The organism is Barrientosiimonas endolithica (assembly GCF_030296655.1).
GTDB classification, from domain to species: domain Bacteria; phylum Actinomycetota; class Actinomycetes; order Actinomycetales; family Dermatophilaceae; genus Barrientosiimonas; species Barrientosiimonas humi.
Window position 1 is genome coordinate 2,935,005 of the sequence record NZ_AP027735.1, and the last position, 56,044, is coordinate 2,991,048.

At 72.6% G+C, this 56,044-nt stretch carries 52 protein-coding genes, 1 tRNA gene, 11 pseudogenes and 1 riboswitch (1 of these 65 running past the window's edge); of the genes and pseudogenes, 12 read left to right on the forward strand and 52 right to left on the reverse strand.

The genetic code is table 11. The features are described from left to right. Positions 1-595: the final stretch of a hydroxyacid-oxoacid transhydrogenase gene (locus QUE40_RS14885; protein WP_289231439.1), read on the forward strand. It extends 692 nt beyond the left edge of the window; only the last 595 of its 1,287 coding nucleotides appear in the window; the start codon falls outside the window, past its left edge; its stop codon occupies positions 593-595. A gap of 148 nt (positions 596-743) precedes the next feature. Here the strand turns inward: QUE40_RS14885 and QUE40_RS14890 are convergent, their stop codons facing one another. The 15 genes and pseudogenes from QUE40_RS14890 to QUE40_RS14955 form a co-directional block, all read right to left on the reverse strand. After that, the gene (locus QUE40_RS14890; RefSeq protein WP_289231440.1) at positions 744-1,676 is read right to left on the reverse strand and encodes a sugar-binding transcriptional regulator; all 933 of its coding nucleotides are present in this window, start codon (positions 1,674-1,676) and stop codon (positions 744-746) included. A gap of 73 nt (positions 1,677-1,749) precedes the next feature. Next, positions 1,750-2,511, reverse strand: coding sequence for an SDR family oxidoreductase (locus tag QUE40_RS14895; RefSeq protein ID WP_289231441.1), 762 nt, complete (start codon positions 2,509-2,511; stop codon positions 1,750-1,752). A gap of 34 nt (positions 2,512-2,545) precedes the next feature. Next, positions 2,546-3,430 (reverse strand): ATP-binding cassette domain-containing protein, encoded by an 885-nt coding sequence (locus QUE40_RS19420; protein ID WP_350227166.1) that lies wholly within the window; start codon positions 3,428-3,430, stop codon positions 2,546-2,548. A gap of 150 nt (positions 3,431-3,580) precedes the next feature. Further along, positions 3,581-4,041 (reverse strand): annotated as a pseudogene (locus QUE40_RS19425) (ATP-binding cassette domain-containing protein); the annotation flags it as partial. Further along, positions 4,038-5,030: pseudogene (locus tag QUE40_RS19430) on the reverse strand (substrate-binding domain-containing protein); the annotation flags it as partial. The pseudogenes QUE40_RS19430 and QUE40_RS19425, both read right to left, overlap by 4 nt. Next, entirely contained in the window at positions 4,996-6,000 is a 1,005-nt protein-coding gene (locus QUE40_RS14915) for an ABC transporter permease (RefSeq protein WP_289231442.1), read from the reverse strand. The gene QUE40_RS14915 and the pseudogene QUE40_RS19430, both read right to left, overlap by 35 nt. A 28-nt stretch (positions 6,001-6,028) precedes the next feature. Then, complete coding sequence (locus tag QUE40_RS19435; protein WP_350226988.1) at positions 6,029-6,235, reverse strand: SDR family oxidoreductase; 207 nt, start codon at positions 6,233-6,235, stop codon at positions 6,029-6,031. A 50-nt stretch (positions 6,236-6,285) separates the two neighbouring features. After that, positions 6,286-6,846 (reverse strand): annotated as a pseudogene (locus tag QUE40_RS14920) (SDR family NAD(P)-dependent oxidoreductase); the annotation flags it as partial. Beyond that, positions 6,843-8,300, reverse strand: coding sequence for an FGGY family carbohydrate kinase (locus tag QUE40_RS14925; RefSeq protein ID WP_289231444.1), 1,458 nt, complete (start codon positions 8,298-8,300; stop codon positions 6,843-6,845). The gene QUE40_RS14925 and the pseudogene QUE40_RS14920, both read right to left, overlap by 4 nt. Further along, complete coding sequence (locus tag QUE40_RS14930) at positions 8,293-9,261, reverse strand: transketolase family protein (RefSeq protein WP_289231445.1); 969 nt, start codon at positions 9,259-9,261, stop codon at positions 8,293-8,295. The genes QUE40_RS14925 and QUE40_RS14930 overlap by 8 nt, the downstream gene beginning before the upstream one ends. Further along, positions 9,258-10,136, reverse strand: a complete 879-nt coding sequence (locus QUE40_RS14935) for a transketolase (RefSeq protein WP_289231446.1) — start codon at positions 10,134-10,136, stop codon at positions 9,258-9,260. The genes QUE40_RS14930 and QUE40_RS14935 overlap by 4 nt, the downstream gene beginning before the upstream one ends. A 175-nt stretch (positions 10,137-10,311) precedes the next feature. Further along, a pseudogene (locus QUE40_RS14940) lies at positions 10,312-11,369 on the reverse strand (threonine aldolase family protein). A gap of 108 nt (positions 11,370-11,477) precedes the next feature. Next, positions 11,478-12,170 (reverse strand): SDR family NAD(P)-dependent oxidoreductase, encoded by a 693-nt coding sequence (locus QUE40_RS14945; protein ID WP_142006589.1) that lies wholly within the window; start codon positions 12,168-12,170, stop codon positions 11,478-11,480. Then, on the reverse strand, positions 12,167-14,089 hold the full coding sequence (locus QUE40_RS14950) for a DUF6421 family protein (RefSeq protein ID WP_289231447.1): 1,923 nt from the start codon (positions 14,087-14,089) through the stop codon (positions 12,167-12,169). The genes QUE40_RS14945 and QUE40_RS14950 overlap by 4 nt, the downstream gene beginning before the upstream one ends. Beyond that, positions 14,020-14,292 carry a hypothetical protein gene (locus QUE40_RS14955; protein ID WP_289231448.1) on the reverse strand — a complete coding sequence of 91 codons (273 nt, stop codon included), beginning with the start codon at positions 14,290-14,292 and terminating at the stop codon, positions 14,020-14,022. The genes QUE40_RS14950 and QUE40_RS14955 overlap by 70 nt, the downstream gene beginning before the upstream one ends. Positions 14,293-14,437: 145 nt before the next feature. On the opposite strand from QUE40_RS14955, the gene QUE40_RS14960 reads away from it, so the two are divergent. The 4 genes from QUE40_RS14960 to QUE40_RS14975 all read left to right on the forward strand — a co-directional run bounded on the left by QUE40_RS14960 (position 14,438) and on the right by QUE40_RS14975 (position 17,218). After that, positions 14,438-15,580: an acyl-CoA dehydrogenase family protein gene (locus tag QUE40_RS14960; RefSeq protein WP_289231449.1), complete on the forward strand. Its 1,143-nt coding sequence runs from the start codon at positions 14,438-14,440 to the stop codon at positions 15,578-15,580. 11 nt (positions 15,581-15,591) lie between these two features. Further along, on the forward strand, positions 15,592-16,356 hold the full coding sequence (locus QUE40_RS14965; protein ID WP_289231450.1) for a 3-hydroxyacyl-CoA dehydrogenase: 765 nt from the start codon (positions 15,592-15,594) through the stop codon (positions 16,354-16,356). Positions 16,357-16,429: 73 nt separating this feature from the next. Next, positions 16,430-17,119, forward strand: coding sequence for a helix-turn-helix domain-containing protein (locus tag QUE40_RS14970; RefSeq protein ID WP_289231451.1), 690 nt, complete (start codon positions 16,430-16,432; stop codon positions 17,117-17,119). A gap of 26 nt (positions 17,120-17,145) precedes the next feature. Continuing rightward, positions 17,146-17,218, forward strand: a tRNA-Thr gene (locus QUE40_RS14975). Positions 17,219-17,339: 121 nt separating this feature from the next. Here QUE40_RS14975 and QUE40_RS14980 read toward each other — a convergent pair. From QUE40_RS14980 to QUE40_RS15010, 8 genes and pseudogenes are all read right to left on the reverse strand, one after another. Further along, positions 17,340-18,074 carry a prepilin peptidase gene (locus QUE40_RS14980; protein ID WP_289231452.1) on the reverse strand — a complete coding sequence of 245 codons (735 nt, stop codon included), beginning with the start codon at positions 18,072-18,074 and terminating at the stop codon, positions 17,340-17,342. A gap of 150 nt (positions 18,075-18,224) precedes the next feature. Then, positions 18,225-18,944: a transglycosylase family protein gene (locus QUE40_RS14985; protein ID WP_142006626.1), complete on the reverse strand. Its 720-nt coding sequence runs from the start codon at positions 18,942-18,944 to the stop codon at positions 18,225-18,227. A gap of 7 nt (positions 18,945-18,951) precedes the next feature. Further along, positions 18,952-19,098, reverse strand: a riboswitch (cyclic di-AMP (ydaO/yuaA leader). Positions 19,099-19,253: 155 nt separating this feature from the next. Then, positions 19,254-20,051, reverse strand: coding sequence for a threonine/serine exporter family protein (locus tag QUE40_RS14990; protein ID WP_289231453.1), 798 nt, complete (start codon positions 20,049-20,051; stop codon positions 19,254-19,256). 56 nt (positions 20,052-20,107) lie between these two features. Further along, a complete protein-coding gene (locus QUE40_RS14995) occupies positions 20,108-20,746 on the reverse strand; it encodes a threonine/serine exporter family protein (RefSeq protein WP_289231454.1) in 639 nt (212 codons plus the stop codon). Positions 20,747-20,751: 5 nt separating this feature from the next. Next, entirely contained in the window at positions 20,752-21,174 is a 423-nt protein-coding gene (locus QUE40_RS15000; protein ID WP_289231455.1) for a hypothetical protein, read from the reverse strand. After that, positions 21,174-22,106, reverse strand: a complete 933-nt coding sequence (locus QUE40_RS15005; RefSeq protein ID WP_289231456.1) for a serine/threonine-protein kinase — start codon at positions 22,104-22,106, stop codon at positions 21,174-21,176. The genes QUE40_RS15000 and QUE40_RS15005 overlap by 1 nt, the downstream gene beginning before the upstream one ends. A gap of 98 nt (positions 22,107-22,204) precedes the next feature. Then, positions 22,205-22,777: pseudogene (locus QUE40_RS19440) on the reverse strand (serine/threonine-protein kinase); the annotation flags it as partial. Positions 22,778-22,838: 61 nt separating this feature from the next. Beyond that, positions 22,839-23,273: a CBS domain-containing protein gene (locus QUE40_RS15010; RefSeq protein ID WP_289231457.1), complete on the reverse strand. Its 435-nt coding sequence runs from the start codon at positions 23,271-23,273 to the stop codon at positions 22,839-22,841. A 139-nt stretch (positions 23,274-23,412) separates the two neighbouring features. Here QUE40_RS15010 and QUE40_RS15015 point away from each other — a divergent pair, with 139 nt between their 5' ends. Continuing rightward, on the forward strand, positions 23,413-24,834 hold the full coding sequence (locus QUE40_RS15015; protein WP_142006632.1) for an alpha,alpha-trehalose-phosphate synthase (UDP-forming): 1,422 nt from the start codon (positions 23,413-23,415) through the stop codon (positions 24,832-24,834). A gap of 30 nt (positions 24,835-24,864) precedes the next feature. After that, the gene (otsB, locus tag QUE40_RS15020) at positions 24,865-25,647 is read left to right on the forward strand and encodes a trehalose-phosphatase (RefSeq protein WP_289231458.1); all 783 of its coding nucleotides are present in this window, start codon (positions 24,865-24,867) and stop codon (positions 25,645-25,647) included. Positions 25,648-25,726: 79 nt separating this feature from the next. On the opposite strand, the gene QUE40_RS15025 is transcribed toward otsB, so the two are convergent. From QUE40_RS15025 to QUE40_RS15050, 6 genes are all read right to left on the reverse strand, one after another. Then, on the reverse strand, positions 25,727-26,740 hold the full coding sequence (locus tag QUE40_RS15025; protein ID WP_142006634.1) for a LacI family DNA-binding transcriptional regulator: 1,014 nt from the start codon (positions 26,738-26,740) through the stop codon (positions 25,727-25,729). Further along, positions 26,740-27,393, reverse strand: coding sequence for an alpha-amylase family glycosyl hydrolase (locus QUE40_RS15030; protein WP_289231459.1), 654 nt, complete (start codon positions 27,391-27,393; stop codon positions 26,740-26,742). The genes QUE40_RS15025 and QUE40_RS15030 overlap by 1 nt, the downstream gene beginning before the upstream one ends. Next, positions 27,339-28,580, reverse strand: a complete 1,242-nt coding sequence (locus QUE40_RS15035; protein WP_289231460.1) for an alpha-amylase family glycosyl hydrolase — start codon at positions 28,578-28,580, stop codon at positions 27,339-27,341. Before QUE40_RS15035 ends, QUE40_RS15030 begins: the two co-directional genes overlap by 55 nt. Next, positions 28,577-29,512 carry a sugar ABC transporter permease gene (locus tag QUE40_RS15040; RefSeq protein WP_142006636.1) on the reverse strand — a complete coding sequence of 312 codons (936 nt, stop codon included), beginning with the start codon at positions 29,510-29,512 and terminating at the stop codon, positions 28,577-28,579. The genes QUE40_RS15035 and QUE40_RS15040 overlap by 4 nt, the downstream gene beginning before the upstream one ends. Continuing rightward, positions 29,512-31,107 carry an ABC transporter permease subunit gene (locus tag QUE40_RS15045; protein WP_289231461.1) on the reverse strand — a complete coding sequence of 532 codons (1,596 nt, stop codon included), beginning with the start codon at positions 31,105-31,107 and terminating at the stop codon, positions 29,512-29,514. Before QUE40_RS15045 ends, QUE40_RS15040 begins: the two co-directional genes overlap by 1 nt. A 63-nt stretch (positions 31,108-31,170) precedes the next feature. Further along, the gene (locus tag QUE40_RS15050) at positions 31,171-32,493 is read right to left on the reverse strand and encodes a sugar ABC transporter substrate-binding protein (protein WP_236022392.1); all 1,323 of its coding nucleotides are present in this window, start codon (positions 32,491-32,493) and stop codon (positions 31,171-31,173) included. A gap of 323 nt (positions 32,494-32,816) precedes the next feature. Here QUE40_RS15050 and QUE40_RS15055 point away from each other — a divergent pair, with 323 nt between their 5' ends. After that, a complete protein-coding gene (locus QUE40_RS15055) occupies positions 32,817-33,896 on the forward strand; it encodes an ABC transporter ATP-binding protein (RefSeq protein ID WP_142006643.1) in 1,080 nt (359 codons plus the stop codon). 70 nt (positions 33,897-33,966) lie between these two features. On the opposite strand, the pseudogene QUE40_RS15060 reads toward QUE40_RS15055, so the two are convergent. Then, positions 33,967-35,210 (reverse strand): annotated as a pseudogene (locus QUE40_RS15060) (DUF4032 domain-containing protein). Between the two features lie 255 nt (positions 35,211-35,465). Here QUE40_RS15060 and QUE40_RS15065 point away from each other — a divergent pair. Further along, the gene (locus QUE40_RS15065; protein WP_289231462.1) at positions 35,466-36,419 is read left to right on the forward strand and encodes a hypothetical protein; all 954 of its coding nucleotides are present in this window, start codon (positions 35,466-35,468) and stop codon (positions 36,417-36,419) included. 101 nt (positions 36,420-36,520) lie between these two features. Here the strand turns inward: QUE40_RS15065 and QUE40_RS15070 are convergent, their stop codons facing one another. The 10 genes and pseudogenes from QUE40_RS15070 to QUE40_RS15115 form a co-directional block, all read right to left on the reverse strand. Beyond that, complete coding sequence (locus QUE40_RS15070) at positions 36,521-37,036, reverse strand: hypothetical protein (protein ID WP_289231463.1); 516 nt, start codon at positions 37,034-37,036, stop codon at positions 36,521-36,523. A gap of 13 nt (positions 37,037-37,049) precedes the next feature. Next, positions 37,050-38,027, reverse strand: coding sequence for a 23S rRNA (guanosine(2251)-2'-O)-methyltransferase RlmB (rlmB, locus tag QUE40_RS15075; RefSeq protein ID WP_142006652.1), 978 nt, complete (start codon positions 38,025-38,027; stop codon positions 37,050-37,052). 1 nt (position 38,028) lies between these two features. Next, positions 38,029-39,450, reverse strand: coding sequence for a cysteine--tRNA ligase (gene cysS, locus QUE40_RS15080; protein ID WP_289231464.1), 1,422 nt, complete (start codon positions 39,448-39,450; stop codon positions 38,029-38,031). A gap of 67 nt (positions 39,451-39,517) precedes the next feature. After that, entirely contained in the window at positions 39,518-40,132 is a 615-nt protein-coding gene (locus QUE40_RS15085) for a membrane protein insertase YidC (RefSeq protein WP_289231465.1), read from the reverse strand. An 80-nt stretch (positions 40,133-40,212) separates the two neighbouring features. Continuing rightward, a complete protein-coding gene (locus tag QUE40_RS15090) occupies positions 40,213-40,461 on the reverse strand; it encodes a DUF6412 domain-containing protein (RefSeq protein WP_289231466.1) in 249 nt (82 codons plus the stop codon). Positions 40,462-40,484: 23 nt separating this feature from the next. Then, the gene (locus QUE40_RS15095) at positions 40,485-41,132 is read right to left on the reverse strand and encodes an MBL fold metallo-hydrolase (protein WP_289231467.1); all 648 of its coding nucleotides are present in this window, start codon (positions 41,130-41,132) and stop codon (positions 40,485-40,487) included. A gap of 13 nt (positions 41,133-41,145) precedes the next feature. Then, positions 41,146-42,231 (reverse strand): annotated as a pseudogene (locus QUE40_RS15100) (S-(hydroxymethyl)mycothiol dehydrogenase); the annotation flags it as partial. A 171-nt stretch (positions 42,232-42,402) separates the two neighbouring features. Beyond that, positions 42,403-42,896: pseudogene (ispF, locus tag QUE40_RS15105) on the reverse strand (2-C-methyl-D-erythritol 2,4-cyclodiphosphate synthase). A gap of 4 nt (positions 42,897-42,900) precedes the next feature. Continuing rightward, positions 42,901-43,584, reverse strand: coding sequence for a 2-C-methyl-D-erythritol 4-phosphate cytidylyltransferase (ispD, locus tag QUE40_RS15110; protein ID WP_289231468.1), 684 nt, complete (start codon positions 43,582-43,584; stop codon positions 42,901-42,903). A gap of 2 nt (positions 43,585-43,586) precedes the next feature. Then, positions 43,587-44,068 (reverse strand): annotated as a pseudogene (locus QUE40_RS15115) (CarD family transcriptional regulator). Positions 44,069-44,266: 198 nt separating this feature from the next. Here QUE40_RS15115 and QUE40_RS15120 point away from each other — a divergent pair. Beyond that, entirely contained in the window at positions 44,267-44,842 is a 576-nt protein-coding gene (locus tag QUE40_RS15120; RefSeq protein ID WP_289231469.1) for a hypothetical protein, read from the forward strand. Between the two features lie 73 nt (positions 44,843-44,915). Here the strand turns inward: QUE40_RS15120 and QUE40_RS15125 are convergent, their stop codons facing one another. Both QUE40_RS15125 and QUE40_RS15130 read right to left on the reverse strand, forming a co-directional pair. Beyond that, positions 44,916-45,599 carry a response regulator transcription factor gene (locus QUE40_RS15125; protein ID WP_142006672.1) on the reverse strand — a complete coding sequence of 228 codons (684 nt, stop codon included), beginning with the start codon at positions 45,597-45,599 and terminating at the stop codon, positions 44,916-44,918. Beyond that, positions 45,596-46,831, reverse strand: coding sequence for a sensor histidine kinase (locus QUE40_RS15130; RefSeq protein WP_289231470.1), 1,236 nt, complete (start codon positions 46,829-46,831; stop codon positions 45,596-45,598). The genes QUE40_RS15125 and QUE40_RS15130 overlap by 4 nt, the downstream gene beginning before the upstream one ends. A 208-nt stretch (positions 46,832-47,039) precedes the next feature. Between QUE40_RS15130 and phoU the strand changes: the two genes are divergently transcribed. Beyond that, complete coding sequence (phoU, locus tag QUE40_RS15135; protein ID WP_142006676.1) at positions 47,040-47,720, forward strand: phosphate signaling complex protein PhoU; 681 nt, start codon at positions 47,040-47,042, stop codon at positions 47,718-47,720. Between the two features lie 84 nt (positions 47,721-47,804). Here phoU and QUE40_RS15140 read toward each other — a convergent pair whose 3' ends face one another. From QUE40_RS15140 to mshA, 3 genes are read right to left on the reverse strand one after another with little or no spacing between them, the layout of a single operon-like run. After that, positions 47,805-48,548, reverse strand: coding sequence for a phosphoglyceromutase (locus tag QUE40_RS15140; RefSeq protein WP_142006678.1), 744 nt, complete (start codon positions 48,546-48,548; stop codon positions 47,805-47,807). Between the two features lie 9 nt (positions 48,549-48,557). Beyond that, positions 48,558-49,070: a YbjN domain-containing protein gene (locus QUE40_RS15145; protein WP_142006681.1), complete on the reverse strand. Its 513-nt coding sequence runs from the start codon at positions 49,068-49,070 to the stop codon at positions 48,558-48,560. Continuing rightward, positions 49,067-50,329, reverse strand: coding sequence for a D-inositol-3-phosphate glycosyltransferase (mshA, locus tag QUE40_RS15150; protein ID WP_289233102.1), 1,263 nt, complete (start codon positions 50,327-50,329; stop codon positions 49,067-49,069). The genes QUE40_RS15145 and mshA overlap by 4 nt, the downstream gene beginning before the upstream one ends. A 117-nt stretch (positions 50,330-50,446) precedes the next feature. Here mshA and QUE40_RS15155 point away from each other — a divergent pair. Continuing rightward, positions 50,447-51,249: pseudogene (locus tag QUE40_RS15155) on the forward strand (class I SAM-dependent methyltransferase). Between the two features lie 104 nt (positions 51,250-51,353). Here the strand turns inward: QUE40_RS15155 and QUE40_RS15160 are convergent. The 7 genes and pseudogenes from QUE40_RS15160 to QUE40_RS19875 form a co-directional block, all read right to left on the reverse strand. Continuing rightward, positions 51,354-52,286: a cupin domain-containing protein gene (locus QUE40_RS15160; RefSeq protein WP_433997011.1), complete on the reverse strand. Its 933-nt coding sequence runs from the start codon at positions 52,284-52,286 to the stop codon at positions 51,354-51,356. 80 nt (positions 52,287-52,366) lie between these two features. Further along, positions 52,367-52,552, reverse strand: a pseudogene (locus tag QUE40_RS19445) (type I phosphomannose isomerase catalytic subunit); the annotation flags it as partial. 21 nt (positions 52,553-52,573) lie between these two features. Then, the gene (locus QUE40_RS15165; RefSeq protein ID WP_289231472.1) at positions 52,574-53,377 is read right to left on the reverse strand and encodes an alpha/beta fold hydrolase; all 804 of its coding nucleotides are present in this window, start codon (positions 53,375-53,377) and stop codon (positions 52,574-52,576) included. A 2-nt stretch (positions 53,378-53,379) separates the two neighbouring features. After that, positions 53,380-53,700 (reverse strand): DUF2516 family protein, encoded by a 321-nt coding sequence (locus tag QUE40_RS15170; protein WP_142006690.1) that lies wholly within the window; start codon positions 53,698-53,700, stop codon positions 53,380-53,382. A gap of 10 nt (positions 53,701-53,710) precedes the next feature. After that, entirely contained in the window at positions 53,711-54,136 is a 426-nt protein-coding gene (gene dtd / locus QUE40_RS15175) for a D-aminoacyl-tRNA deacylase (protein ID WP_289231473.1), read from the reverse strand. Continuing rightward, positions 54,136-55,104, reverse strand: coding sequence for an asparaginase (locus QUE40_RS15180; RefSeq protein ID WP_289231474.1), 969 nt, complete (start codon positions 55,102-55,104; stop codon positions 54,136-54,138). Before QUE40_RS15180 ends, dtd begins: the two co-directional genes overlap by 1 nt. A gap of 74 nt (positions 55,105-55,178) precedes the next feature. Continuing rightward, positions 55,179-55,754 (reverse strand): hypothetical protein, encoded by a 576-nt coding sequence (locus QUE40_RS19875; RefSeq protein ID WP_491018192.1) that lies wholly within the window; start codon positions 55,752-55,754, stop codon positions 55,179-55,181. Positions 55,755-56,044 lie beyond the last annotated feature (290 nt).

Consider the following 56,044-nt stretch of genomic DNA (forward strand, 5'->3'; position numbering starts at 1 on the left):
GCAGCGCGTGCCGTACTGCGGGTCCAACCCGATCGCCGACATGTGGTGCGAGAAGGCGCTGGACCTGATGTCGGGCAGCTTCCGCACCGCCGTCGCCGACGGCGCGAACACCGAAGCGCGGGGCGCCATGGCGATGGCGGCGACGTTCGCCGGGATGGGCTTCGGCAACGCCGGCGTGCATCTCCCCCACGCCAACGCCTACCCGATCGCGGGTCAGGTCAAGGGTTTTCGCCCGGACGACTACCCCGGCGACGAGGCGATGGTGCCGCACGGCATGGCGGTCGCCCTCACCGCGCCGGCCGCGTTCCGCTTCACGTTCGACGCGGCGCCCGAGCGGCACCTGGCCGCGGCCCGGCGCCTGGCCCCGGACGCCACCCACGCCGACGACCGCGAGCTGCTCCCCTCGGTGCTGGTCGCGCTCTATCAGGACATCGGGATCCCGAACGGCCTTGCCGCCGTAGGTTTCTCCGAGTCCGACCTCGACGCGCTGGTCGAGGGGACGATGAAGCAGCAGCGCCTGCTGACCACGGCTCCCCGCCCGGTCGAGGCCGCCGACGCCCGCGAGGTGCTGGCCCAGGCGATGCGCCTCTGGTGAGCACGCCGGTCGAGTAGTCGCGCGAGGGACGAGCGCGGCGTATCGAGACCCCCACGCGCGCATCTGGACAGGAAGAACGCGCGCCACCGCCCGAGATCCTGCGGAATCACGCAAGGGCTGCCGCGTTCGTCCCGTCCATCTGCACGGCTCAGGCCTTGGCGCCGAGCAGCGAGGCGGCGGTCGTCACGTCGGTCACGAGCACGTTGACCCACCCGCCGCGGACCGCCGCGAGGATCGCGTCCAGCTTGCGGGGCCCTCCGGCCACGCCCACCCGGCGTGGGATCGCGCGGTAGGACTCGACGGGGATGCCCAGCACCCGCTCGTCGAGGTCGCCGCTGACGAGCTGGCCGTCGCCGTCGAAGAAGCGCAGGCAGACGTCGCCCACGGCCCCGTGCTCGCGCAGGATCGCCATGTCCTTCTCCGGCGCCGTGTTGCCCGAGTCCTTGAGCAGCGGGCTGGGCTGCAGGCTCCCGATGCCCACGAGGGCCACGGTGAGGTCGCCCCACAGCGACACGACGCCGTGCAGGTAGGAGTCCGACAGCAGCTCGTCGCGCAGGGCTCGGCTGGCGACCACCCCGGGGGCCGCGACGACGTACGCCTCCGCACCGGTGAGCGAGGCCAGCCGCTCGGTGAGCCGGTTGGCCGAGACCTGCACCTGCGGCTGGCCGATGCCGCCGAGCAGCTGCACCACCAGGTCGGCCCCGACGCCCGCCCCGGGGCTCATCGAGTCGACGACCGCGAGCAGCGAGGACGACCACGACGACAGCCCGACCCGGTCGCCCTTGCGCAGGGTGCGCTCCATCAGCAGCGCGCCGGCGCCGCCCAGCGCCTGCAGCAGCTCGGGTCCGTCCTCGGCCGGCGCGTCGACGACCACCGCGTCGAGCAGCCCGAACCGGTCGACCAGCGCGACCTCGAGGTCGGTCTGCGCCCCGGGAGGAGGCATCACGACGGTGCGCACGATCCCGACCTGCACCGCCTCGCGCAGCAGCCGCGAGACCCGCGACTGCGACAGGCCGAGGCGGTCGGCGATCTCGGGCTGCCGGATGCCCTGCTCGTGGTAGAGCCGCGCGACCTTGCTCATGAGAGCGAGGCGGTCGGGCGCGGGGACCCCTGTCCTGGCTGCGACGTCACCCGCGTCACGATAGGCGCACTGCTCACCAGCAGCAGAAACCTCCGTCGACGAGCAGGTCGACGCCGGTGCAGAACGACGCGGCCGGAGACGCGAGGAACACCACCGGTCCGGCGATCTCGCGCGGCTCCGCCATCCGGCCCATCGGTGTCTGGTCCTCGAACTCGCGCACCTGGTCGGCCACCTCGGCGCGGGTGTTCATCGGCGTCGCGGTGTAGCCCGGGCTCACAGCGTTGACCCGCACCCCGCGCCCGGCCCACTCCACGGCGAGCGACTTCGTCAGGTGCGTGACCGCGGCCTTGGAGGCGTTGTAGTGCACCTGCTCCAGGCCCCGGTTGGCGATCACCCCGGACATGGAGGAGATGTTGACGATCGCCCCCTCGCCCGCCTCGAGCATCACGCGCCCCTCGGCCCGGCAGCTGCGGAACAGGCCGGTGGCGTTGACGTCGAAGACCCGCGCCCAGTCCTCGTCGGCGAGGTCTGCCGCGGGTGCTGCGTGGGCGATACCGGCGCTGTTCACCGCGATGTCGAGGCGGCCCCAGTCGCGTACGACGCGCTCGACGGCCTCGTCGATCTCGCCGGGGACCGTCACGTCGGCCGTGAGCGGCAGCGACCGCGCCCCGGCAGTGCGCACCGCCGCCGCGACCGAGGCGAGGCCGTCGGTGGAGCGGTCGACCAGGGCGACGCCGGCCCCCATCCGGGCGAGCTCGACCGCGCACGCCTGACCGATGCCGCTCGCGGCTCCGGTCACCAGGGCGGTCTTGCCCTCAAGGTCGAAGATGCTCATCGAAACTCCTTGCTGCTGAACGGTTCTGGACTGATCAGGACGTCGTGGCGAGGCTCATGACGGACTCCGCGTCTGCGCGGTCGCGCTCCAGCACGCCACGCACCCGCCCGTCGGCCATCACCAGGACGCGGTGCGCGAGGCCGAGGACCTCCTCCAGGTCGGAGCTGACCACCACGACGGCGCTGCCCGCGGCCGCGAGGTCGGAGACGGTCTCGTAGATGCCGGCGCGCGCTCCCACGTCGATGCCGCGGGTGGGCTCATCCAGCATCACCACGCGGGGCTGACGCTCGAGCCACTTCGCGAGCACGACCTTCTGCTGGTTGCCGCCGGACAGGGCCGACACGAGCGCCTTCGCGCCGCCCTTGACCCCCGCCCGCTCGCTCATCTCCTGGGCGAGCCGCCCGGCCTTGCCGGGTGCGAGGTTGCCCGAGGGGGCCAGCTCCTTCAGGTTGGGCAGCAGCAGGTTGTCGGCCACGGTGAACGGCACGATGACGCCCTGCGACTTGCGGTCCTCCGGGACCAGCACCAAGCCGGCGCGGATCGCGTCGGCGGGCCCGGTGAGCCGGAGGGGAGCACCGTCGACCTCCACGGTCCCCTCGCTGAGCGGGTCGGCGCCGAAGATGCTGCGCACCAGCTCGGTGCGGCCGGCCCCGACGATGCCGGCGATGCCGAACACCTCGCCGGCGCGCACCTCGAAGCTGACGTCGGCGAACCGACCTTCGGCCGAGGTCAGGCCCTGCACCCGCAGCACGACCTCGTCGCGCGGCGGCAGCAGGTCGGGATAGAGCCGTTCGACCGAACGCCCCACCATCTCCTGCACGAGCACGTCGGGCGAGACCTGCGCGTCGTCGTGCTGGGCCACCTGCTGACCGTCGCGCAGGACGACGATGCGGTCGGCGATCTGCGCGATCTCGGCCATGCGGTGGGACACGTAGACGAAGCCCACCCCCTCGGCCTTGAGGTCGCGGATGCACTCGAACAACGCCTGCGTCTCGGCGTCGCCGAGCGCCGCGGTGGGCTCGTCGAGGATGACCAGCGAGGCGTCCTGGCTGAGCGCCTTGGCGATCTCGACCTGCTGCTGCGCGGCCGCGCTGAGCCGGCGCACGGGCGTGCCGAGCGACCCCTCGAACCCCAGCCGGGCCAGCTGCTCGCGCGCGACCCGCTCCATCTCCCGGTGATCCACCCGGCCGCCGCGGACCGGCCACCGGCCGACCATGACGTTCTCCGCGACCGACAGGTCGGGAGCAGCCGCAGCTCCTGGTGGATCATCGCGATCCCGTGCGCCATGGCCTCGTGCGGGTCGGCCGGGGCGTAGTCGGCACCGTCCCAGGTCATCGACCCGGACGTCGGCTCGTTGCTGCCCGCGATGATCGAGGCCAGCGTCGACTTCCCGGCGCCGTTCTCGCCCAGCAGGGCCACGACCTCTCCCGGCCGGACCTCGAAGTCCACGCCGTCGAGCGCGGTGGTGCCGGCGTACTCCTTGCGGATCTGCTTGACGCGCAAGCCTTCTCGAGGCGTCTGCGTGTTCACGGGTGCTCCTTGATGTAGGGCGCGACAGTGTCGCGCGTGGCGAGGAGACCGGGCTGCAGCTGCTCGGCCGGGAGCGTCTCCCCGGCGTCGAGCCGGAGGGCGGAGTCCACCGCGAGGCGGCCCATCTTCTGCGTCTGCTGGACGATCGTCGCCGCGAGCGTGCCATTCTGGACGGCCGTCAGGGCGGCCCGGTCGCCGTCGAACCCGACGACGAGGATGTCCTTGCGGCCGGCGGCGCGCACCGCCTGCGCGGCCCCGAGCGCGAGGGCGTCGGCCCGGCCGAAGAAGGCGTTGATGCGCGGGTTGGCCTGCAGCATGTCGGTGGCGAGCGTGAACCCCTCGTCCTGCGCCCACTGCTTCGACGCCTGGCTGGCCACCACGCGCACGCCGGGGTAGGGAGCGATCCCGCGCAGGAAGCCCGCGTTGCGGGCGATCTCGGGGTCGTCCCGATCTGTCCCTGCACCACGCCGATGTTGGCCTGGCCGCCCTTCTCCCGAGCCACCCAGCCGCCCAGGTCCTGGGCCGCCTTCTCGCTGTCGGTCGCGATGAAGGTGTCGCCCGGGGCGCCGTCGGGGTTGCGGTCGATCGTCACGACGGGGATGCCGGCCCGGCTGGCGTTGCGCACGGGCACGGTGGCTGCCGTCGCCCCCGCAGGGATGTAGATGATCGCGTCGACGTCGCGGGTGATCAGGTCCTGGATCTGGTTCACCTGGGTGTCGGGGTCGCCCTTGGCGTCGGCGATGACCAGGCGCACGCCGCGCCGGTCGGCTTCGCGCTGCACCGACTGGCGGATCTGGTTGAAGAAGTCGGCCTGCAGGTTGGCCACGGCCAGCCCGACGACCTTGCGGCCGTCCTCGTTGCCGGCCGCCGTCACGGCGCAGCCGCTCAGCGCACCGACCGCCACCAGGAGCGCGAGGAGCGCGCCCACTGCGCGGCCGAACCGGGTGCGGGCCCTCACGCGTCGGCCCTCCGCCGCAGCACGTCGGCACCCACCGCGACGGCGATGACCAGACCGATGACGACCTGCTGCACGAATGGCGAGACGCCGAGCAGGTTCAGGCCGTTGCGCAGGCAGCCGATGATCAGGACGCCGAAGATCGTGCCGCTGACCTTGCCGGTGCCGCCGGTGAGCGACGCGCCGCCGATGACCACGGCCGCGATGACGTCCAGCTCGTAGCCGTTGCCGGCCGAGGGCTGCGAGGAGTCCAGCCGCGAGGAGAGCACGATCGCTCCGACCGCCGCGAGCGCCCCGGCAAGGACGTAGACCCAGGTGGTCACCTTGCGAACGTTGATGCCGGCCAGCCGCGCGACCTCCTTGCCGCCGCCGACGGCGTAGACCTCGCGGCCTCCGGTGCGGTGGGACAGGAAGTAGGCGCCGGCGACGAACAGCAGCACGAGCAGCAGCGTGGTGACCGACAGGAAGCCGAGGTAGCGGCGAGAGGACAGGTCGTAGAACCACTCGGGGTAGCCGACGATCTGCTCACCGTTGGTCACCAGGTTGGCGAGGCCGCGCGCGATCGACATCATCGCGAGCGTCGCGATGAACGGTGGCAGCTTCATGCGCGTCACGCCGAGCCCGTTGAGCAGCCCGCACAGGGCGCCGACCCCGACGGCGACGAGCATCGCGAACGGCAGCGGCATCCCCATCTCGTGCGAGAGCCAGCCCATCACCATGCCGCTCAGCGCGAGCACCGCGCCCACGGACAGGTCGATGCCGCCGGTGATGATGACGTACGTCGCGCCCAGCGCGAGGATGCCCAGCACCGCCACCTGGTCGACGATGTTGATGAGGTTCCGACCGGTGAAGAAGTACGGCACCGTGAGGGACATGATCACGAACAGGGCGACGAAACCTGCTGCCGCGCCTCCGGATCCGGAGAGATAGCCGAGAAGTCGGTCGCGCGTCGGCGAGCCGGTCGGCGGGTCGCCCTGGGCGACTGGGGTGGCTGTCTGGGACATGGGGACTCCTTGACCGCTGAGCGTGCGCTCAGCTCATGAACATGCCGCCATCGACGTTGATGGCCTGGCCGGTGATGTACTGCCCGGCGTCGGACGCCAGGAAGAGCAGAAGGTTCGCGACGTCGGTTGCCGTGGCCGGTCGCTTGAGCGGGATGCCGTCGATCCACTCGGCGATGAGCTCGCCGGGCTGGTAGTCGCCGAGGAGAGCCCCCAGCGGCGGTCGTTGTACTCCCACATGGGGGTCTCGACGATCCCGGGACAGTAGGCGTTGACGCGGATCCCGTCCGGCGCCAGCTCCTTCGCCAGCGACTGCGTGAGGCCGATGACCCCGAACTTGCTGGCGGCGTACGCCGGGGTGAAGACGAAGCCCTGACGCCCCTGCCCGGACGAGGCGTTGAGCACGCACGGGTGGTCGCTGGCGCGCAGCAGGGGCAACGCCTGCTGCACGCCGATCAGCACGGCGGTCGTGTTGACGCGCAGCACCCGCTCGACGTCCTCGAGCCGGGTGTCCTCCAGCTTGTCGATGGTGATGATCCCGGCGTTGTTGACCAGGACGTCCAGCCCGCCGAAGCGCTGCTCGGCGACCTGCATGGCCGCGCCGACCTGCTCGGGGTCGGTGACGTCGGCCACCACTCCCGCGGCCGCGAAGCCGCGCCGCTGCAGCTCCTCGCCCGCCGACGTGACAGCCTCGTCGAGGTCGATCAGCACCACCTGCGCGCCGGCCTCGGCGAACGCGGTGGCGATGCCCAGGCCGATCCCGCGCCCGGCCCCGGTCACAGCGGCCACCCGGCCCTGCAGCGTGCCCGCGAACATCGGGTCGGCGACGGGCTGCGTGGTGTCGGTCATGAGTCGTTCTCCTGGTTCGGTCGGAAGCGTGAGCGGCGTACGGCGGCGTGCCAGCGGTCTCGCCGGTCACCTCCGGCTGCGCTCGGGTGGGGGTTGAACTCGGTGATCTGGCGCGGCATCTCGACGAGGTCGTCCTCGGTCCAGACGCCGGCCGAGAGGCCGGCGAGGTGGGCCGCCCCGAGGGCGGACAGCTCGGCCACCCCGGACCGGCGCACCCGGCGGCCGGCGAGGTCGGCCTGCAGCTGCATGAGCCAGGCGTTGCGGGTCGGCCCGCCGTCGGCATGGATGGCCGCGACGTCGGCGCCGCCGCGCTCGACCGCGTCGAGCACGTCGCCGACCTGCAGAGCCACCGACTCCGCGGCCGCGCGCGCGAGCACCGCTCGGTCCACGCCCTGGTCGAGGCCGCTGACCAGACCGACGGCCTCGGCGTCCCACCAGGGCGCGGCGAGCCCGGCGAACGCGGGCACCAGGTCGACGCCGTGGTCGGCCGGCGCGGTCTCGGCGAGCGCGAGCAGGTCTTCGGGCGTGGTGGCCAGCAGCCGGGCGAGCCACACCAGCGTGGCCCCGGTCGACAGGATGTTGCCCTCGACCGCGGCGACCGGCCGGCCGCCCCGCGCCCAGGCGATGGTGCGCACCAACCCCTCGGGGGCCGCGGCCCCGTCGGGCACGAGGCCGAGCACCGACGAGCCGGTGCCGTAGGTCACCTTCACCTCGCCGGGCGCCCGCACCCCGTGACCGAACATCGCCGCGTGCGAGTCACCGAGCACCGCGTCGACCCGGCAGCCGGCGAGCGGCCCCTCGGTGATCGCGCCCAGCGGGGCGTCGGAGTCGGCGACCTCGCCGAGCACCGCCCGCGGCACTCCGAAGATGTCGAGCAGCTCCTCGCTCCACTCCCCCGTGGTGACGTCGAGCAGCTGGGTGCGGCTGGCGCTCCCCGCCTCGTGCGTGCGGCCGCCGCACAGCGCCGAGACCAGGAACGCGTCGAGCGTGCCGGCCGCGACACCGTCGGCGGAGCCGTGCTCGTCGAGCAGCCAGCGCACCTTCAGGGCGGAGAACATCGGGTCGACCGGCATGCCGGACAGCTCCTGGACCCGCTGCCCCGCGGCGGTGCCGCGCAGTCGGGTGGCCGCGCCGGACGTACGTCGGTCCTGCCAGCCCAGCACCGGGGACAGCGGCTTGCGGGCGCTCGGGTCCCACAGCAGCGCGGACTCGCGCTGCACGCTCAGCCCGGTCGTGAGCACCCGCGAGCCGATCTCCTGCTGCACGATCTCGGCGGCGCGGTGGACGGAGGCGAGGATCTCGCTCGCGTCCTGCTCGACCTGCCCAGGCGCCGGGTGGGTCTGCCCCAGCGGCACCTGCGCGGTGGCGAGCACGGTGCCGTCCTCGGCCACCGCGACCGCCTTGGTCGAGCTGGTGCCCTGGTCGATCGCCAGGACGTACGGCTGGTCAGGCACCGCGGGACTCGTCCCGTGCCAGGTCGCGGGCCGCGCCCGCGATGCCCTCGACGGTCAGTCCGAAGAAGTCCAGCAGCCACTGGGTGCTGCCGGTCGGGGCGAACCCGTCGGTGCCGAGGATGCGCATGCGCGCCCGGGCCGGCTGCTGCGCGACGACGCTCGCCACCGCGGCGCCGAGCCCGCCGCTGACGTTGGCCTCCTCGGCGGTGACGATCGCACCGCAGTCGGCCGCGGCCAGCTGCACGGCCTCGCTGTCGAACGGCGAGAGCCACGCCGCGTTCAGCACCCGGGCCGAGATTCCTTCTGCCGCAAGCAGATCCGCGGCATCGACCGCGCGAGAGACCATGCTCCCGACGGCGATGATCGCCACGTCGTCGCCCTCGCGGAGCGTCTGGAACCGGCCGCGCTGCAGCGGCTCACCCACGCCCTCGGGGAGGTCAGGCACCTTGAACCGGCCGACCCGGACGTACGTCGGGCGCGGGTGCTCGACCAGCTCGCGAACGACCTGTCGGGTCTGCTCGCGGTCGGTCGGCACCACGATGTCGAGGCCGGGCAGCGGCCGCAGCCAGGAGAAGTCCTCGGGCGAGTGGTGGGTCGGGCCGAGCTCGCCGTACGCCAGCCCCGGGCTCATCCCGCACAGCACCACCGGGTGCGCGCTGTAGGCCACGTCGGCCTTGATCTGCTCCAGCGCCCGGCCGGTGAGGAACGGCGCGGCCGCGCACACGAACGGGACGAGGCCGCTGTTGGCGAGGCCGGCGCCGACACCCACCATGTTCTGCTCGGCGATGCCGACATTGATGAGGCGGTCGGGGAACTCGTCGCGGAACGCCACGAGGTTGCTGGAGCCGACGGAGTCGTTGCAGACCGCGACGACTCGCTCGTCGGCGCGGGCGAGCTCGATGAGCTGCTCCGCGAAGGCGGTCCGGTTGTCGTGGACGGCGGGTGCCGTGGTGGTGCTCATGCCAGCTCCTTGAGTGCTTGCTCGACCTGCTCGGGGGTCGGGACCTTGTGGTGCCACTCGACGCGGTCCTCCATGAACGACACGCCCTTGCCCTTGACGGTGTTGGCGACGACGGCCACCGGCTTTCCCTCGGTCGCCGGCTCGAACGCAGTGCGCAGGGCCTCGTAGTCGTGGCCGTCGATCTCGCGCACCTCCCACCCGAACGCGGCGAGCCGGTCCGGCAGCGGGTCGAGCCCGTTGGTCTCCTCGGTGCGCGCTCCCTGCTGGAGCCGGTTGCGGTCGACCACGAGGGTGAGGTTGGTGAGGCCGAACTGGGCGGCCGACATGATCGCCTCCCAGTTGCTGCCCTCCTGCAGCTCGCCGTCACCGCAGACGACGAAGACCCGCCGCTGCGAGTCCTGCAGGCGCCCGCCGAGGGCGGCGCCGACCGCGACGGGGAGGCCGTGGCCGAGCGGACCCGTGTTGGTCTCGACCCCGGGGACCTTGATCGCGTTGGGGTGCCCGTTGAGCGCGCTGCCCGGGGCCATGAAGGTCGACAGCTCGGCCGGGTCGAAGAAGCCGGTCTGGGCCAGCGTCGAGTAGAGCGCGGCCGCGCAGTGCCCCTTGCTGAGGACGAACCGGTCGCGGTCGCCCCAGCGCGGCTCCTCCGGGTCGATCCGCAGCACCTGGTCGAACAGCACGGTCAGGATGTCGGTGACGGACAGGTCGCCGCCGACGTGGCCCTGCCCCGCCGCGGCGATGGTCTCGATGATCGTGCGGCGCACCAGCCTGGCCTCGTCGGCCGCCACGGACGTACGGCCGGCGGCGTCGCTGCCGGCGTACTCCTCCCGGCGTGCGTGCCAGGCCCGGGCCCGCTCCGCATCTGCTTTCAGCATGTTTCCTCGTTTGCATATCTAGTCAGTGGTGCATGACTATTCGATAGTGACATGACGTGGATCACACGGTCAAGACGTTCGGGTGAAATCCCTTCGGGTGGGCACCGACGAAAGATCGCGCCCTCCCCTCGGGGAGAGCGCGATCTCGTGGTCGTGCAGCCGGGGCGCGGCGGAGCTAGCCGAGCTCCTCGCGCACCGCGGCGACGAAGGCGTCGACGTCAGCCTCGGTGGTGTCGAAGGCGCACATCCACCGCACCTCGCCGGTCACCTCGTCCCAGAAGTAGAACGGGAACCGCTGCATGAGCCGTCGGCTCACCTCGTGCGGCAGCACCGGGAAGACCGCGTTGGCCTGCACCGGGCGGGTGAGGGTGAGGCCCGGCAGGTCGCGCACGCCGTCGGCGAGGCGGGTCGCCATGGCGTTGGCGTGGGCGGCGTTGCGGATCGCGAGGTCGTCGGTGAGCAGCGCCTCGAGCTGCACCGAGACGAACCGCATCTTCGAGGCGAGCTGCATCGACTGCTTGCGCAGGAACTTCGTCCCGCGCACCGCGTCGGGGTTGAGCACGACCACGGCCTCCCCGACCATCGCCCCGCTCTTGGTGCCGCCCAGCGACAGGATGTCGACGCCGGTGTCGTGCACCATCTCCCGGAAGCCGACGCCGAGGTGCGCCGCGGCGTTGGCCAGCCGCGACCCGTCGACGTGCAGCACGAGCCCGTCGCGGTGCGCGCGGTCGGCCAGCGCCCGGATCTCCTCGACGGTGTAACAGGTGCCGAGCTCGGTCGACTGGGTGATCGAGACGACCTTGGCCTGGGCCGCGTGCTCGTCGTCGTGGCGGAGCACGACCGCGTCGATCTGGTCGGGGGTGAGCTTGCCGTCGGGGGTGTCGAGGGCGAGCAGCTTCAGCCCGCCCATCCGCTCGGGCGCCGCGCACTCGTCGACGTGGATGTGCGCCGTGCTGGTGCACACGACAGCCTCCCAGCGGTCGGTAACCGCTTGCAGCGCAACGACGTTCGCGCCCGTCCCGTTGAACACGGGGAACGTCTGCGCGCGCTCGCCGAAGTGCTCGCGGCAGCGCTCCTGCAGCCGCTCGGTGTAGACGTCGCCGCCGTACGCCACCTGGTGCCCCCGTTGGCCCGCACCAGGGCGGCCAGCACCTCGGGGTGGATCCCGGCATAGTTGTCGCTGGCGAATCCTCGGGCGGTGGGGTCGTGCAACGGGTTCAGGCTGTCGGTCACCGGACCATGCTCACAGACGTTCTCCTTCGGCTAGAACGCGGTTGTAGCGCTACGACTTCGCTGCAGCACGGTCGTAGCGCTATAACCGCGTTTCAGCGACGGGGGAGGTCAGCCGGGCAGGGCCGAGAAGGTGCCGCCGTTGATCTGCGCTGCCGGCTCCTCGAACTGGTCGACCACGACGTCGGCGAGCAGCGCGACAGGCGTGTAGCCGGTGAACTTCGCCTCTGGCTTGTCCTCGCGCATCTGCGGCGTCAGCAGCGCCTTGATGCGCAGCACCACCGCGGCCGCCTCGGTCTCGCGGAAGGAGTGCGCCAGCGCCTGCATCCACGCCTCGGCACCCGCCTTGGCCGTGAGGTAGAACGCGTTCCCGGCGGTCGGGCGGTCCAGCGCCGTGGTCGACACGATGACCACCCGCCCGATCGGCGACGCCGCGATCGGATCGTGCAGCGCGCGCGTGGCGTGCTGCAGCGTGACCACGAGGTTGTCGTGCAGCCATCGGTAGTCGGCGAGGTCGGCCTCGACGATGCCCTTGCCGCCCCGCCAGCCGCCGACCAGGTGCACCAGCCCGTCGACCCGTCCGTGCTCGGCCAGCAGCTGCCGACCGAACGCCTCGGTCGCCTCGGCGTCGAGCAGGTCGACCACAGCCGGTACGACCCGCTCACCGGCGAGGGCGTCGAGGCTCGCGCGGTCGCGCCCGACCGCGACGACCGTGGCGCCGGCGTCGACCAGCCGCTCGATCACCGGCGGACCGGCCGCGCCGGTCGCGCCGGTGACCACGACGACGGCGTCGCGCAGGCTCACGCGGCCACCCGGGTGTCCGCGCTGGTCGCGGTGATACCCGAGGTCGAGGCGATGGTGTCGCCGAGCTTCTTGCGCAGCGCCTCGTAGAAGACGTTGAGCGGGAACTCGTCGGGCTGCACCAGGTCGGTCAGGCCCTTGGGCGGGCCGTCCAGCGGCAGCGCGGCAGCACCCTTGGCCCAGGTCGAGGCCGGGTGCGGCGCGACGTAGGTGGTGACGAACTCGTACGACGCCAGCCAGTGCCCGACGCGCGACCGGTCGATGCCGGAGCGATAGAGCTTCTCGACGTCGTCGCACAGCGCGACCACGACCTCGGGCACCCGTCGCCAGTCGAACGACAGCTGGTTGTCGGTCCAGCGCAGCGCGTCCTGGCTGTGCAGGTAGGCGAACAGCAGCTGCCCGCCGAGGCCGTCGTAGTTGCGCACCCGCTCACCGGTGATCGGGAAGCGGAACAGCCGGTCGAAGAGGATGGCGTACTGCACGAGCTTGGCGTACGGCTGCCCCTGCTTCTCCAGCTCGACGGCCTGCCGGAAGGTGTTCAGGTCGCAGCGCAGCTCCTCGAGGGCGTACATCCAGAACGGCATCCGCTGCTTGATCATGAACGGGTCGAACGGCAGGTCGCCGTGGCTGTGCGTGCGGTCGTGGATCAGGTCCCACATCGCGAAGGTCGACTGCGCGAGGTCCTGCGAGCGCACGAGCCGCTCGGCGTCGGGCGGCAGCTGCAGGCCGAGCAGCGACGAGGCCTCGGAGACGACGCGGCGGAAGCGCGCGCCCTCGCGGTCGCAGAAGATCGCGCCCCAGCTGAACTTCGGAACCTCCCGCACCGCAACGGTTTCGGGGAACAGCACGGCCGAGTTGGTGTCGTAGCCGGGGGTGAAATCGATGAAGTTCACCGCGAGGAACATCTTGTTGTCGTACATCTGCTCCACCTCGGCGAGCCAGTCCGGCCACTGCACGGACACCAGCAGTGCCTCGAAGACCCGGTCGGGGTTGCCGTTCTGGGTGTACATCGGGAAGACCACCAGGTGCTCGATGCCGTCCTCGCGCGAGAGGTCGGGGCGGAACGCCATGAGCGAGTCGAGGAAGTCGGGCTTGGCGAAGCCGGACCCGACCCAGCGGTCGAGGTCGCCGGGGAGGGCCGCGAGGTAGTCGGCGTCGTGCGGGAATCGCGGTGCCAGCGCAGCGATCTCGCGCTTCATGGTGTCGACGAGCTCGCGGGCACGGTCGAGGTCGTGCTGCTCGCCGTCGATCGAACCGTCCTTGCTCTGCGTGGCGCGCAGCTCGACGACCGCGGCCTTGAGGCGCTGCCACTCGGGCAGGTCGACGGTGCCGGAACCGCTCACCGCGGTGAGGGTCGCGGCGCGGTTGCCGCCGCTCGCCCAGGTGACCACGTTGCTGACGAAGCGCGCGTTGTCGAGCTCGTCGATCGAGTCGTCGCCCGCGAGGTCGGAGTCGGCGAGCACGACCACGCGGCCGGCGTCGACCGGGAGCGCGACGGCGACCGGCTGGCGCGCGGGGTCGGCGGTGGCGCTGGTGCGCTGCAGCACGAGAGCCTGCGGAGCCTCGCTGGTGTCGATGGTGCCGGCGCGGTAGAACGCGACCTCGTCGACGCCGGCCAGCAGACCCTGACCGGCCCCCTCGCCGGCCTCGGCCAGCACCCAGGTCGCGTTGCCCTGGTGCCGGCGGCCGCCCTCGGCCGACTCGTGCACGAGGGTGCTGCGCAGCCCCAGGCCGAACCGCGCGAGGAGCTCGTTGACGTTGTTGCCGTAGGTGTCCTGGTCGCACTCGCCGAGCACCACCAGGCCGCCGCCGGACCGGACGAACTGCTCGACCGCGTCGAGCTCGGCACCGGTCAGCACCGGAGGCAGGTCGCCGACGACGCGCTCCGAGCGCGCCTCGGCCGGGTGCGCGACGACCAGCACGTCGGCGCCCTCGAGCGCGTCGGCGGTGAGCTCCCCTGCTCGTGGCCCACGACCTGCAGACCGGTGCCCTGCAGCACCTCGGCGGCGCGGGCCAGGCTCGCGTCGGCCGGGTTGGCGGGGTTCATCCGCGCCGCCACCTCACGGCTCAGCGACCACGCACTGCTGTGGGCCTGGTCGACCAGGATCTTCGGGAAGACGCTCATGACAACCCCTCTCACGGTGAAGAATCTTTCGCGCTGACCACGGTAGGCGACAGATTCTCCATCCGTCCACCGGGGTGGGGGCGGGTGCATCCGGCGCTCACCCCCGGCGTGATCCAGGTCACCGCCGCCCGGTTAACCTGCGCCCATGCCCGTGCAGCGACTGTTGCCGACAACGGAGTCGGCAGACCTCATCGAGCTGACGCGTGACGTCTGTCGCCGCAGCCTGGCCCCTGTGGTCGACGAGACCGAGCGCAAGGGCGAGATGCCGCGCGAGACCTATCGCACGCTGGGGCAGGCCGGCCTGCTGTCGCTCCCCTACCCCGAGGACCTCGGCGGGGGCGGCCAGCCGCAGGAGGTCTATCTGCAGGTGATCGAGGAGATCGCCTCGACCTGGATGTCCGTCGCCGTCGGCGCGTCGGTGCACAGCCTCAGCTGCTACCCCATCGCCACCATGGGCAGCCGCGAGCAGCAGGAGACCTTCCTGCCCGACATGCTGAGCGGCGAAAAGCTTGGCGCCTACTGCCTTTCCGAGCCCCAGGCCGGGTCCGACGTCTCCGCGATCTCCACCCGCGCCCGGCGCGACGACGACGGCGGCTGGGTGCTGCGGGGGCGCAAGGCGTGGATCTCCAACGCCGGCCACGCCGACTTCTACACGGTGTTCGCGCGCACCGGCGACGACCCGACGAAGGGCCTGTCCTGCTTCCTCGTCCCGCCGGACGACCTCACGTTCGCCGAGCCCGAGAAGAAGATGGGGCTCGCGAGCGACCCGGTGCGCGAGGTGATCCTCGACGACGTGCGGGTCGGCCCCGACCGCCTCATCGGCGAGGAAGGCATGGGCATGAAACTGGCGCTCACCGCCCTCGACTCCGGACGCCTCGGAATCGCTGCCGCCGCAACGGGACTCGGCCAGGCAGCACTCGACCTGGCGATCTCGTACGCCCGCGAGCGCAAGCAGTTCGGTCGCCCGATCGCCGACAACCAGGGGCTCGCGTTCCTGCTCGCCGACATGGAGACCGCCGTCAGCTCGGGGCGCACCGCCTACCTGCACGCCGCGCGGCTGCGCGACGCCGGCATGCCGTTCACCAAGGAGGCCGCGGTCGCCAAGCTGACCGCCACCGACGCGGCGATGCGGGTCACGACCGACGCGGTGCAGGTGCTGGGCGGCGCGGGCTACACCCAGGACTTCCCGGCCGAGCGGTTCTTCCGCGACGCCAAGGTCACCCAGATCTTCGAAGGCACCAACCAGATCCAGCGGCTGGTCATCTCGCGCCAGCTGATCACTGCCTGAAAGGGATTCACGTGCAGATCGACGACAAGACCGTTGCCCTCGTCACCGGCGGAGGCTCCGGCCTCGGCGAGGCGACCGCCCGCCGGCTCCACGCCGACGGCGCGGCCGTGGTGCTGGCCGACCTCGAGGGTTCGCGCGGCGCAGACCTGGCCGCCGAGCTCGGCGAGCGGGCCACGTTCGTCACCACCGACGTGCGCGACGAGCAGCAGGTGCAGGCCGCGATCGGCGCGGCGAAGGAGCTCGGCGAGCTGCGCGTCGTCGTCAACTGCGCCGGCGTCGGCACCCCCGGGCGGATCATCAGCAAGCGCGGGGTGCACAGCCTCGAGGACTACCGCACGGTCATCGAGATCAACCTGATCGGCACGTTCAACGTGCTGCGCCTGTCGGCCGAGGCGATGCTCGGCAACGAGCCGGTCGACGGCGACCGGGGCGTCGTCGTGATGACCGCGTCGGTCGCCGCGTTCGACGGACAGATCGGCCAGGCGGCGTACGCCTCGTCCAAGGGCGGCATCGTCGGCCTCACCCTCACCAGCGCACGAGACCTGGCGGACAAGGGGATTCGCGTCATGACGATCGCGCCCGGCACGTTCGAGACGCCGATGCTCGCGGGGCTGCCGAACGACGTGAAGTCGGTGCTCGAGGCGCAGGTGCCGCACCCGTCGCGGCTGGGCCGGCCGGCGGAGTACGCCGCGCTCGTCGCGCACATCGTCGACAACCCGATGCTCAACGGCGAGGTCATCCGGCTCGACGGCGCGCTGCGCATGCCGCCGCGCTGATCCGATCCGGGCGGAACGAACCCCGGGCCGGGTGACGTCGTAGCCGCGAGACCTCGAAGGAGCGTTCGCGACCATGACGATGACCCAGCTTTCACCCCGGACCGACCTGGATCTGCAGCGGCGCGGCAGCGCGCTGCGCGAGGAGATGCTCGCCGCCGCGCTCGACCCGAGCGACCCGCGGCTGCGCCTGGTCGCGGTCGGGCGCCACGCGATCGACGAGCAGGTCGAGCGGATCGAGTCGATGGCCCGCGCCAGCGTGACGCGGATGCAGACCGGCTGGCGGCTGCCCGGCCCGTGCCCCGAGACGGTGCGGCCCGTGCGGCTCAGCGTGATGGTCCCCGAGCAGGCCGTGGCCCGCTGCCCGCTGCTCGCCTGCCCCGGCACCGGCGTGCGCGTCGCGCCCGTGGCGGTGGACCTCACCCTGGTCGACGACCACGTGGCGATGATCGCCGGACCGGTCACGCGGCGGCACGAACCGACGCTGTACGCCTCGACCAACCACGAGCTGCTGCTGCCGCTGCGCGAGCTGCGCGACGACCTGCTCGAGGTCAGCGAGCCGGCCGAGGACGCGCCCGACGCTCCGACCTCGCGCCAGCTCGAGGTCGCCCGGTCGCTCGCCCGCGGCGACAAGGACGTCACGACCGCGCGCCGGCTGGGGACGTCAGTGCGCACCGTCGAGCGGGAGGTCTCGGCGATCCTCGCGCTCGTCGGCGCGGGCAACCGCCGCGAGGCGACGATGATCCTCAACGGGGCCGCGAGGTAGCCTTGACCGGCCCGTCCCCGGGCCGCGCCGGTGTAGCTCAGTTGGTAGAGCGCCTCTCTTGTAAAGAGGATGTCGCGGGTTCGACTCCTGTCACCGGCTCCGCGCGCCGAGCCAGCCCGCCGGCCCCGCCGCCCACGCCGCTCCGGTGAGAGTGCGCAAAGGGCCCATCGAAGGCGTACGACATGGGCGTGTTGCGCACTCTCAGCAGCACGCCCGGGGCTCAGCCGGGCATCGTGAGCAGGGCCGCGAGGGCGCCGAGCAGCATCCAGGGGCCGTACGCGAATCGCGTGCTGCGAGAGGCGCGTCCGGTCAGGAGCAGCACGCCTGCCCACAGGCCGCCCAGCACGAATCCGAGCAGCAGGCCGACCAGGGCCACGGTGACGCCGAACCAGCCGAGCGCGCCGGCGAGCAGGACGCCGAGCTTCACGTCGCCGAGCCCCATGCCGCCGAGACCCAGGACCAGCAGCACCATGAGCGCGACGCCTGCGGCCCACGCGGCGGTGACCCAGCCCTGCCAGTCGCCCTCGCGCCAGCTCGCGAACGCGAGGAGCGCGCCGACCACCGGGACCGACCCGAGCGTGAAGATGTCGGGGAGGCGGTGGACCGCGAGGTCGATGGAGGTCAGGGCGACGCCAGCGGCGGACAGGACCGCGAGCGCGGGCCAGGCCCACGGATGGTCGACTCGACCGGCGACTGCCAAGAGCCCTGGCCACAGGATCGCAAGGGCCACCGGCTCCCAGGCCAGGCGCGGGAGGGCGCCGGTGCGGGTGGTCTCGATACGCCGCTCGGCTAGCGCCTCGCGACTACTCGACCGGCTTGGGCGCGCCGTCGGGCTGCTCGACCGGCTCGGTTGCTCCTCGGGGAGGCGCCAGGAGCCGCGCACCAGCCACCGACGTACGACCACGCCGGCTCCCCCGCCGGCGACGGCGGCGAGCAGCAGGGCGTAGATCGGCACGGCGCCATCCTGCCGGGCGACCGGGTCCGGCAGGCGGCTGCGACCTCACCCTGTGGACGAGGCTCACCACGCACGCGACCGCACGACACAACGCACGAGGCGCACCGGCAAGCCGGTGCGCCTCGTGGACGTCGTCTCAGATCGCGAGGATCAGAGGACGTTGTTGTTCAGGTAGACCTGCAGCGCCCGGGTGGTGCGGTAGTTCATCCGGTAGGCGCCGTCGCGCGAGATGCCGATGCGGGTCTGCAGCGCGGCGATGGTCTTCGGGCCGATCGAGCCGTCCTGGGTCACGCCGAGCTTGCGCTGCAGCGCGCGCTTGGTGATCGGGCCGAACGAGCCGTCCTGGGTGGTGCCGACCCACTTCTGCACGGCCTTGGTGGTGAGCGGGCCGAACGAGCCGTCGAGCGCCAGCTTGCTGGTGGTCGGGCGGGTGGTGTCGCGGCTCACCGAGTCGCCGCTGCCGACCACGACCGCGAGGCCGTTGGTGCGGGTCAGGCCGGCGCGCACCGAGCAGACCGGCCAGGCGCCGGGGCCCTGCACGCGCAGCGTGGCCTGGGCGATGAGGATCTGCTGCTCACGGGTGGCGCGGTTGGCGGTGTAGGCGTACTTCTGGCCGCCGAACGCCTTCCAGGTGGAGTAGGAGAACTGCAGGCCGCCGTAGTAGCCGTTGCCGGTGTTGATCGACCAGTTGCCGCCCGACTCGCACTCGGCGACGCGGTCCCAGACGTTGGTGGGGGTGTGCGCCTCGGCCTTGCCGGCGGTGCCGAGCCCGGCGCCGACGGTGGCCGCGGAGAGGATGACGACACCGGCGGCACGGCGACCGGTGCGAGAGACGGTCTTGGGTGCAGCGTGCTTCGGGGTATAAGGCACGAAGGGTTCCTTCCCTGACGAACGCCTGCGAGGTGAGCTGTCGGGTTCGAGCTGTCAGGTGCCCGGCCGGGTCTCCCCGGCTTCACCCCAGGACGCTGTCGCGCCCGGTGTTGGGTCCCCCGCCCTCGTCTGCGCCCCGGACCGTCCGGGGAAACGCGCCATGGGTGACGAGGTTCGGCGTTCTGGCGCGCGCACAAAGGGTTTTCAGTTGTCGCACGCCCTGTCGGTGACGGCACAGTTGTCATCGCCAGGGCCGCCAGAATGTTACGGCACGGAAGGGGTACGACGGGGGCTAGTTGAACCAGAAACTCACCGGCGCCGGGCGCGGCGACGGCGGACCGCCGACCGGTCCAGCGGTGAGGACATCAGGTCGCCGAGCACGATCCCGGTGCTCAGCGCGAGCGCCACACCGGCCGCGCCGACCAGGGTGACGACGCCCTCGCTGGTGGCCGCGGCGGCGGCCTCGCCGACCACCGTGCCCGACACGGACTCGTACATCCCCTGGAAGATGCGCAGCCCGGGCAGCAGCGGCGAGATCGCGGGGACCACCAGCACCATCGGCGGCGCCCCGAGCCGCAGCGCGGTCACCCGGCCGAGCAGCCCCATGGCGATGGCGCCGACGGCGACCGCCGAGGTGGCGCCGAGGTCGATGTAGCGGGTGAGGGTCTGCGACACCAGCAGCCCGACCATGCCGAGCAGCGCCGTCGGCAGCAGCATGCGCAGCCGCGAGCGCATCGTGATCGCCGAGGCGAGCGCGCCGGTGGCGCCGCACAGGACCACCAGCCACAGCAGCGGCTCCTGCCCCTCGAACCGCAGCGCCCCGGGCGTGCTGAGCTCCAGGTCGAGCGCCCGGTCCAGCCGCAGGGTGAGCGAGAGCCCGAACGCGACGCCGATGATGATGCCCGCACCGGTGAGCACGGTGGTGAGCATCCGGCCGGCGCCGGTCACCGGATAGCCGGTGATGGCGTCCTCGACCGCCGAGGTCATCGAGCGCCCGGGCAGCTGCACCACGATGCCGCCGGCGACGGCGTAGGCGAAGTCGACGGTGGACATCGCCCACGGCCCGTCGCCGAGGCGGCTGAGCACGAACGCCAGCCACCCCAGCACGGTCGAGATGGCGCCGCCGGCGGCGCAGACGTAGAAGTAGGGCAGGCCGCGCCGGCTCAGCCCCGGCCGACCCGGTCGATGATGATCGCCGACACCACCGCCACGGCGATCGCGACGATGCCGCCGCCGAGCAGCGCGGCCACCGAGCCGGCGAGGCCGCCGTAGCCGAGGGTCACCAGCCAGCGCGGGTAGAGCCGCGGCTCGCGCTGCAGCTGCTTCAGCTCGGCCCCGGCCTGCTCGACGTCGAGGTCGTTGGTGATGATCCGGTCGACGAGGTCGTGCACGGCGGCGAGCCGGGCGAAGTCGCGGGTGGAGGTGCGCACGACGCGCAGCGCGGTGAGCGGCTCGCCACCGCTCGGGGCCGGCCCCTGCACCAGCAGCGACTGGTTGGTGATGTCGACCTCGAGCCGGCGCAGACCGAGCGAGGCCGCGACCGCGATGACCGCGCTCTCGACGTCGCGGGTCGAGGCGCCGCAGCGCAGCAGCAGCTCGCCGACGCGCACCGACAGCTCCATCCGGCGGCGCCGCTCGGCGATCTCGCCGGGCTCGTCGCGCACCCGCGGGTCGCGGTAGGGCGTGTGCCGCAGCGACTCGCGCAGCGGCAGCGGGTCGGTGACCGGTTCGCCGCGCATCAGGCGCCGGCGCACCGGGCGCAGCCTGGCCGCGGGCCGTTCGGGCGAGGAGGAGTCGGCCACGGGCGTCAGCCGGGCAGCTGCGGGATCCAGTCGTCGAGCGACCAGGAGCCCTGGGGGTCGAACGGCCACCAGCTGACCGCCATGTCGTTCGTGAAGGCCCAGAACGCGCACCACACCGCGATCACGACGCACAGCGCCATGACCGCCTTGGTGAGCGGCTCGCTGCGCAGCAGCCCGCGCACGATGCTGCGCGAGCCGCGCCGCATCGACGGCCCGCCCGGACCCCACCACAGCACCCAGGCAGCCATCAGCGTGCCGACCACCCAGGGCAGCGAGGCCTCCAGCTCGGGCCGGTCACCGGTGGTCATCGACACCAGCAGCGCCGTGGTGACGGCGGCGACGCCGCCGACGAAGGCCGGCAGCAGCAGGGAGAAGAACGTGGCGACGACGGCGCGCAGCCCGTGCCACGGCGAGGCGACCACGGCCATCACCCCGTCGGACCGGCGCGCCCCTGCTGGAAGCGGCGCAGCACCATCGAGGTCATCGACCGGTCGGTCCAGCGAGCGGCGATCGTCCACAGCACGAGCAGGCCGAGCCCGACGGCCGGCCACAGCGCCGTGATGCCGAGCAGCGCGAGCAGCAGCCCCGCGAGGCTGCCGGTGCGCGCCGACAGACCGATGCGCGGGTCGGGCTGACGCGCGGCCCAGTCGTGCGGCGCGGTCGGGCCGGTCGGCCCACCGCCGGACTGCCACGGCTGCGGCTGGCCGCCCTGCGCCGTGGGGTACGCCGGTGTCGCCGGCTGCGCAGGAGCGGGCTCGGCCTGGGGCCGGCGCCCCCACCCGCGGCGGGCGGGCTGCGCGGGCTCGGGCCGGGTCGCGGGGTCGGGGCGGGTGCCCGGCTGCGGCCGGGCGACCGGCTCGGTGGGCGCCGGGCCTGCGGGAGGTGCGGAAGACGTACGGGCAGAGGCGGGTTCGCGCGTCGGCGTCGCGAACGGGTCGGTCTGCGCGGCAGGTGCGGCCAGCGGCAGCACCGAGGTCGAGGAGGGCTGCGCCTGCGGCTGCACCTGGGTGTGCGGAACGGCCGGGGTCTGCTGGGTGCTCGGCCGGCCCGAACCGGCGTCGGGCGCGGTGGTCTGCACCGGCACCCCGCGCGTATGACCGCCCGCGGCATAGCGCTCGAGCTCGTCGAGGACCGTGGCCGCGTCGGGCCGCTCCGTGGGCACCGGCGACAGGGCGGCGGCCAGCAGCGGCCGGAGTCGCTCGTCGACCCCCGACAGGTCGGCCTGCCCCCGCGAGACCCGGTCGAGCACGACCGGCATCGGGCCCTTGCCGAACGGCGCCTTGCCGGACGCCGCGAAGGCCAGGGTCGCCGCCCAGCCCCACCAGTCGGTGGAGTCGGAGACCGGCGCGCCCTCGACCACCTCGGGCGAGAGGTATCCGGGGTCCCCATGACCAGCCCGGTCATGGTCAGGCGCACGTCGTCGGCCGCGTGGGCGATGCCGAAGTCGATGAGCACCGGGTCGTCGCCGACCATCAGCACGTTGCCGGGCTTGAGGTCGCGGTGCACGACGCCCGCGCGGTGGATCTCCTCCAGCGCCTCGGCGAGGCCGCGGCCCAGCACGACGAGCTGGTCGGGCGAGAGCGGGCCGCGCTCCTCGACGACGTCGTCCAGCGGCGGGCCGGGGACGTAGCGGGTGACGAGGTAGGGGTTGGGACCGTCGATGTCGGCGTCGAGCACGGGGGCGACGCCGTCGTGGCGCACCCGCGCGAGCGTGCTGACCTCGCGGCGCAGCCGGTCGCGGGCTCCGTCGTCGTGGGCGATGTGCGGCCGCAGCACCTTGACCGCGACCTCGGTGCCGTCGCGGTCGACGGCCTTGTGCACCACGCCCATGCCGCCCTCGCCGATCTTGTCGACGAGCAGGTAGGGCCCGAGCATCTGCGCCCCGGGGCCGAGCTCGAGCGTGGGGTCGTCGTCGGGGCTCGTGCCGCGTCCCCCGCCGAGCACCGCGGTGGGCAGGCGATGCCCCTTGGTCACCGGGTCGCCGGAAGCGCGCTCCTGTGGTCCCCTCGGCGGGCGCGCGTCTGCTGCCATGCCTCCACGGTAAGCCGTCTCCCTCACAGATCCTGGGAGCCGGTCGGACCCGCGCTGGGTGTCAGCCCTGGATATAGGTGGTCAGGTGGTCGCGCTCGGCCTGCAGCTCGTCCATGCGCTGCTTCACGACGTCGCCGATGCTGACGATGCCCGCGAGCCGGCCGTCGGCGAGCACCGGCAGGTGCCGGATGCGGTGCTCGGTGAGCTGGCGGGCCACGCCCTCGATCTCGTCGTCGGGCTGGCAGGTCAGCACGTCCGTGGTCATGATCTGCGCGACCGGGCTCGCGAGGTAGTCGACGCCGCCGTCGCGCAGCCGACGCACGACATCGCGCTCGCTGACGATGCCGACCGGCGCCGGGGCCTCGGGGTCGTCCACGACCACGACCGCGCCGATGCCGTGCTCGCCGAGCAGGTCGACGAGGTCGCCCACGGTCGCGTCACTGCGGATGGTGACGACCTGGTTTCCCTTGTTGCGGAGGACGTCGTTGATGCGCATGACTGAATCTAACGCCGGTCGCCGCGCCGCGTCACGGTCTGGCGCGACCGGATCGCGACCACCCCGATGGGTCGCGACCACCCGCGACTAGTGTCGAATCAGACGACTCGTCCACCCACCACCTGGGAGGCGGATTCCGGTGCCGAGCAGGACGTACGACTTCGTGATCGCGGCCAACCGGCTGCCGGTCGACCGCGTGGTCCGCGACGACGGCACCGAGGAGTGGCAGACCAGTCCCGGCGGACTCGTCACCGCGATGGAGTCGGTGATGCGCGGCCGGTCTGCGGCCTGGGTCGGCTGGGCCGGCATCCCCGACGAGACGCCCGAGCCGTTCACCGACGACGAGCTGCTGCTCGTGCCCGTCCCGCTGAGCCTCGACGAGGTCACCAGCTACTACGAGGGCTACAGCAACGACAGCCTGTGGCCGATCTATCACGACGTGATCGTGCCGGCGACGTTCCGGCGGTCGTGGGCGGCGGCGTACGAACAGGTCAACGAGCGCTTCGCCCAGCAGTGCGCCGAGGTGGCAGCCGAAGGCGCGACCGTGTGGGTGCACGACTACCAGCTGCAGCTGGTGCCGGCGCTGCTGCGCGAGCTGCGGCCCGACGTGCGCATCGGGTGGTTCAACCACATCCCGTTCCCGCCGGTCGAGCTGTTCGGGCAGCTGCCGATGCGCCGCGAGATCCTCACCGGCCTGCTCGGCGCCGACTTCCTGGGCTTCCAGCGGCCGGCCGACGCCGAGAACTTCCTGCGCGCCTGCCGGCGGCTGCTCGGCGCGCGGACCAAGGGCGACGTCGTCGACGTGCCGCACACCGACCGTCGCGTGCGGGCCGCGTCCGTGCCCATCTCGATCGACGCCGGCGGGCTGCGCGAGCTCGCGATGTCCGAGCCGGTGCAGGAGCGCGCCCGCGAGATCCGCGAGCAGCTCGGCAACCCGCGCACCGTGCTGCTCGGGGTCGACCGGCTCGACTACACCAAGGGGATCCGGCACCGGCTCAAGGCGTTCGAGGAGCTGCTGCGCGACGGGCGGCTGTCGGCCGACGACGTGTGCCTGGTGCAGGTCGCCTCGCCGAGCCGCGAGCGGGTCGAGGCCTACCGCGAGCTGCGCGAGCAGGTCGAGCGCACCGTCGGGTCGGTCAACGGCGCCTACTCCCCCATCGGTCACACCACGGTGACCTATCTGCACCGGTCGTTCCCGCGCGAGGAGATGGCCGCGCTCTACGTCGCCGCCGACGTCATGCTCGTCACCCCGCTGCGCGACGGCATGAACCTCGTCGCCAAGGAGTACGTCACCTGCCACGACGGGCCGGGCGCGCTCGTGCTGTCGGAATTCACCGGGGCCGCGGGGCAGCTGCGGCAGGCGTTCATGACCAACCCGCACGACATCGGCGGCCTGAAGCAGGCGATCATGGACGCCATCGAGACGCCCGAGAAGGAACGCGCCCGCCGCATGAAGGCGCTGCGCAACCAGGTCGCCAAGAACGACGTGCAGCACTGGGCCGAGACCTACCTGGCCGCCCTGCGCGCGGCGCCCGAGAAGCCGGCGCCGACCGAGTCCTGACGAGCGAGCCCTGACGAGCGAGGAGATGTCGTGCCGACCGACCTGACGCCCGAGCTGCGCTCCGCGATCGACCGGTTCACCGCGCTCGACCGGGTGCTGGTCGCCACCGACTTCGACGGGGTGCTCGCCCCGCTGGTCGACGACCCCGCCGACTCGCGACCGATCGACGGGTCGGTGGCGCTGCTCGAGCGCCTCGCGCGGGCCGGGACCCCGGCGGCGCTGGTGTCGGGGCGCGACCTGGCGTCGCTGCGGGCGGCGGCGGGAATCGAACCCGCGTCGCCGGTCATCCTGATCGGGTCGCACGGGGCCGAGTCCAGCGTCGAGCTCGACCTGGGCGCCACGCTCGACGACCGGGCCCGGCAGCGGCTCGCCGACACCGTCGAGGTGCTCACCCGGATCGCCGAGCAGCACCCGCCGGTGCGGCTGGAGCACAAGCCCGCGGGCATCGTGCTGCACACCCGCGGGGTCGCCCCGGAGGTGGCCGAGCCGGCGACGACGGCGGCGCTGCGGGTGCCCGAGGAGGTCGCCGGCGTGCACGCCATGCGCGGCAAGGACGTCGTCGAGCTGTCGGTGCTGCCGGTCTCGAAAGGCCAAGCCCTGCAAGCACTCTCGCGCGACCTGGGTGTCGCGGCGACGCTCTACCAGGGCGACGACGTCACGGACGAGACCGCGTTCGCGGCGCTGCGCGACGACGAGCGCAACGTGACCGTCAAGGTCGGTCCGGGCGAGACCCTCGCCGGCTTCCGGGTGGCCGGGCCGCCCGACGCGGTGGCGACGCTGCGCGCGGTGGCCGACCGGCGTACGGCGGGCTGAAGGGGCGGCGCGCCACGCTGAAACGCGGCTTGAGCGCTCTGACCGGGTTGCAGCGGAGTCAGAGCGCTCAAGCCGCGTTTCAGCGCTCGGGCGGACGCCCGGTGGAGGCGCGGACGACCAGCTCGGGGGCGAACAGCGCCTCGCCCCGGCGGTGGGGCCGGCCGCCGATCTCGTCGACGAGCGCGCGCACGGCGGCGTGGCAGATGGCGGTGGTGTCCTGCCGGACCGTGGTGAGCGCCGGGTCGCTGAACGCGGAGATGAGCGACCCGTCGTAGCCGACCACGGACAGGTCGTCGGGCACGCACAGCCCCGCCTGCCGAGCGGCGCGGGTGACGCCGAGCGCGATGACGTCGGAGCCGCAGATGACCGCGGTGGCGCCGGCCTCGATCAGGTCGGCCCCGGCCTGCACGCCGCCCTCGAGCCCGAACCAGGTCTCCTGCACCATCGCGTCCAGATCCAGGTCGGGCAGCAGCTCGGCGGCGAGCCGGCGGAACGCCTCGACGCGGCGCACCACCGGGACATAACGGTGCTGCCCGGTCGCCAGGCCGATGCGCTCGTGCCCGAGCTGCACCAGGTGCGCCAGCGCGACCTCGACCGCGGCGGCGTCGTCGTTGGACAGCGACGGCGCGTCGACCTCGGGGCGGTGCCCGTTGATCAGCACCATCGGCAAGCCGCGGGCGCGCAGCCGGTGATATCGCTCGAGGTCGACGTCGAGGTTGGCGTGCTGGCCGCTGACGAAGATCACCCCGGCCGCGCCGCGGTCGAGCAGCATCTGCAGGTAGTCGTCCTCGTGCACCCCGCCGGGGGCCTGGGTGCACAGCACCGCGGTGTAGCCCTCGGCCGCGAGCCCCATCTGGATGCTCTGCGCCATCACCGGGAAGATCGGGTTGGTCAGCTCGGGCACGATCAGACCGACCATGCCGACCATCTGACGGCGCAGCAGGCTGGGTCGCTCGTAGCCGAGCACGTCGACCGAGGTCAGCACCGCCTCGCGCGTCCCGCGCGCGACGCCGGGCTTGTCGTTGAGCACGCGGCTCACCGTCGCCTCGCTCACGCCGGCGTGCTTGGCGACCTCGGACAGGCGTATGGCCATCACGGCACCTCTCTCGACCAGACCCAGACCCCGACACCGGCTCGGTCACTGCTCAGCGTGACGTCGCCGTCGACCTGGAGGGCAGCGCCCCCGACGACCACGCGGTGCTCCTCGACACCGGGCAGGTCGCGTGCGGGCACCCCCAGTCTGTACGCCGCCCGCGACACCGCTACCATCGCCACCTGCTCGGCGGTCTCGCGCAGGAACACGAGCACGTCGTCGCCGGTGTGCACCCAGCGCATGCCACCCCGCCGGAGCGGCTCGAGGTCGCGGCGCGCGCGGATCAGCTCCTGGTAGGCCGCGAAAATCCCGTTGTCCCAACGGGACTCGTCCCACGGCATCGGACGCCGGCCGTCCTCGCCGAAGCTGCCGAGCATCCCGATCTCGTCGCCGTAGGTGATCATCGGGACCCCCGGCAGGGTCAGCAGCAGCCCCGCCGCAGCGATCACCTCGTCGGGGCTCTCGACCAGGGTGCGGATGCGCGTCGTGTCGTGCGAGCCGACGAGCGTGAAGCTGTGCGCGCGGCTGCGCCAGGGCACCAGCGCGGTGAACTCGTCCATCGTGTCGGCCACGGCGGCGCCGCCGAGCCGCGGCACCATCAGCGGCGAGCCGAGGAAGCTCGGGGCCGTGCCGGGTGGCGCAGCCAGGTCCACAACGGGCGGGTGAACCCGCTGTAGTTCATCACCCCGTGCCACCCGTCGCCGTCGACGTCGCGGGAGTGGTCGTGGCAGTGCTCGGCGATGAGCAGACCGTCGGCGCGAGTCTCCTGCACCGCGCGGCGCATCCGGCGCGCGACCTCGTGGTTGACGTCCTGGGCGCCCCACCGGCCGGTCATGTTCGCGACGTCGACGCGCCAGCCGTCGAGCCCGTCGGGCCCGGCCAGCCACCGGCGTACGGTCGCGTCGGGGGCGTCGAAGAGCCGCTCGGCGACGCTCGTGCTCTCGTGGTCGATCTTGGGCAGCGAGGGCACCCCGAGCCAGGAGACGTAGTCGCCGGTCTCGTCGTAGAGGTAGCGGTCGCGCTCGGGCGCGGCCGGGTCGGTCTGCGCGGCGACGAACCACTCGTGCCGGTCGCCGGTGTGGTTGGTCGTGAGGTCGCCCAGCACCCGCAGGCCGCGCTCGTGCGCCGCGCGCACCAGGCGGCGCAGCGCCTCGTCCCCGCCGAGCACCGGGTCGACGGCGTCGAACGTGGCGGCGTCGTAGCGGTGGCTCGAGCCGGCCGGGAAGAACGGCGTGAGGTAGAGCGTGGTCACCCCGAGGCGCTCGAGGTGGTCGAGGTGCTCGGCGATGCCGTCGAGGTCGCCGCCGAACAGCTGCCGCCCGGCGAGGTGCGGCTCGGCGGTGACCGGGTCGTCCCAGCCGGCCGGGATCGCCCAGTCGGGAGCGACCTGCGTCACCGGCGGGGCGGCGGCGGAGCGGGCGAAGCGGTCGGGATAGACCTGGTAGACCACGGCGTCCAGCGCCCAGTCGGGCGGCGGGTCGTGGGTCACGAGCCGGAAGTCGGCGGCGTCGGGCACGTCGCGGTCGTGCACGCCGGTGCCGTTGAGCCACTGGTAGCCGCTGGTCTCGCCGCTCAGCACGAACCGGTAGCCGGTGACCGGGTTGTGGCAGACGACCTCGGCCTCCCACCAGCTCTCCAGGTCGTCGCTCGCGACGCGGGTGGCGGGCCGGAACTCCGGCTCACCGTCGGTCACCTGGCGCAGGTGCACCTCGGTCACGCCGGACGCGTGCGGCACCCGCACCCGCACGGTGACCCGCTGCCCCGGCCGCGGCGCGGGGTCGGCGACGTAGAGCGCCGACCCGTCGTGGTGCGGGCGCCGCAGCGGGGCCGGGTCGGTCACTTGACCGAGCCCGCGGTGGCGCCGCCGATCAGCTGCTTCTGGAAGGCGAGGTAGAGCAGCACCGTCGGGAGCGAGCCGAGCAGCGACCCGGCGGCGAACTGCCCGAACAGCCGGTTCGCCTCGTTGCCCTTGCTCATCGACCACAGCCCGACCGCGAGGGTCTGCTTGTCGGCGTCGAGCAGGAAGATGCTCGCCAGCATGAACTCGCCGAACAGGCTCACGAAGCTGACCATGAAGACGGTCACCAGGATCGGCATGACCAGCCGCAGGGTCATCGTGAAGAAGATGCGCGCGTGCGAGGCGCCGTCGACCCGCGCGGCCTCGTCGAGCTCGCGGGGCACGGTGTCGAAGTAGCCCTTGAGCAGCCAGATGTTGGCGCCCATCGCCCCGCCGAGGTAGGCCAGGATCAGGCCCCAGGTGGTGTTCAGCCCGACTCCCGGCAGCACGTCGCCGATCGCGTTGAAGGTCAGGTAGAGCGCGACCACCGCGAGCAGCCCGGGGAACAGCTGCAGGAGCAGCAGGGCCATCAGGCCCGGGCGGCGACCCTGGAAGCGGAGCCGGGAGAAGGCGTACGCCGCGCAGGCCCCGATGAAGACCGTCGCCAGCGAGCCGACGAGGGAGATGATCAGCGAGTTGCGGTACCAGCTGGTGTAGGGCCGGGCCGGGTCGTTGAACAGCTGGGAGAAGTTGTTCAGCGAGAACGACTGCGGCAGAAGGGAGCTCGTCGACAGGGAGCCGGTGCGGTTGAGCGCGGCCGACAGCAGGAAGACGATCGGGAAGAGCGCCCAGACCAGGGCGAGGATCCCGAGCGCGTGGCGCCACCAGGTGGAGCCGTGCCCGCGCGGCGGCTGCCGGTCGGCGACCGCGACCGACTCGTCGAGCTCGTCGCCGACGGCGGGGGTGATCGGGTTGGGCTGCGCGACGGCCGACATCAGTGGACCTCCTCCAGGGCGCGGGTGCGCCGGAACGCGGGGATGCTGATCAACGCCACGAAGGCGAAGATGAAGATCGAGACCGCTGACGCCAGACCGAAGTTCGGCGACGAGCTGGTGAACGCGAGACGGAACGCATACGTGATGAGCAGGTCGGTGGACCCGATGCTCGCGTCGCCCTCGGTGAACGGGCCGCCGGCCGTGATCAGCCAGATGAGCCCGAAGTTGTTGAAGTTGAAGGCGAACGAGGCGATCAGCAGCGGCCCGACCGCCACCATCAGCAGCGGCATCGTGATCGAACGCAGCGTCCGCCAGGCCGACGCGCCGTCGACCCGGGCGGCCTCCATGACGTCCTGCGGGATCGACTGAAGCGCACCGGTGCAGATGATGAAGAAGTAGGGGAAGCCCAGCCACAGGTTGGCCAGCAGCAGCGCCACCTTGGCCGCCCACGGGTTGCCGAGCCAGTCGACGTTGAGCCCCGTGAGGGTGTTGATCAGGCCGAACTCCTGGTTGTACATCGAGGCCCAGACCAGCGCCGTCACGAAGGCGGGGATGGCGTACGGCAGGATCAGCAGGCTGCGGTAGATCCCGCGGCCGCGCATCCGGCGGTCGTTGAACAGCAGCGCGATGAACATGCCGAGCACGAACGTCGTGCCCACCGACAGCAGGGCGAACGCGACGTTCCAGGCGAAGATCTTGGCGAAGCCGGTGCGGATCGTGGAGTTGGTCAGCACCGTGCCGAAGTTGGCCAGGCCGACGTTCTCCTTCCACCCCACCGGGAGCGCCTCGCCGGTGCCGTCGCGCGGCACCCAGCTCGCGTCGCGCGGGACGTAGACCTCGCGGCTCTGGGTGTCGGTGAGGGTGTCGGCGTCCTTGTCCCAGACGAGCGTCGGACGGCCCTCGAATGCCTCGGACAGCCCGACCGCCTTGATGCCGCTGCCGCCGTCGGTCGGCACCGCGAACTCGCGAACATCGCTGCGGGAGTTGACTTCTCGCGCGTTGAGCACGGTGAAGCCGGGTGCCGAGAGCACCTTGCCGGTGGTCGGTGCCTGCTCGACCCCCTCGGAGGCCAGCGGCTCCAGGCCGGAGTCCGTGCCGTCGTACAGCTTCTTGTCGGGGCTGACGAGCAGGAAGTGCAGGTCGCCGGTCGTCTTCGGCTGCCCCTCGGGGACGGCCACGGTGAGGGCATAGCGGGGCGAGCCGGGGACCTCGCGCACGCTGTAGGTGAGGTTCTGCTGGGTCGCCTCCTCCTTGCTGGAGGTGTGCCCGTCGCCGTAGTTGGTGAAGCTGGTCAGCACGGTGTAGCCGATCGGCCAGACCTGGAAGGCGAGGCAGAGCAGCATGCCCGGCAGGAGGTACTTCAGCGGGACCGCGCGGCCCGTGGCGTAGATGCCGAGCACGGCGACGCCGACCGTCCCGGCGACGACCGCGAACATCCAGTGGCCCGTCTGGGCGAGCCTGGTGGCGACGTACAGGGCCAGCCCGGCGGCGGCCACGATGGCCAGCCACTTGACCACGACCGCCCACACGGGGGTCTTGGTCGGGCCCAGCCTGAACTCGCCGTCGACCTCGGACTGCGTTGTGCGATAAGACATTCCGGCTCCGTGGGAGAAGGGCGACCGGTGGGGCGGCGAGCGCCGCCCCACCGGTCAGGGGCGTCAGCCCTGCTTGATGTTCGCGACGATCTCGGTCTGTGCCTTGCCCAGGCGGCCCTTCGGGTCCTGCCCGCTGATGATGTCGGCGAGGGCCTGGCCCAGCGGCTCCCAGACCGAGTTCATGGCCGGGATGTTGGGCATCGGCTTGCCCTCCTTGCCCGCCTCGAACCACGCCTTCACGTCGGGGTTCTTGGCGGCGACCTTGTCGTAGGCCGAGGTGAGGGCCGGCGGACGGTTGCCCGCGGTGAACAGCGCCATCTGCACGTCCTCGCGCGGGACGTACTTGGTCACGAACTCCTGGGCGAACGTGGCGTTCTTGGCCTTGGCGGAGACGTAGAACATCTGCACGCCGAGGAACGGCTTCATCGCGCCGCCGCCGTCGACCGTCGGGAGCGGGGAGACCTCGTAGTTGATGCCGGCCTTCTTGATGCCGTCGATCGCCCACGGGCCGCTGATCATGTAGGGCACCTTCTTGCCCTCGAACAGCGCCGCGACGTTCTTGTCGTCGACGTTGGTCGACAGGACCTTGTCCTTGCCGAGCTGGCCCAGCAGCTGACCGCCCTTCACCGAGCCGGCGCTGTTCACGATGACCTTGGCCGGGTCGTAGTCGCCGTTGGGCTTGGTGCCGAAGATGCCGCCGCCCTCGAACGCCGACAGGTAGGGGTAGCCGAAGTAGGCGTCGCCCTTCTTGCCGACCTGCTGGGCCAGCACGTTGGTGGCCTTCTTGGACGACACCAGGCCCTTGCCCGTGGTGAGCAGCTCGTTCATCGTCTTGGGCGCGTTCGGCGCGAGCGCGGTGTTGCGGATCAGGCCGATGTTCTCGATGGCGTAGGGCACGCCGTAGACCTGGCCGTTGTACTTCGTCGCCGCGATCGAGCTCGGGGCGAACTTGCCCTGGTCGGCGGCCGAGAGGTTCACCGGGGCGACCGCGCTGTTCTGCACCAGCTCGCCCAGCCAGTCGTGCGCGCCGACGACGACGTCGGGGCCCTTGCCGACCTTCGTGGCGTCCTTGAACTGCTGGCGGGTGTCGGGCGCGATCTGCACCGCGACGCTGATGCCGTTCTCCTTGCCGAACTGGTCGGCGTACTTCTGCACGACCGGCGCGCGGTCGGCGTCGGACCAGATGACCAGGTCGGCGGCCGCGCGGGCCGGGTCCTTGGTGGACAGCGTGGTGGGCGCGGCGGCCGCGCCGCCGGCGTCGGCGGAGCCGCCGGAGGCCGCGGGGGTGGAGCTGCTGGCTGACGAGCCGCCGCCCCCACCGCCGCACGCGGAGAGCAGCAGGGCGGCCGATCCGGCCATGGCGACGGCGATCTTGCGGTGGGACACGGGAGAACTCCTCTGAGCGGGGGCCAGGTGCGGCAGGCGCCGGCACGACGTGACGCACGTCATAGTGCCGGACGCTTTCAGAGTTCTGCAAGATTTTGCAGAAGGTTTCCAGATCTGCGACATCGTCGCGTCAAGCCGCCGCAGGAGCTGCCGGCCGCCTCGGCAGGCGCACGTGCGCGCGCAGCCGGGTGAGACGTACTGACCGGTCCGCTTGAGGGCAGCACCCCCGGTAGTGCAAGATCACTGCACCTGCGTCGCAGGTGAGTTCCATCACAACGGATCGTCCGGCACGTTCCTGCCGGTGACGGAAAGTAGGCATCGCCATGGCCACAGTCACGTTCGACCAAGCAACTCGCGTCTACCCCGGGGGCGACAAGCCCGCGGTCGACTCGCTCGACATCGACATCTCCGACGGCGAGTTCCTCGTCCTGGTCGGCCCGTCGGGTTCGGGGAAGTCCACCGCGCTGCGCATGCTCGCCGGCCTCGAGGAGGTGAACGGCGGCGCCATCCGCATCGGCGAGCGCGACGTCACGAACCTGTCCCCCAAGGACCGCGACGTGGCCATGGTCTTCCAGAACTACGCGCTCTACCCGCACATGTCGGTCGCCGACAACATGGGCTTCGCGCTGAAGATCGCGGGCACCCCGAAGGCCGAGATCCGTTCTCGCGTCGAGGAAGCCGCGAAGATCCTCGACCTCGAGCCGTTCCTGGACCGCAAGCCCAAGGCGCTCTCCGGCGGTCAGCGTCAGCGCGTCGCGATGGGTCGGGCGATCGTGCGCTCGCCGCAGGTCTTCCTGATGGACGAGCCGCTGTCGAACCTCGACGCCAAGCTGCGCGTGCAGACCCGCACCCAGATCGCGTCGCTGCAGCGCCGGCTCGGCGTCACCACGGTCTACGTCACGCACGACCAGACCGAGGCGATGACCATGGGCGACCGGGTCGCGGTGCTCAAGGACGGCCTCCTGCAGCAGATCGACACCCCGCGGCGGATGTACGACCACCCCAACAACGTCTTCGTCGCCGGCTTCATCGGCTCCCCCGCCATGAACCTGCTGACCCGACCGGTCGTCGACGGCGGTGTGAGCGTGGGCAACTACGTGCACCCGATCGAGCGCGGCGCGCTCAACGAGGCGGGGCAGACCGTGACGGTCGGCGTGCGCCCCGAGGACCTGGTGCTCAACACCGAGGGCACCGGCATCCCGGTCGAGGTCGACGTGGTCGAGGAGCTCGGCGCCGACGCCTACGTCTACGGCCGCACCAACCTCGGCGACGGCGAGCAGCAGATCATCGCCCGCGTCGACGGCCGCACGCCGCCGGAGAAGGGGCAGCAGGTCTTCTTCACGCTGAAGGAAGGCCACGTGCACCTGTTCGACGCCGACAGCGGCGAGCGGCTCGGGGACTGACCCCGGACGTACGTCGGGCTGGAGCCGCCGTCCCCGCGAAGGGGCGGCGGCTCCGCCGTTGTCCCGGGGCTCAGTCGGGTCGGGCGCGCACCGGGATCGCCTCGGTGTCGGCGCCGACGATCGCCTTCTCGTCGGGCTTCTCGGGCAGCACGTTCTTGACGTAGTCGGCGATCGCGGTCTCGATGGGGACGTCCTTGCCGGCCTTCTCCGACATGTACCACCGGTGCTCGAGCACCTCGTGGAACAGCTCCGCCGGCTCCAGCTTCGCGCGCAGGTCGCGCGGCACCGCCCGGGTGATCGGCTCGTAGATCTGCGTCAGCCAGTCGTGCGCGACGAGGTCTTCGTCCTCGTTCTGCCGGTCGGTGGCCGCGCGGTAGGAGTCGAGGTCGTTGAGCAGCCGGCGCGCCTGGTTCTCCTCGACGTCGAGGCCGGTGAGGCGCAGCAGCCGGCGGCAGTGGTGGCCGGCGTCGACGACCTTGGGCTGGATGTGGATCTGGGTGCCGCCGATGTCGGTCGTGATGTCGAGCTCGCCCACGTCGAAGCCGAGCTCGTTGAGCCGCCGGATGCGCTCGTCGACCCGCCACCGCTCGCCGGTCTCGAACGACTCGGCCTCGGTCAGCTCGGCCCACAGCGTGCGATACCTCGTCATGATCAGCTCGCTGACGTCGACCGGGTCGAGCTCCGGCGAGACGAGGCCGCCGGCCTGCAGGTCCATCAGCTCGCCCGCGATGTTGACCCGGGCGATGTCCAGGTCGTGCTCGCGCTGACCGTCGCTCAGGCTGTTGCGCAGCTCACCGGTCTCCGCGTCGACCAGGTAGGCCGCGAACTCCCCGCGTTGCGCTTGAACAGCGTGTTGGACAGCGAGACGTCGCCCCACCAGAACCCGGCCAGGTGCAGACGTACGAGCAGCACGGCGAGCGCGTCGATCAGCCGCTGGACCGTGTCCGGGCGCAGCGTCTGGCTCAGCATGGCGCGGTAGGGCAGCGAGAACTGCAGGTGCCGGGTCAGCAGGCACGCGTCCAGCGGCTCGCCGTCGTCGTCGACGCGGCCGCTGACCACCCCGACCGGCTCGACCGAAGGCTGGCCGAGCCGGCGCAGCATCCGGAGCATGGCGTACTCCCGGCGGGCGATGTCGTCCTTGATCTCCTTGACGGCGATGACGCGGCCGTCGACGCGCACGAACCGCACGATGTGCCGCGAGATGCCGCGGGGCAGCGCCGCGAGGATCTCCTCCGGCCACTCCTCCAGCGGCAGCTGCCACGGCAGGTCGAGCAGGGCGGGGTACGGCCGTGCCGCCGTGAGTTCCAGGGCCACCACCCCAGCCTGCCACCCCTGCGCGGATCCGGGTACGACCTCGGACTCAGACGCGACCCTGTACCGCGCATGAAACCGGGTTACGTGCGTTTGACCTCAATCCATCAGGGTCATATGCACGTAACCCGGTTTCATGCCCGGGTGGGCGGGGCTCGATCCGGGTTTCATGCACAGGCCGTGCGGCGGGCCGTACGCCCTCCACAGGCTCGAGCTGACGCCTTCCGTCCCGTGGTGGCCGGTCGGGACCGTGGCGTCATGACGAAGACAACGCTGGAGAAGAGAACGCTCGACCCGTCGCTCTGCCTGCTGGCCGGTGAACGGGCGGGGCTGTTCACGACGCAAGAGGCCTTGGCGCACGGGATGACGCCCACGCAGCTTCGACTGGCGGTGAAGCTGACCCTGTGTCGGCCCGTGGTTCGCGGCGTCTACAGCATCGGCCCGCCGCCCGGCTCGAGGGAAGGGCGGCTGGCGGAGCTGACGATGGCGATGCTGTTGATCTGCCCCACGGCCGCCGCGACAGGGAGGTCCGCTCTGGCGCTGCGCGGCATCCCGCTGTTCGGAGTGAATCACGAACGGGCGCAAGGTGTTTGGACCAACAGGAGCAGCCAGCACGCTACCGCGCACATGGTGGTCAGGCGCCCGCTGGTCGCGCCGGAGGTCGAGGAGCACGACGGGTGGTTGCTGACGTCTCTTGCCTGGAACCTCGTCGACCTCGCCAGGGACGCTGGGGTCGAGGCCGGAGTCGTATCGATGGACGCCGCCCTGCATCAGGGCCTCGTGCAGACGGACGACGTCCTGGACATCGTCGACCGCCTCGGGACCTCCCACCGGTTGGCGAGCGTGCAGCGCATGGTCGAGCTGAGCGACCCCAGGTCCGAGTCGGCCGGTGAGTCGAGGCTGCGCCTGGACCTGCTCGAAGGGGGCATCGAGGTCGAGCCGCAGTTCGAGATCCGCCTCGCCTCGGGGCAGCTCTTCCGCTCCGACTTCCGGGTCAAGGGCACCAAGGTGCTCATCGAGTTCGACGGGCTGGTGAAGTACGCCGGCGCGGACGGCCGCGATGTCCTCGCCCGGGAGAAGGCGCGCGAGGACGCGCTACGCGCGGAAGGCTGGGTGATCGTACGCGTCACCTGGGCGGATCTGGTCCACCCGCGCCAGCTCGTGGCGCGCATCAAGGCTGCGGTCGCCGCGACCCTGCAGGTCGCCGGGTGACCACCCCCACCCCTTCCGCGCATGAAACCGGGTTACGTGCATCTGACCTCAATTCATCAGGGTCATATGCACGTAACCCGGTTTCATGCGTTGGAAGCGGGTCAGCCGGGGTAGCCGTGCAGCTGGTTGTAGCGCACCGCGCCGGTGTAGCCGTCGACCATGCCCCAGACCCAGAAGCCGATCGCGAACGGGACTCCGATGAGGAAGAAGCTGAACAGCACGCCGACCAGGTAGCCCACGAGGATCCCGACACCCTTGCCCACCTCGCCGTTGATCATCGTCCCCACGCCGGGGAGGAAGAACGACACGATCAGGCTGAGCACCGGCTCCTTGCGCGGCATCATCGGCTGGCCGTACGCCGGCGGCACGTAGCCACCGGTCGGCTGGGCCGGGTAGCCGTACCCGCCCTGCGGCGGCACCTGGTAACCGCCGTACCCGCCCTGCGGCGGCACCTGGTAGCCGGCGTACCCGCCCTGCGGCGGTCCCGGGTAGGCACCGCCCTGAGGCTGCGGGCCCGGAGCCTGCTCCGGCGGCGGGTACGCCATCCCGCCCTGCTGCTCGTACGGCGCCGGGGACCCCTGGTCCGGGCCGTGCTCCGGCGGTCCTGCAGTCGACATGGCGTCCCCCTGGTCAGCGAGCGAGGCCGCGCTGGCGCGCGATCTCGTACAGCGTGACAGACGCGGCCACCCCGGCGTTGAGCGACTCGATGGCCGAGCTCATCGGGACGGACACGATCTGGTCGCAGGTCTCCGCGACCAGGCGCGACAGGCCCTTGCCCTCCGAGCCGACGACGATGACCAGCGGTTGGTCGGCGAGCGCGACCTCCGGCAGCAGCACGTCGCCGTCCATGTCGAGCCCCAGCACGAAGAAGCCGGCCTTGCGGAAGTCCTGCAGCGCGCGGGTCAGGTTGGTGGCCATGGCGACCGGGACGCGCGCGGCCGCGCCGGCCGAGGTCTTCCACGCCCCCGCCGTCATCCCGGCCGAGCGCCGCTCGGGCACCACGACCCCGTGACCGCCGAACGCGGCGACCGACCGCACGATGGCGCCGAGGTTGCGCGGGTCGGTGATGCCGTCGAGCGCGACGACGAGCGGGGTGCCCGGCGCCTCGGGGTCGACGAGGTCGGCGGGGTGGGCGTACTCGTACGGCGGCACCTGCAGCGCGATGCCCTGGTGCACGGCGCCGTCGCTGAGCCGGTCGAGCTCGGTGCGCTGCGCCTCGAGGATCGGGATGGCGCGGTCGGCCGCCGTCTTCAGCGCCTCGCGTACCCGGTCGTCGGAGTCGATGCGGCCGGCGACGTAGAGAGCCGAGGCGGGCACGGACGACCGCAGCGCCTCCACGACCGAGTTGCGTCCGGCGATGACCTCGGTCGAGGCCGCCTTGCCCCCGGCGCGCTTGCTCTCGCGCGCGGGCGCCGCCTTGCGCGGCTCGGCGGTCGACTCGGCCCGGCGGGCGGACTTGTAGGCCTTGTGGTTGGGGCGGTCGCCCGCCTTGGGCGTGGGGCCCTTGCCCTCGAGCCCACGGCGACGCTGGCCGCCGCTGCCGACGACGGCGCCCTTCTTGGACCCGGTCTTGCGCACAGCGCCGCGGCGCCGCGAGTTGCCAGCCATGTCAGGCCTTTCCGGCTTCGGGGTCGGTCTTCGTCAGGCTCCAACGCGCCCCGTCGGCGGTGTCTTCCAGGGCGACACCGGCCGCGGCGAGCTGGCCGCGGATGCGGTCGGCGGTGGCGAAGTCCTTGTCGGCGCGCGCCTGCTGACGCTGCTCGATCAGGCCCTCGACCAGCGCCCCGACCGTCTGGGCGGCCTGGTCCTCGCTCGTCGAGCGCCACTGCGGGTCGAGCGGGTCGATGCCCAGCACGCCGGTCATCCGCACGACCCGGGCGGCGGCGTCGCGCGCCCGGTCGAGGTCGCCGGCGTCGAGCGCGGTGTTGCCCTCGCGCACCGTCTCGAAGACCACGGCGAGCGCGCCGGACACGTTGAGGTCGTCGTCCATCGCGGCGCGGAAGGCGTCGGGGAACTCCTGCGCCGGCTCGACCTCACCGACGCGACCCAGGAAGCTCTCGATGCGCTCGACCGCCGCGGCGGCCTCGTCGAGCGAGCCCTGGCCGTACTCGATGGTCGAGCGGTAGTGCACGGCGCCGAGGTAGTAGCGCAGCACGAGCGGGCGGACGCGCTTGGTGAGCTCGGTGACGGTGAGGGTGTTGCCGAGCGACTTGCTCATCTTCTCGCCGCCGAGCGTGACCCACCCGTTGTGCATCCAGTAGCGCGCGAATCCCAGTCCGGCTGCACGCGACTGGGCCTGCTCGTTCTCGTGGTGGGGGAAGCGCAGGTCGATGCCGCCGCCGTGGATGTCGAAGGTGTCGCCGAGCCACCGCCGCGCCATCGCGGAGCACTCGAGATGCCATCCCGGCCGGCCCCGGCCGTACGGCGTGGGCCAGCTGGCCGACTCGGGCTCGCCGGCCTTGTGCCCCTTCCACAGCGCGAAGTCGCGCGGGTCCTTCTTGCCCCGCGGGTCGGCGTCCCCGGCCGGCTCCATGTCGTCGATGGACTGCCGGGTGAGCGAGCCGTAGTCGGGCCAGGACTTCACGTCGAAGTAGACGTCACCGCTGTCGTCGTCGGCGGAGTAGGCGTGCCCCTTCTCGACGAGGGTGTCCATCAGCTCGACCATGTCGGTGATGTGCCCGGTCGCGCGCGGTTCGTACGTCGCCGGCAGCACCCCCAGCAGGTCCAGCGCCGCACGGGTCTCGCGCTCGAAGCGGTACGACCACGCGGCCCAGTCCTGGCCGGCCTCGGCGGACTTGGCAAGGATCTTGTCGTCGATGTCGGTCACGTTGCGCACCAGGCGCACGTCGTAGCCGTGGCCCTCGGTGAGCCAGCGGCGCAGGATGTCGAACGCGACGGTGAAGCGCACGTGCCCGATGTGCGGCGCGCCCTGGGTGGTGAGGCCGCAGATGTAGATGCCGACCTTGCCCTCATGCTGCGGCACGAAGTCGCGCAGCTCCCGGGTGGCGGTGTCGTAGATCTGCAGAGTCACGCTCGGTGAGTCTACTGATCCTGCGGGGGTGCCTGTGCCACGCCGGGGACACCGCCGAGCGGCCCGTTCAGCCGGCGGCCGGCATCGGGTGCCGGTGCCGCAGCCAGGCCCGCTCGGCCAGCGCCGACGCCACCGACGTCAGCAGGTAGATCCCACCGGCGAGGGGCATGACCAGCACCCCCACCAGCGACCCGAACGAGAGGTACGGCAGCAGCCGCTGGGTGCGCGCCATCGCCTCGGCCATCTCGGGCGAGGTGCCGTCAGGCAGAGCGGGCGCCACCGCGTGCGCCCGCGCGAACCGATAGCTCAGCCAGCACACCAGGAGCATCAGCGCGGCCAGCACGGCGAACACCGGCACGACGGTGAGACCGCCCTCGAGCAGGTGCACCCCGAGCGGCGCCCCGAGCAGCGAGTGCTGCAGCAGGCCGTTGGTCTGCCCGGCGACCACCGGCGAGGTGAAGATCCGGTAGATCGCGAGCAGGAACGGCAGCTGCACGAGCACGGGCAGGCACCCGGGCCGGCGCTCGATCGCTGCGAGGTGAGCATGGCGTACGAGCGGGTGCAGCAGGAGCCGCAGCAGCAGGGTCAGCGCGACGATGGCCGGGGCCGCGCCGAGCGGACCGGTGAGCGCGACGAGCGCGGCGTGCAGGGGCAGGACGAACGGGTCGAGCAGGGCAAGCACAGGAGCCTCCAGGCGAGTCGGGAGAAGGAGTCGCGGAGGCGTGCGCGATATCGCGCAGAAGCGTTGTCAGTGCAGCAGATTCACGCGCACGCCGGGAGGCGTCCCGGGGCGCGGGAGCGGGGCCGACCGGGCAGGTCGGGCCGTCGCAGGGGAACGTCGAGCACCTGCCAGTGCCGACGCCGCTGCTGGGTGAGCAGTCGTGGGCTCGTCTGCAGCGCGGGCACCACGAGGGCGATCCGCACGACCAGCGCCGACCCCAGCAGCGCGGTGGCCACGGGCAGCAGGAGCAGCAGCGTCGCGACGACGTGCTGATCGGCCCAGGTGCTCACGGGACCAGGTTAGCGAGCCGGGCTCAGTGGCCCCGGTCGATCCACTCCTGCCGGTGCGGCTTCTCGTCGCCGATGGTCGTGGAGTCGCCGTGGCCGGTGAGGACGGTGGTCTCCTCGGGCAGGGTCAGCAGCTTCTCGCTGATCGACACGATGATCGTGCCGAAGTCGCTGAACGAGCGGCCGGTGGCGCCGGGGCCGCCCTGGAAGAGCGTGTCGCCGGTCAGCAGCACGCCGAGGTCGGGCAGCAGGAAGCAGCACGAGCCGGGGCTGTGGCCGGGCGTGTGCAGCACCTCGATCGGCGTGCCCGCCACGTCGAGCCGCTGCCCGTCGGCGAGCTCCTGGTCGGGCGCCGCGGGCAGCACCCGGTCCCACAGCATCCGGTCGTCGGGGTGCAGGTAGGTCGGCGCCCCGGTGGCCTCGACGATCTCGGCCGCTGCGCCGATGTGGTCGTCGTGGGCGTGGGTGCACAGCACGGCCACGACCCGGCGGTCGCCCACGGCCTCGAGGATCGGGGCCGCGTCGTGCGCCGGGTCGACGATCACGCACTCGGCGTCGTCGCCGACGACCCACACGTTGTTGTCGACGTCCCAGGTGCCGCCGTCGAGGCTGAACGTGCCGGAGGTGACCACCGGCTCGATGCGCACCGCGGGCGTCTCGTCGCTGTCGGACATCACTGCTCTCCTCGATCATGACGACGGAGCGCAGCACGTCTCCGCCGTGCATCTTCTCGAACGCCGCCTCGACGTCGCCCAGCCCGATCCGCTCGGTGACGAACGCGTCGAGGTCGAACCTGCCCTGACGATAGAGGTCGACCAGCATCGGGAAGTCGCGGCTGGGCAGGCAGTCGCCGTACCAGCTCGACTTCAGCGCGCCGCCCCGCCCGAACACCTCGATGAGCGGCAGCTCGGGCACCTTCATCTCCGGGGTGGGCACGCCCACCAGGACCACCGTGCCGGCGAGATCCCTTGCGAAGAAAGCCTGTTCGTACGTCTCCGGCCGGCCGACCGCGTCGATCACCACGTCCGCGCCGAAGCCACCGGTGAGCTCGCGGATCTTCTCCACGGCGTCGTCCTGGGCGCTGTTGACGGTGTGCGTGGCGCCAAGCTCGCGGGCCTTCTCGAGCTTCCGGTCGTCGACGTCGACGGCGACGATCGTCGTGGCGCCCGCGATGCGTGCCCCGGCGATCGCCGCGTCGCCGACCCCGCCGCAGCCGATGACCGCGACCGAGTCGCCCCGGTCGACCTGGCCGGTGTTGACCGCCGCGCCGAACCCGGCCATCACGCCGCACCCGAGCAGCCCGACGGCGGCCGCCTCGGCGTCGGGGTCGACCTTGGTGCACTGCCCCGCCGCGACCAGCGTCTTCTCCGCGAAGGCGCCGATGCCCAGCGCGGGGCTGAGCTCGGTGCCGTCGGTGAGGGTCATCTTCTGGTCGGCGTTGTGCGTGTCGAAGCAGTACCACGGCTTGCCCTTGGCGCACGCGCGGCACTGACCGCACACCGCGCGCCAGTTGAGAATCACGAAGTCGCCGGGCGCGACCTCGGTGACGCCCTCGCCGACCGCCTCGACCGTGCCGGCGGCCTCGTGGCCGAGCAGGAACGGGAAGTCGTCGCTGATGCCGCCCACGCGGTAGTGCAGGTCGGTGTGGCACACCCCGCACGCCTCGACCGTCACCACCGCCTCGCCCGGCCCCGGGTCGGGCACCACGATGTCGACCAGCTCGACGGGCGCCCCCTTCTCGCGGGCGACGACTCCCTTGACGGTCTGCGGCACGGTGGCTCCTCGAGGTTCGCGAACAGGTGACAGGACCAGCCAACCCGAGGCCGGCGTACGTCGGCAACCGGGTGCGTGATTCGGCCACCCGACCCCGCCGTACGCCGGTGGCCGGCCGCGCGATCCGGTCACCGCCCGCGCCGCGACGCGGGATCAGCGGCCGGCGCGGGATCAGGCCCCGGCGGGATCCGTCGCCACGACCAGCGCCGTCGCTACCGCGGCGATGCCCTCGCCGCGGCCGGTGAGTCCGAGCCCGTCCGTGGTGGTGGCGGCGACCGAGACCGGCACCCCGCCGAGCGCCTCGGACAGCGCCTCCTGAGCCTCGACCCGGCGGCGGCCGAGCTTGGGCCGGTTGCCGATCACCTGCACCGCCACGTTGCCGATCGCAAAACCGTTGTCGGACAAGATTTTTCGAGCCTCGGCGAGCAGCCGCACGCCCAGCGCGCCGGCCAGCTCGGGGCGGCCGGTGCCGAAGTGCTGACCCAGGTCGCCGAGCCCGGCGGCGGAGAAGAGCGCGTCGCAGATCGCGTGGGCCGCGACGTCGCCGTCGGAGTGCCCCTCGATGCCGCGCTCCCCGGCCACTCCAGCCCCGCCAGGTGCAGCAGGCGGTCGTCGTCGGCGAACGGGTGCACGTCGACGCCGATCCCGGTGCGCGGCAAGCTCATCCGGCTAGTCAACCAGGGTCTGTGCGTGCGCCAGGTCGGCCTGGGTGGTGACCTTGACGGCCAGCGGGTCGCCGGGCACGACCAGGCAGCGGCCGCCCCAGCGCTCGACCAGGGCGGCGTCGTCGGTCGCCTGCTCGCCGAGGCCGTGGGCCGCCTCCAGCGCGGCCCGCCGGAACGCCTGCGGCGTCTGCACGGCGCGCAGCCCGGCGCGGTCGGGCGTGGCGGTCACGACGCCGTCGGCGTCGACCTGCTTGATGGTGTCGGCGACGGGCAGGCCGGGCACGACCGCGTCGAACCCGTCGCGCACCCCGGCCGCGACCCGCTCGAACAGCGCAGTCGGCGCGAGCGCGCGGGCCGCGTCGTGCACCAGGACCACGTCGACCTCCGGGCGCAGCGCGGCGAGCCCGCACCCCACCGAGTCGGTGCGCTCGGCCCCGCCGTCGACCAGCTGGACGTCCGGCAGGAGCGCGGCGAACTCCTCCCGGGCGGCCGCGGGGACCACCACGACGACCTGGGCGACGTCGGCGGCTGCCGACGCCCGGCGTACGGCGTGCACGACGAGCGCGTGACGGCCCACCTCGACGAGGGCCTTGGGGCGCCCGGCGCCCAGCCGGGTGCCGGACCCTGCCGCGACGACGACGACGCCCGTGACGGATGCGTCACGGGCGTCGCTGCGGGCGGTGGGCACGCTCAGGAGGCGAGCACCTCGTCGAGCGTGGCCTCGGCCTTGTCCTCGTTGGTGTGCTCGGCGAGCGCGAGCTCGGACACCAGGATCTGGCGGGCCTTGGCCAGCATGCGCTTCTCACCGGCGGACAGGCCGCGGTCCTGGTCACGGCGCCACAGGTCGCGCACGACCTCGGCCACCTTGATGACGTCGCCGGAGGCCAGCTTCTCGAGGTTGGCCTTGTAGCGGCGGGACCAGTTGGTCGGCTCCTCGGTGTAGTCGGCGCGCAGCACCTCGAACACCTTGTCGAGGCCCTCCTTGCCGACGACGTCGCGCACACCGACGAGGTCGCAGTTCTCGGCAGGGACCTCGATCGTCAGGTCGCCCTGGGCCACCTTGAGGACGAGGTACTTCTTGTCTTCCCCTTGATCTTGCGGACCTTGATCTCTTCGATGAGTGCGGCGCCGTGGTGCGGATACACGACGGTCTCGCCGACCTTGAATGTCATAGGTGATAAGCCCCTTTCGCGGGGTCCAGGATACCACGCGTGGCGGGGGCCACACACACGTTCTTGCAGGTCAGCGGCCTGCACGCACCCCGAGAGGCACTTGACAACCGGTTCCGATCCGTGCATCTCGCAGCCCTCCGCAGACCCGGTGGCCGACGCCCCACGAGCCGCTCCCCCGCGGCCGGTAGGCTGACGCGCGTGACGCGTCGACCTGTTCTCACCAGCCGCCCGGGCCGGGCGTTCGCCGGCACCGCCACGGTCGCCTCCGCCCTGATCCTCAGCGGCTGCGCCGGACTGTCGCAGCAGGCCACCTTCCTGGAGTACGACGCCGCCGACGGCGTCTCCGCGCAGGTCGGCTCGGTGCAGCTCACCGACGTGCTGCTCGTCAGCAGCGGACAGGGCGGCCCGGCCCGCCTGCTCGGCACGGCCTACAACCCCGGCAGCACGCCGGTGCAGATCGCGGTCGCGCCGGCCGGCGCCAGCTCGCCCTCGAACATCAACGTGACCGTCCCGCCGGGCAACACCGTGCGCTTCGACGGCCAGCCCTCGGGCAACAACACCGCGACGGCCGCCCCGGTCTCGCTCCCGAGCATCACCGCCGCCCCGGGTCGGACCACCTCGGTCACGTTCACCAGCGGCAGCGCCGGCACGGTCTCGGTGTCGGTCCCGGTGCTGCTGAACCAGTACCCCTACGGCACCGCGAGCGTCACCCACGCCCCGGCCGCCACCCCCACCGCCGAGAGCCCCGAGGGCGCAGAGGGCGGCGAGGGCTAGGCCGCCTCGGCGACGATGCCGGCAGACCGGAGCGCGCGACGGGCTGCCGGAGGAGGAGCTGAGGCAGGCGGGATCAGGCGGCCTCGAACTTGTAGCCGAGTCCGCGCACGGTGACGATGAACTGCGGGTTGCCCGGGTCGGGCTCGATCTTGGCGCGCAGCCGCTTCACGTGCACGTCGAGCGTCTTGGTGTCGCCGACGTAGTCGCTGCCCCACACGCGGTCGATCAGCTGCATCCGGGTCATCACCCGGCCGGCGTTGCGCAGCAGCATCTCGAGCAGCTCGAACTCCTTCAGCGGCAGCGCCACGGACTCGCCGTTGACGGCGACGGTGTGCCGCTCGACGTCCATCCGCACCGGGCCGCTCTCGAGCGTCGCGGGCAGCAGCTCCTCGTTGTCCTGGCCGCGGCGCAGCACCGCCTTGATGCGCGCCAGCAGCTCGCGGCTGGAGTAGGGCTTGGTGACGTAGTCGTCGGCGCCCAGCTCGAGCCCGACCACCTTGTCGACCTCGGTGTCCTTCGCGGTGAGCATGATGACCGGCACGTTGGAGCGCTGCCGCAGGTTGCGGCACACGTCGACGCCGGACATCCCGGGCAGCATCAGGTCGAGCAGCACCAGGTCGGCGCCCTGCCGGTCGAAGTCGGACAACGCGTCGGGGCCGGTCTCGGCGACCAGGACGTCGTACCCCTCCTTGCGCAGCAGATAGGACAGAGGGTCGGAGTAGGACTCCTCGTCCTCGACGACCAGGATGCGGGTCATGTGCGGTCCTTCCGGGTGCTGGGGCTGGCAGTCATCAGGTCCTCAGGGCGTACGTCCTCGCCCGGCTCGGCCGGCGCCTCGCGCTCGGGCACCGCGAGGGGGAGGCGGATGGTGAAGGTGGAGCCGGAGCCTTCCTCGCTCCACACCGACACCTCACCGCCGTGGTTGACGCACACGTGCTTGACGATCGCGAGGCCGAGGCCGGTGCCTCCGGTGGCCCGCGAGCGCGCGGTGTCGACGCGGTAGAACCGCTCGAAGATGCGGCCCTGCTCCTCCTGCGGGATGCCGCGGCCCTGGTCGGAGACGGCGATCTCGACGACCTCCTCGAGCGTGCGCACGGTGGCCACCACGCGGGTGCCGGCGTCGGAGTAGTTGACGGCGTTGGCGACCAGGTTGCGCACGGCCGTGGTGATCAGCTCGGGGTCGCCGTAGACCTGGGGCGGCACCGGCGGCAGCGCGTGCACGAGGGCGATGTCGCGGTCGTCGGCGACCAGCTGCACGTGGTCGAAGGCCTCGACGACGCAGGATCCGACGTCGACCAGCACCGGCTCGTGCAGGGTGTCGGCGACCTGCAGCCGGGACAGCTCGACGATCTCGCGCACCAGCCGCCCGAGCCGCTCGGTCTCGATCTGCATGCGGCCGGCGAAGCGGGCGACGGCCTCGGGGTCGTCCTTGGCGTCCTCGACCGCCTCGGCGAGCAGCGACAGCCCGCCGACCGGCGTCTTCAGCTCGTGGCTGACGTTGACGACGAAGTCGCGCCGGGTCTCCTCGACGCGGCGGGAGTGGGTGCGGTCCTCGATGAGCAGCAGCACCAGGTCGCCGTGCAGCGCGACAGCGCGCACACCGAGGGTGATGCGGCCGGTGCCGAGCGGGCCGCGCGGCAGCTCCAGCTCGACCTCGCGCACGACCCGGTCGCGGCGCACCTCGCGCACGAGGAAGCGCAGCTCGTCGTGCACCAGGCTCTGCCCGCGCACCAGGCCGAGCGCGGGCGCCGACGGCGACGAGCGCAGCACCGCGTCGGAGGAGTCGAGCACGATCGTGATGGAGCGCAGCGCGGTGATGACGTCGAGCGCGCCCGGGCGCAGCCCTTCCTCGCCGGCCGCAGCCTGGGGTGCGGCGCCGGCGCGAGCCGGCTCGGGCGTACGGCCGCGGCGGGTCAGCAGCACGGTCGCCGCAGCGCCGAGCGCGAGCCCCGCGAGCACGCACAGCAGCGGCACGACCAGATCGGACACGACCTCCAATGTACGGCCGTCGCGGGGCGCCTCCGACCACTCCCTGCCCCGTGCGGCCGGGGATGCCGACTGTTCACCTTTCGTCTTGCGGTCGTTCACGACTTGCTGAGAGGGTCACCGCGACGGTGCCCGGACAGGGCACCCACCCGTGTGTGCCCGCGACCTGAGCGGGCTTGCTGGGCCGCAGGCCCGAGGAGGATGTCCCCCCATGCGCGACGCGTTCCACGAGGATCTCGACCGCATCTCCGACGAGCTCGTGCAGATGACCGGCATGGTGCAGCAGGCCATGTCCCGCGCCACCACCGCGCTGCTGCAGGCCGACCTGAGCGTCGCCGAGAGCGTGATCGCCGGCGACGACGACATCGACGAGCTGCGCCGCAGCGTCGACGACAGCGCCGTCGACCTGCTCGCCCGCCAGCAGCCGGTTGCCACCGACCTGCGCATGGTCGTCACCGCGATGCACATGGCGTCCGACATCGAGCGGATGGGCGACCTGGCCCGGCACATCGCCAAGGCCGCGCGCCGCCGCTACCCCGAGAACGCCGTCCCCGAGCAGCTGCGCCCGGTGCTGTCGGAGATGGAGCGGGTCGCCGAGTCGCTGGTCGTCAAGACCGGCCAGGCGATCGCCAACAAGGACGTCCTGGCCGCCGCCGACCTGCAGCGCGAGGACGACAAGATGGACGAGCTGCACCGCCGGGTGTTCGCCATCCTGCTCGACCCCAGCTGGCAGGGCGGCACCGCCGGCGCCGTCGACGCGACGCTGCTGAGCCGCTACTTCGAGCGCTTCGGCGACCACGCGGTCGCCGTCGCCAACCGCATCGTCTACCTCGTGACCGGCAGCTACGGCTCGGTCGACGAGGGCGTGGTCACCGACCCGCAGGCGGTCTGAGCGACCGCTCCCCGCACGTCGAGCGCCCCCGGTCCGATGCGGACCGGGGCGCTGCCGTCGTACGTCCGCGCCGGCTCGCGCGGGTCAGCGGCCCTGCTTGGCCACGGCCTCGGCGGCCGCCTTCGCGGCCTCGGGGTCGAGGTACTCCCCGCCCTTGACGGTCGGCTGCAGCTGCTCGTCGAGGCGGTAGACCAGCGGCATGCCGGTGGGGATGTTGAGGCCGACGATGTCGTCGTCGGAGATGCCGTCGAGGTGCTTGACCAGGGCGCGCAGCGAGTTGCCGTGCGCCGCGACCAGCACGGTCTTGCCGTCGCGCAGGTCGGGGACGATCGCCGACTCCCAGTAGGGCAGGAAGCGCTCGATGACGTCCTTGAGGCACTCGGTGCGCGGCATTTCGTCGCCGAGGTCGGCGTAGCGCGGGTCGCCGGCCTCGCTGAACTCGCTGCCGGGCTCGATGGGCGGCGGCGGCACGTCGAACGAGCGGCGCCAGGTCATGAACTGCTCCTCGCCGAACTCCTCGAGCGTCTCCTTCTTGTTCTTGCCCTGCAGCGCGCCGTAGTGCCGCTCGTTGAGCCGCCAGTCGCGGCGCACCGGGATCCAGTGCCGGTCGCAGGTGTCGAGCGCGATGTTCGCGGTGGTGATCGCGCGGCGCAGCAGGCTGGTGTGCAGCACGTCGGGCTGCAGGTCGGCCTCACGGATCAGCTCACCGCCGCGGCGGGCCTCCTCGCGACCCTTCTCGGTCAGGCCGACGTCGACCCACCCGGTGAACAGGTTCTTGGCGTTCCACTCGGACTCACCGTGGCGCAGCAGGACAAGCGTGTAGGTCATGCGCCCATCCTAGGAAGAGGCGTCGTCCCCGTCTCGGGCGAGCACCTGCCGGAACGCCTCGAGGTTGCGGGTGGACTCGCCGCGCGAGATGCGCCAGTCCCACTCCTTCTGCATCGACGTGCGGAAGCCGATGAGCAGCAGGTCGTTGAACGGCTCGTCGCAGGCCGCGAGCAGCACCCCGAACAGCTGGTCCAGATAGGCCTCGGTCACCGCCTCGAGCGGCACCTCACCGACGACGAACACGTCGCCGAGCTTGTCGATGGCGTACGCCAGGCCGGGCAGGCGCAGGTTGCGCAGCAGCAGGTGGCGGTAGAACGCGTCGTGGTTCTCGTCGGGGGCGCGGATCACGAACGCCGACACCGACATCCCGCGCTCGCGCAGGATCAGCGAGACGACCGTCTTGAGCTTCTTCTCGCCGGGGAGCGTGACGGCGTACTCGCCGTCTGCGACGCCCGGCTCCCACTCGATCTCGGCGTCGGCGAGCGCCGACTCCAGCACTCGGGTGGCTTCGTCGAGGGTCATGGGATCACCGCCGTGGGTACGCCCGCGAGGGGCTGGTCGTGGGGCGCCTGCTCGCCCTGGCGGCAGGCCGTGCGATACAGCTCCAGCAGCTGGTCGGCCGTGCGGTCCCAGCCGAAGTCCTGCGCGTGGCGCAGAGCCCGCTCGCCCAGCTCGCGGCGCGCCTCGGGGTCGTCCAGCAGCGCCCCGAGCGTCTCGGCCCAGACCCTCGGGTCGTGGCCGTCGACCAGCACGCCGCCGTCGCCGACCGCCGTGGGCAGGCCGCCGACCCGGGCCGCGACCGTGGGGGTGGCGCAGCCGGCCGCCTCGACCGCGACCAGCCCGAACGACTCGCTGAAGGAGGGGACCGCGAGCAGGTCGGCCGCGCGGTACCACTGGGCCAGGGTGGGCCGGTCGACCGGCGGGAGCAGGCGTACGACCTCGTCGAGACCGAGCTCGCTCACCAGGTCGGAGAGCCAGGTCGGATGGCGCAGCCCCGAGCCGCTGGGCGCGCCCAGCACGGCGACCACCAGGCGACGGTCGGGGCGCGCGGCGCGCAGCCGGGAGGCCGCCCGCACGAGCACGTCGGGGCCCTTCAGCGGCTGGATGCGACCGACGAACAGCAGCACGTCCTCGTCGTCGCCGAGCCCGAGCTCGGCGCGAGCCGCGGCGCGGTCGCCGGGGGTGAACGTGGCCAGGTCGACCCCGGGGCTGACGACGTGGACGCGGTCGGGGTCGGCGGCGTACAGGTCGATCAGCTCGCGCCGCTCGCTCGCGGTGTTGGCGACCAGCCAGCTGGCCGCGCGCACGACCTGCTCCTCGCCGATCTCGCGGCCGGGCGGCTCGGGCGAGTCGTCGGCGGCGAGCTGGGCGTTCTTGACCCGGGCCATCGTGTGCATGGAGTGCACGATCGGGAGCCGCCACCGGTCGGCGACCAGCCAGGCCACCTGCCCGGAGAGCCAGTAGTGGGAGTGCACCAGGTCGAAGTAGCCCTCGGGCAGACCGGCCAGCACCCGCATCACCCCGGCGGTGAAGGCGCACAGCTGACCGGGCAGGTCGTCCTTGCCGAGACCCTCGTAGGGGCCGGCGTCGACGAAGCGCACCCGCACGCCGGGCGCGGCCTCGACGAGGTCGGGCTGGGCGGCGGTGGTGCGGCGGGTGAAGATCTCGACCTCGATGCCGCGACGGCCGAGCTCGCGGGCGGACTCCAGGACGTAGACGTTCATGCCGCCCGCGTCGCCCTGGCCGGGCTGCTCCAGGGGCGAGGTGTGCACGCTGATCATCGCGACCCGCTGCACGGGGCAGCCCCCGGTGGGGTCCGGCCGCGTCCCGCGGTCGTCCGCAGCGTCGGTGGAGCTCACGACTTCGAGTCTCGCACGGGCCGCAGATAGCCTCGCGCGGTGACCAGCAGGCGGCCCGTCGGTGTCATCACGCGAGGGACCACCAACCCCAACCGGCTGCGCCGCTGCGACCGCTGGCTCGTCGCGACCCAGGCGCACCGGCTGCGCGGGGCGGCCCGGTCACCGGTGGTGGTCGACCTGGGTTACGGCGCCTCGCCCGTCACCGTGCTGGAGCTCGCCCGGCGCCTGCAGCCGGTGCGCCCCGACGTCGAGGTGGTCGGCATCGAGATCTCCCCGAACGGGTCGCCGCGGGAGAACCGTTGGCGCGCAAGGGAGTTGGCTTCCGGCTCGGCGGGTTCGAGGTGCCGCTCGACGGGCGTGACGCGCAGCTGATCCGGGCGTTCAACGTGCTCCGGCAGTACGACGAGGGCGAGGTCGGCGCCGCGTGGGAGCGGTTGCGCGGCCGGCTGGCACCCGGCGGGCTACTGGTCGACGGCACCTGCGACGAGCTCGGCCGGATCGCCTCGTGGGTCGCGCTCGAGCGCTCCGGGCCGGTGTCGCTCACGGTGTCGCTGCACCTGGGCTCGCTCGCCGACCCTGCGGTCGTGGCCGAGCGGCTGCCGAAGGCACTCATCCACCGCAACGTCCCGGGCGAGCGGGTGCACCACCTGGTCTCCGACCTCTCCGGTGCGTGGCGACGCACGAGCCCGTTGATGGCGTACGGCCCGCGGCAGCGCTTCCTCGCAACGGTCGAGGCGCTGCGCGAGCAGGGCTGGCCGGTGCTGCACGGCCCCCGCCGCTGGCGGCTCGGCGAGGTCACCGTGGCCTGGGAGGCCGTGGCCCCCGCGCCCTACCCGGCATGAAACCGGGTTACGGCCGTTTGACCCTGATGCATTGGGGTCGAACGACCGAAACCCGGTTTCATGCGGGGCTGGGTGGGGTCGTACGCCCGGTCAGGCGGACCCGGTCAGGCGGACCCGGGCGGGCGTGGCCGGTCAGGCGTCGCCGGGGGCGGCCAGGAAGACGCGCGGGCGGGCGGCGTCGGAGGCCGAGCCCGCCTCGGCGGGGGCGGCCGCTCGCACGTGCGCCCGGTCGCCCGCCTCCAGGAAGCACCCCTGGCCGGGGGCGACGCGCACGGTGGCCTGCGGCCCGACGACCTCGACGGGGGCGTCGAGCGCGAACAGGATGCGCGGCCGTCCGTCGGCCGGGACCGGCAGCGGGTCGGCCGCCACGGGGGCGGTGCGCAGCATGAAGTACGGCGTGCTCGCGGGGAAGCAGGTCCAGCCCTCGTCGAGCACCCCGCGCTCGGGCTCGATCTGCCGGTCGAGGTCGGCGATGCGCAGCAGCTCGTCGACGTCGATGTGCTTGGGGTCAGGCCGGCCCGCACGACGTTGTCGGAGTTGGCGAGGATCTCGACCACCACCCCACGCACGCCGGCGTGCAGCACGCCCGCGTCGACGAAGGCGTAGTCGCCCGGCCGCAGCACGACGTGCCGCATGACCAGCAGCACCACGAGCCCGATGTCGCGCGGGTGCTGCTCGGCGATCCGCACGACGGCGTCGAGCGCCGGCTCGGCGGGCGCCAGCGGGCGGCACGCCTCGACCACCGCGTCGGCCAGCTCGGCCTGCTCGTCGGACGACAGGTGCAGCAGGGTGGCGAGCAGCGCGCGCGCCGGCTCGGGAGCCTCGGTGGCCGCCGCGACGTGGCCGGTGAGCGCCTCGACGTCGAGCAGCTCGGCGAGCGCTCGGGTGTCGTCGAACGGTCGCAGACCGGCGAAGACCTCGAAGTCGGTGAGGGCGTACCACGCCTCGGGCTTGGCCCAGCCGTCGCCGTAGGTGCCGGCGGGGGCGCTGGCCGCCTCCTCGACGCTGGGGTGGGCCTGGATCGACAGCGCCTGCACGGGCGCGAGGACCTTGAGCAGGAACGGCAGCCGCCCCCGAAGCGCGCGGCGAGGTCGCCGAGCACCCGCTGCGGGTCGGCCGCGACGAGCCCGTCGAGGTGGCCCTGCGCCCCGTCGCCGAGGACCCGGCTCGGCGCCGCCTCGTGCGCGCCGAGCCACAGCTCGGCCTCCGGCTCAGGGGTCGGCACGGCACGCCCGGTCATCCGGGCGATCACCTCGTGGGACCCCCAGGCGTAGTGCTGGATGTGCCCCTCCAGGAGCTGCACGTCGTCTCTCCCCCGCTGCCCTCAGCCCAGAAACTCGCCGACCAGCGACCGTACGCGATCGCGGTGCTGCCACATGATGCCGCCCGGGGGCAGCACCTCGAGCCGGCAGTCCGGGATCAGGTCGGCGATCTGCTCGGCCACCGGGACCGGGTGGGCGGGGTCGCGCTCCTGCGCCAGCACGAGCACCGGCGCGGTCACCGCGCGCAGCGCGGCCCGGTCGGTCATGGCGGTCTCCTGCGGGATCGTCCGCAGCGCCCGGCGTACGTCCGTGGCCACCACGACCTCGGCCTGTCGCCGGCACCACGCGCGCACGTCGGTGCGGGCCCGCACCTGCGCCGGCTGCTCCTCGAGCAGCAGCTGCATGACCCCTTCGACGTCGCGCTCCTCGGCGAGCTCGGCCATGCGCAGCAGCCGCTCGCGCGCCTCGTCGCGGCGCGGGGTGTCGAGCACGGCCGGGATCACCAGCACCATGCGCTCGAAGCGGGCCGGGTCGTCCTGCAGCAGCCGGCAGATCGCCCCGGCGCCCATGCTCACCCCGAGCGCGCGGGTGGCCCCGGTGCGGCGGGCGACGGCGTCGAGCTCGCCGGCGAGCGCCGCGTAGGTCCACGGCGTCTCGGGCGAGGATGAGGCCCCGTGGCCGCGGAAGTGGAAGAAGACCTTGCTGCCCGGCACTCCCCCGCCGAACGGCCGGGTCGTGTCGATGGTCCCGCTCAGCCCGTGCGCGAAAACCGTGACCGGAGAACCGGATCCGGTGATGGCGTACTCGATCGCGCCGTCTGCCGTCGGCAACATCGACGTGATGCGGGAGGCGGTGGGCAGCGGCATGCTCACCAGGGGCCGTAGGGCCCGTTGTTGCGGCCGCCCCCGACCATGCGCTGCACGGCCGGCCGCACGTCGGCGAGGTAGACCGAGGCGCCGACGACGGCGAGCAGGCTGAAGATGTTGAGCGGGTTGGTCACGGTGATGAAGCCGATAGCGGCGCTGGCGCCGGTGATGCCGCACCAGGCGGGCTTGTTGAGCTTGCCGGCCGCGGTGTAGGCGTCGGCGCGGTGGCGCAGGGAGTCGACGAAGGCGAACACCTCGAGGGCCAGCACGGCCACTCCGAGCAGGAGGGCGATCGCGTTCTGCACCTGGAACACCGAATCCATACCGAGGAGCCTAGACGTCGACCAGCACGGTGAACGGGCCGTCTCCCACGAGCTCGACCTGCATCATCGCGCCGAACCGGCCGGTGGCCACCTCGAGGCCGCGGCCGCGCAGCGCCTCGACCACCGCGTCGACGAGCGGTTCGGCGACCGGGCCGGGCGCCGCGGCCGACCACGAGGGCCGCCGCCCCTTGCGGGTGGCGCCGTAGAGCGTGAACTGGGAGACCACCAGCACCGGGGCGCCGGCGTCGAGCAGCGACTCCTCGTCGCGCAGGATGCGCAGCTCGGCGATCTTGCGGGCCATCGCCTCGACCTGCTCGGGTCCGTCGTCGTGGGTCGCGGCCACCAGGGCGACCAGGCCCGGGCGGTCGATGCGGCCGACGACCTCGTCCTCGACCGTGACCGCCGCGCGGGTGACGCGCTGCAGGACCGCCCGCATCAGATCCCTCGCACGACGACCCGGCCGACCGGCTCGCCGTGGCCGAGCACCGGCACGTCCCCGACGCGGTCGAGCACCGGCTGGTCGACACCGGCCGTGCGCAGCAGCTGCGCCATGATCGGCGCGCGGGCGCGCTGCCCGCCGTCGACCACCTTGACCGCGAAGCCGCGGCCGTCGGCGAGCCCGACGGCGTAGACCGCCTCGGCGCCGTCCTTGGCGACGAGGCCGCCCACCCCGGCGATCAGCTCGGTGACGTCGCGCCCGTCTCCGCCGAGCATGCGCGGGTGGGCACCGATCGCGTCGCGGACCCGCGCCTCGGGGGTGCCGGGCGCGGCGGCGGCGATGCGCCCGAAGCAGCGCGCGAGCCCGGCCACGCTGATCGCCATGACCGGGGCGCCGCAGCCGTCGACGCCGACCGCCCCGACCGGTTCGCCGGCGAGATCGGCGAGCGCGACGGCGATCGCCTGCTGCAGCGGGTGCTCGGCCTCGCGGTAGGTCGCGGTGTCCCAGCCGGCCGCGACGCAGGTGGCGAGCATGGCCGCGTGCTTGCCCGAGCAGTTCTGGGTGATCGACTCCTTGTCGTGGCCGGAGCGGATCCAAGACAGCCGCGCCTGCTCGCCGTACGGCAGGTCGGGCGTGTTCTGCAGGGTCGCCACGGGCAGGCCCGCACCGGCCAGGATGCGCTGCACCCCGTCGAGGTGGATCTGCTCGCCGGAGTGGCTGGCGCAGGCCAGCGCCAGCAGGTCCGGCGGCAGGTCGAGCCCGGAGCGCAGCATCCCGATCGCCTGCATCGGCTTGTTGGACGAGCGCGGGAAGTGCGGGGCGTCGACGTCGCCGAAGCGGCGGGTCACGGCGCCGTCGGCCGCCACCTCGACGGCGATCGCCCGGTGCACGGACTCGACGAATCCGGACCGCTCGACGTGGGCCAGCACGGGCGCCTCGGACAGCGCGGAGATGGGGTCGCTCACGCGGATCAGGCTAGCCAGACGCGCCGGAGCCCCCGGCCAGCGGCTGGTCGGGGGCTCCGGGTGCGGGCGAGCGGTCAGCGGTCGTTGCGACCGTCCTTCTCGCCGGTGATGGCGTCCTTCACCTTGTCGAAGAAGCCCTTGCGCTCACCGTCGTTCGCGTCGCCGCGGTCGGCGTCGCCGACGGTGCCGTCGCCCGGGGTCCGCTCGACGCGACCGGCGTCGCGGTCGGTGCCGAGACCGGCCGACTCGTCCAGCGGCGAACCGCTGCTCGGGCTGCCGTACGTCCCCGCGCCCGGTGCGCCGGACGCGTCGGCGGTGCTGTGCTCACCCGGGCGGTCGAACGTGTCGCCGGCACCGGTGCCGCTGGTGCCGGGACGGTCGTAGGAGCCGGCGCCGGGAGCACCGGCCGAGCCGATGTCGCCGGAGCGGTCGTACGACCCCGCACCGGGCGAGCTCGGCGCACCTGCGTCACCCGGGCGGTCGAACGTCGACGGCTGGGTGGGCGGCACGCCGGGAGCACCCGGGTGGCCGGTCGTCGGCTGCACGTCGGGCTCCGGCGCGTCAGGACGGCCGGGGGTCGGCGGGACCTCGGGCGTGCCCGGCTGGGGCGGGACGCCCGGCTGACCGGGCTGCCCCGGCTGACCCGGCACCGGTGGTACGTCCGGCGTGCCGGGGTGCCCGGCGTGCCCTGCTGCGTCTCGGGCAGGCCCGGCTCGGACTGGGTGCCGGTGCGCGGCGTCGTCTCGCGGCCGAAGCCGGAGTCGCGATCGGTGCCGAACGCGCCGGTCTGGTCGCTGTGCTGGCGGTCGCCGAAGCCGGAGTCACGGTCACCGCCCAGGCCGCGGTCGCGGTCGCCGAAGCCGGAGTCACGGTCGCCGCCCAGGCCGCGGTCACGGTCACCGCCGAGGCCGCTGTCCTGGTCGCGGACCGGGTCGAGACC

What these genes read in the sequence shown, in the direction of transcription:
- QUE40_RS14895 (WP_289231441.1), bottom strand. Translation starts at nt 2,511, where the DNA reads ATGAGCATCTTCGACCTTGAGGGCAAGACCGCCCTGGTGACCGGAGCC.
- QUE40_RS14935 (WP_289231446.1), bottom strand. Translation starts at nt 10,136, where the DNA reads ATGCTGAAAGCAGATGCGGAGCGGGCCCGGGCCTGGCACGCACGCCGG.
- QUE40_RS15000 (WP_289231455.1), bottom strand. Translation starts at nt 21,174, where the DNA reads ATGGCCGTGGTCGCCTCGCCGTGGCACGGGCTGCGCGCCGTCGTCGCC.
- QUE40_RS14915 (WP_289231442.1), bottom strand. Translation starts at nt 6,000, where the DNA reads ATGTCCCAGACAGCCACCCCAGTCGCCCAGGGCGACCCGCCGACCGGC.
- QUE40_RS15070 (WP_289231463.1), bottom strand. Translation starts at nt 37,036, where the DNA reads ATGTCGACTGCAGGACCGCCGGAGCACGGCCCGGACCAGGGGTCCCCG.
- phoU (WP_142006676.1), top strand. Translation starts at nt 47,040, where the DNA reads ATGCGCGACGCGTTCCACGAGGATCTCGACCGCATCTCCGACGAGCTC.
- QUE40_RS15040 (WP_142006636.1), bottom strand. Translation starts at nt 29,512, where the DNA reads ATGTCGGCCGTCGCGCAGCCCAACCCGATCACCCCCGCCGTCGGCGAC.
- QUE40_RS15010 (WP_289231457.1), bottom strand. Translation starts at nt 23,273, where the DNA reads ATGCGCATCAACGACGTCCTCCGCAACAAGGGAAACCAGGTCGTCACC.
- QUE40_RS15065 (WP_289231462.1), top strand. Translation starts at nt 35,466, where the DNA reads ATGACGAAGACAACGCTGGAGAAGAGAACGCTCGACCCGTCGCTCTGC.
- QUE40_RS14970 (WP_289231451.1), top strand. Translation starts at nt 16,430, where the DNA reads ATGACGATGACCCAGCTTTCACCCCGGACCGACCTGGATCTGCAGCGG.
- QUE40_RS15055 (WP_142006643.1), top strand. Translation starts at nt 32,817, where the DNA reads ATGGCCACAGTCACGTTCGACCAAGCAACTCGCGTCTACCCCGGGGGC.
- QUE40_RS15165 (WP_289231472.1), bottom strand. Translation starts at nt 53,377, where the DNA reads ATGCCGCTGCCCACCGCCTCCCGCATCACGTCGATGTTGCCGACGGCA.
- QUE40_RS14930 (WP_289231445.1), bottom strand. Translation starts at nt 9,261, where the DNA reads ATGAGCACCACCACGGCACCCGCCGTCCACGACAACCGGACCGCCTTC.
- mshA (WP_289233102.1), bottom strand. Translation starts at nt 50,329, where the DNA reads ATGATCAGCGTGCACACCTCGCCCCTGGAGCAGCCCGGCCAGGGCGAC.
- QUE40_RS15125 (WP_142006672.1), bottom strand. Translation starts at nt 45,599, where the DNA reads ATGACCCGCATCCTGGTCGTCGAGGACGAGGAGTCCTACTCCGACCCT.
- QUE40_RS15025 (WP_142006634.1), bottom strand. Translation starts at nt 26,740, where the DNA reads ATGGCCATACGCCTGTCCGAGGTCGCCAAGCACGCCGGCGTGAGCGAG.
- QUE40_RS14890 (WP_289231440.1), bottom strand. Translation starts at nt 1,676, where the DNA reads ATGAGCAAGGTCGCGCGGCTCTACCACGAGCAGGGCATCCGGCAGCCC.
- QUE40_RS14955 (WP_289231448.1), bottom strand. Translation starts at nt 14,292, where the DNA reads ATGAGCGTCTTCCCGAAGATCCTGGTCGACCAGGCCCACAGCAGTGCG.
- QUE40_RS15045 (WP_289231461.1), bottom strand. Translation starts at nt 31,107, where the DNA reads ATGTCTTATCGCACAACGCAGTCCGAGGTCGACGGCGAGTTCAGGCTG.
- QUE40_RS15145 (WP_142006681.1), bottom strand. Translation starts at nt 49,070, where the DNA reads ATGACCCTCGACGAAGCCACCCGAGTGCTGGAGTCGGCGCTCGCCGAC.
- dtd (WP_289231473.1), bottom strand. Translation starts at nt 54,136, where the DNA reads ATGCGGGCGGTCCTGCAGCGCGTCACCCGCGCGGCGGTCACGGTCGAG.
- QUE40_RS15140 (WP_142006678.1), bottom strand. Translation starts at nt 48,548, where the DNA reads ATGACCTACACGCTTGTCCTGCTGCGCCACGGTGAGTCCGAGTGGAAC.
- QUE40_RS15170 (WP_142006690.1), bottom strand. Translation starts at nt 53,700, where the DNA reads ATGGATTCGGTGTTCCAGGTGCAGAACGCGATCGCCCTCCTGCTCGGA.
- QUE40_RS19420 (WP_350227166.1), bottom strand. Translation starts at nt 3,430, where the DNA reads ATGGCCGAGATCGCGCAGATCGCCGACCGCATCGTCGTCCTGCGCGAC.
- rlmB (WP_142006652.1), bottom strand. Translation starts at nt 38,027, where the DNA reads ATGGCTGGCAACTCGCGGCGCCGCGGCGCTGTGCGCAAGACCGGGTCC.
- QUE40_RS15095 (WP_289231467.1), bottom strand. Translation starts at nt 41,132, where the DNA reads ATGTCCGACAGCGACGAGACGCCCGCGGTGCGCATCGAGCCGGTGGTC.
- QUE40_RS14960 (WP_289231449.1), top strand. Translation starts at nt 14,438, where the DNA reads ATGCCCGTGCAGCGACTGTTGCCGACAACGGAGTCGGCAGACCTCATC.